Annotated in this window: 46 protein-coding genes, 1 pseudogene and 1 riboswitch; of the genes and pseudogenes, 30 read left to right on the top strand and 17 right to left on the bottom strand. The window is 41.1% G+C overall.

Annotation, left to right across the window (positions count from 1 at the left end):
• The first annotated feature begins 113 nt into the window (after nucleotides 1-113).
• The 4 genes from V2H77_RS12625 (at nucleotide 114) to V2H77_RS12610 (ending at nucleotide 2,330) form a co-directional block, all read left to right on the top strand.
• Nucleotides 114-308: a hypothetical protein gene (locus tag V2H77_RS12625; RefSeq protein ID WP_341499071.1), complete on the top strand. Its 195-nt coding sequence runs from the start codon at nucleotides 114-116 to the stop codon at nucleotides 306-308.
• Between the two features lie 316 nt (nucleotides 309-624).
• Nucleotides 625-1,296: a CsgG/HfaB family protein gene (locus tag V2H77_RS12620; protein WP_341499070.1), complete on the top strand. Its 672-nt coding sequence runs from the start codon at nucleotides 625-627 to the stop codon at nucleotides 1,294-1,296.
• 21 nt (nucleotides 1,297-1,317) lie between these two features.
• On the top strand, nucleotides 1,318-1,677 hold the full coding sequence (locus tag V2H77_RS12615) for a DUF4810 domain-containing protein (RefSeq protein WP_341499069.1): 360 nt from the start codon (nucleotides 1,318-1,320) through the stop codon (nucleotides 1,675-1,677).
• Complete coding sequence (locus V2H77_RS12610; protein ID WP_341499068.1) at nucleotides 1,674-2,330, top strand: DUF799 domain-containing protein; 657 nt, start codon at nucleotides 1,674-1,676, stop codon at nucleotides 2,328-2,330. Before V2H77_RS12615 ends, V2H77_RS12610 begins: the two co-directional genes overlap by 4 nt.
• 162 nt (nucleotides 2,331-2,492) lie before the next feature.
• Here V2H77_RS12610 and ubiK read toward each other — a convergent pair whose 3' ends face one another.
• Nucleotides 2,493-2,780 carry a ubiquinone biosynthesis accessory factor UbiK gene (gene ubiK / locus V2H77_RS12605; RefSeq protein ID WP_341499067.1) on the bottom strand — a complete coding sequence of 96 codons (288 nt, stop codon included), beginning with the start codon at nucleotides 2,778-2,780 and terminating at the stop codon, nucleotides 2,493-2,495.
• Between the two features lie 136 nt (nucleotides 2,781-2,916).
• A riboswitch (FMN riboswitch) is annotated at nucleotides 2,917-3,094 on the top strand.
• A 155-nt stretch (nucleotides 3,095-3,249) separates the two neighbouring features.
• Here ubiK and ribB point away from each other — a divergent pair.
• From ribB to V2H77_RS12580, 5 genes and pseudogenes are all read left to right on the top strand, one after another.
• Nucleotides 3,250-3,903, top strand: a complete 654-nt coding sequence (gene ribB, locus V2H77_RS12600) for a 3,4-dihydroxy-2-butanone-4-phosphate synthase (RefSeq protein WP_341499066.1) — start codon at nucleotides 3,250-3,252, stop codon at nucleotides 3,901-3,903.
• 195 nt (nucleotides 3,904-4,098) lie between these two features.
• Nucleotides 4,099-4,302, top strand: a pseudogene (locus V2H77_RS12595) (dioxygenase family protein); the annotation flags it as partial.
• 82 nt (nucleotides 4,303-4,384) lie between these two features.
• Nucleotides 4,385-4,633, top strand: a complete 249-nt coding sequence (locus tag V2H77_RS12590) for a hypothetical protein (protein WP_341499065.1) — start codon at nucleotides 4,385-4,387, stop codon at nucleotides 4,631-4,633.
• A gap of 31 nt (nucleotides 4,634-4,664) precedes the next feature.
• The gene (locus tag V2H77_RS12585) at nucleotides 4,665-5,048 is read left to right on the top strand and encodes a hypothetical protein (RefSeq protein ID WP_341499064.1); all 384 of its coding nucleotides are present in this window, start codon (nucleotides 4,665-4,667) and stop codon (nucleotides 5,046-5,048) included.
• Entirely contained in the window at nucleotides 5,045-5,458 is a 414-nt protein-coding gene (locus V2H77_RS12580; RefSeq protein WP_341499063.1) for a hypothetical protein, read from the top strand. The genes V2H77_RS12585 and V2H77_RS12580 overlap by 4 nt, the downstream gene beginning before the upstream one ends.
• Nucleotides 5,459-5,497: 39 nt before the next feature.
• Here V2H77_RS12580 and V2H77_RS12575 read toward each other — a convergent pair whose 3' ends face one another.
• The 3 genes from V2H77_RS12575 to V2H77_RS12565 form a co-directional block, all read right to left on the bottom strand.
• Nucleotides 5,498-5,977, bottom strand: a complete 480-nt coding sequence (locus V2H77_RS12575; RefSeq protein ID WP_341499062.1) for an Hcp family type VI secretion system effector — start codon at nucleotides 5,975-5,977, stop codon at nucleotides 5,498-5,500.
• A 236-nt stretch (nucleotides 5,978-6,213) separates the two neighbouring features.
• The gene (locus V2H77_RS12570) at nucleotides 6,214-7,374 is read right to left on the bottom strand and encodes a glutathionylspermidine synthase family protein (RefSeq protein ID WP_265379159.1); all 1,161 of its coding nucleotides are present in this window, start codon (nucleotides 7,372-7,374) and stop codon (nucleotides 6,214-6,216) included.
• Nucleotides 7,375-7,380: 6 nt separating this feature from the next.
• Entirely contained in the window at nucleotides 7,381-8,088 is a 708-nt protein-coding gene (locus V2H77_RS12565) for a DUF1190 family protein (RefSeq protein WP_341499061.1), read from the bottom strand.
• A 425-nt stretch (nucleotides 8,089-8,513) separates the two neighbouring features.
• On the opposite strand from V2H77_RS12565, the gene V2H77_RS12560 reads away from it, so the two are divergent.
• The gene (locus V2H77_RS12560; RefSeq protein WP_341499060.1) at nucleotides 8,514-8,915 is read left to right on the top strand and encodes a DUF2628 domain-containing protein; all 402 of its coding nucleotides are present in this window, start codon (nucleotides 8,514-8,516) and stop codon (nucleotides 8,913-8,915) included.
• 122 nt (nucleotides 8,916-9,037) lie between these two features.
• Here the strand turns inward: V2H77_RS12560 and tolC are convergent, their stop codons facing one another.
• A complete protein-coding gene (gene tolC / locus V2H77_RS12555) occupies nucleotides 9,038-10,417 on the bottom strand; it encodes an outer membrane channel protein TolC (RefSeq protein ID WP_341499059.1) in 1,380 nt (459 codons plus the stop codon).
• A 374-nt stretch (nucleotides 10,418-10,791) separates the two neighbouring features.
• On the opposite strand from tolC, the gene nudF reads away from it, so the two are divergent.
• The 7 genes from nudF (at nucleotide 10,792) to ftsP (ending at nucleotide 20,144) form a co-directional block, all read left to right on the top strand.
• Entirely contained in the window at nucleotides 10,792-11,433 is a 642-nt protein-coding gene (gene nudF / locus V2H77_RS12550; protein WP_132343581.1) for an ADP-ribose diphosphatase, read from the top strand.
• Between the two features lie 99 nt (nucleotides 11,434-11,532).
• Entirely contained in the window at nucleotides 11,533-12,372 is an 840-nt protein-coding gene (gene cpdA / locus V2H77_RS12545) for a 3',5'-cyclic-AMP phosphodiesterase (RefSeq protein WP_341499058.1), read from the top strand.
• 131 nt (nucleotides 12,373-12,503) lie between these two features.
• Nucleotides 12,504-13,112, top strand: coding sequence for an esterase YqiA (yqiA, locus tag V2H77_RS12540; protein WP_341499057.1), 609 nt, complete (start codon nucleotides 12,504-12,506; stop codon nucleotides 13,110-13,112).
• 72 nt (nucleotides 13,113-13,184) lie between these two features.
• A complete protein-coding gene (parE, locus tag V2H77_RS12535; RefSeq protein WP_265379153.1) occupies nucleotides 13,185-15,080 on the top strand; it encodes a DNA topoisomerase IV subunit B in 1,896 nt (631 codons plus the stop codon).
• A 43-nt stretch (nucleotides 15,081-15,123) separates the two neighbouring features.
• Nucleotides 15,124-17,376, top strand: a complete 2,253-nt coding sequence (gene parC, locus V2H77_RS12530; protein ID WP_341499056.1) for a DNA topoisomerase IV subunit A — start codon at nucleotides 15,124-15,126, stop codon at nucleotides 17,374-17,376.
• A 211-nt stretch (nucleotides 17,377-17,587) separates the two neighbouring features.
• On the top strand, nucleotides 17,588-18,331 hold the full coding sequence (locus V2H77_RS12525) for a 1-acylglycerol-3-phosphate O-acyltransferase (protein ID WP_341499055.1): 744 nt from the start codon (nucleotides 17,588-17,590) through the stop codon (nucleotides 18,329-18,331).
• A 391-nt stretch (nucleotides 18,332-18,722) separates the two neighbouring features.
• Nucleotides 18,723-20,144 carry a cell division protein FtsP gene (ftsP, locus tag V2H77_RS12520; RefSeq protein WP_341499054.1) on the top strand — a complete coding sequence of 474 codons (1,422 nt, stop codon included), beginning with the start codon at nucleotides 18,723-18,725 and terminating at the stop codon, nucleotides 20,142-20,144.
• A gap of 84 nt (nucleotides 20,145-20,228) precedes the next feature.
• On the opposite strand, the gene dkgA is transcribed toward ftsP, so the two are convergent.
• The 5 genes from dkgA to metC all read right to left on the bottom strand — a co-directional run bounded on the left by dkgA (nucleotide 20,229) and on the right by metC (nucleotide 24,700).
• Nucleotides 20,229-21,107, bottom strand: coding sequence for a 2,5-didehydrogluconate reductase DkgA (gene dkgA / locus V2H77_RS12515; protein WP_341499053.1), 879 nt, complete (start codon nucleotides 21,105-21,107; stop codon nucleotides 20,229-20,231).
• A gap of 273 nt (nucleotides 21,108-21,380) precedes the next feature.
• The gene (locus tag V2H77_RS12510) at nucleotides 21,381-22,052 is read right to left on the bottom strand and encodes a DedA family protein (protein WP_341499052.1); all 672 of its coding nucleotides are present in this window, start codon (nucleotides 22,050-22,052) and stop codon (nucleotides 21,381-21,383) included.
• Nucleotides 22,053-22,428: 376 nt separating this feature from the next.
• A complete protein-coding gene (locus tag V2H77_RS12505) occupies nucleotides 22,429-22,989 on the bottom strand; it encodes a type II toxin-antitoxin system YhaV family toxin (protein ID WP_341499051.1) in 561 nt (186 codons plus the stop codon).
• 6 nt (nucleotides 22,990-22,995) lie between these two features.
• Nucleotides 22,996-23,346, bottom strand: a complete 351-nt coding sequence (locus V2H77_RS12500) for a type II toxin-antitoxin system PrlF family antitoxin (RefSeq protein WP_341499050.1) — start codon at nucleotides 23,344-23,346, stop codon at nucleotides 22,996-22,998.
• Nucleotides 23,347-23,491: 145 nt separating this feature from the next.
• Nucleotides 23,492-24,700 carry a cystathionine beta-lyase gene (gene metC / locus V2H77_RS12495; protein WP_341499049.1) on the bottom strand — a complete coding sequence of 403 codons (1,209 nt, stop codon included), beginning with the start codon at nucleotides 24,698-24,700 and terminating at the stop codon, nucleotides 23,492-23,494.
• A 355-nt stretch (nucleotides 24,701-25,055) separates the two neighbouring features.
• Here metC and exbB point away from each other — a divergent pair, with 355 nt between their 5' ends.
• Nucleotides 25,056-26,018, top strand: coding sequence for a tonB-system energizer ExbB (gene exbB, locus V2H77_RS12490; RefSeq protein WP_341499073.1), 963 nt, complete (start codon nucleotides 25,056-25,058; stop codon nucleotides 26,016-26,018).
• 3 nt (nucleotides 26,019-26,021) lie between these two features.
• A complete protein-coding gene (gene exbD, locus V2H77_RS12485) occupies nucleotides 26,022-26,447 on the top strand; it encodes a TonB system transport protein ExbD (RefSeq protein WP_049582635.1) in 426 nt (141 codons plus the stop codon).
• A gap of 90 nt (nucleotides 26,448-26,537) precedes the next feature.
• Here exbD and V2H77_RS12480 read toward each other — a convergent pair whose 3' ends face one another.
• Entirely contained in the window at nucleotides 26,538-27,653 is a 1,116-nt protein-coding gene (locus V2H77_RS12480) for a helix-turn-helix domain-containing protein (protein ID WP_341499048.1), read from the bottom strand.
• A 10-nt stretch (nucleotides 27,654-27,663) separates the two neighbouring features.
• A complete protein-coding gene (locus tag V2H77_RS12475; RefSeq protein WP_341499047.1) occupies nucleotides 27,664-28,263 on the bottom strand; it encodes a hypothetical protein in 600 nt (199 codons plus the stop codon).
• Between the two features lie 294 nt (nucleotides 28,264-28,557).
• On the opposite strand from V2H77_RS12475, the gene V2H77_RS12470 reads away from it, so the two are divergent.
• The 8 genes from V2H77_RS12470 (at nucleotide 28,558) to V2H77_RS12435 (ending at nucleotide 35,327) form a co-directional block, all read left to right on the top strand.
• Nucleotides 28,558-28,869, top strand: coding sequence for a transcriptional antiterminator (locus tag V2H77_RS12470; RefSeq protein WP_341499046.1), 312 nt, complete (start codon nucleotides 28,558-28,560; stop codon nucleotides 28,867-28,869).
• A gap of 20 nt (nucleotides 28,870-28,889) precedes the next feature.
• The gene (locus V2H77_RS12465) at nucleotides 28,890-29,255 is read left to right on the top strand and encodes an SFCGS family glycine-rich protein (RefSeq protein ID WP_341499045.1); all 366 of its coding nucleotides are present in this window, start codon (nucleotides 28,890-28,892) and stop codon (nucleotides 29,253-29,255) included.
• On the top strand, nucleotides 29,255-29,551 hold the full coding sequence (locus tag V2H77_RS12460) for a DUF4312 family protein (protein WP_341499044.1): 297 nt from the start codon (nucleotides 29,255-29,257) through the stop codon (nucleotides 29,549-29,551). The genes V2H77_RS12465 and V2H77_RS12460 overlap by 1 nt, the downstream gene beginning before the upstream one ends.
• Nucleotides 29,552-29,584: 33 nt before the next feature.
• Nucleotides 29,585-30,382: a DUF4311 domain-containing protein gene (locus V2H77_RS12455; protein ID WP_341499043.1), complete on the top strand. Its 798-nt coding sequence runs from the start codon at nucleotides 29,585-29,587 to the stop codon at nucleotides 30,380-30,382.
• A gap of 33 nt (nucleotides 30,383-30,415) precedes the next feature.
• Complete coding sequence (locus V2H77_RS12450; protein ID WP_341499042.1) at nucleotides 30,416-31,063, top strand: DUF4310 family protein; 648 nt, start codon at nucleotides 30,416-30,418, stop codon at nucleotides 31,061-31,063.
• 10 nt (nucleotides 31,064-31,073) lie between these two features.
• Nucleotides 31,074-32,219, top strand: a complete 1,146-nt coding sequence (locus V2H77_RS12445; protein WP_341499041.1) for an amidohydrolase/deacetylase family metallohydrolase — start codon at nucleotides 31,074-31,076, stop codon at nucleotides 32,217-32,219.
• Entirely contained in the window at nucleotides 32,194-33,306 is a 1,113-nt protein-coding gene (locus V2H77_RS12440) for a DgaE family pyridoxal phosphate-dependent ammonia lyase (RefSeq protein WP_341499040.1), read from the top strand. The genes V2H77_RS12445 and V2H77_RS12440 overlap by 26 nt, the downstream gene beginning before the upstream one ends.
• Nucleotides 33,307-33,404: 98 nt before the next feature.
• Nucleotides 33,405-35,327, top strand: a complete 1,923-nt coding sequence (locus V2H77_RS12435) for a BglG family transcription antiterminator (protein ID WP_341499072.1) — start codon at nucleotides 33,405-33,407, stop codon at nucleotides 35,325-35,327.
• A 2-nt stretch (nucleotides 35,328-35,329) separates the two neighbouring features.
• On the opposite strand, the gene V2H77_RS12430 is transcribed toward V2H77_RS12435, so the two are convergent.
• Entirely contained in the window at nucleotides 35,330-36,520 is a 1,191-nt protein-coding gene (locus V2H77_RS12430) for an MFS transporter (protein WP_341499039.1), read from the bottom strand.
• A gap of 180 nt (nucleotides 36,521-36,700) precedes the next feature.
• Between V2H77_RS12430 and V2H77_RS12425 the strand changes: the two genes are divergently transcribed.
• The 3 genes from V2H77_RS12425 to V2H77_RS12415 all read left to right on the top strand — a co-directional run bounded on the left by V2H77_RS12425 (nucleotide 36,701) and on the right by V2H77_RS12415 (nucleotide 42,111).
• Nucleotides 36,701-37,594, top strand: a complete 894-nt coding sequence (locus tag V2H77_RS12425) for a LysR family transcriptional regulator (RefSeq protein ID WP_341499038.1) — start codon at nucleotides 36,701-36,703, stop codon at nucleotides 37,592-37,594.
• A 383-nt stretch (nucleotides 37,595-37,977) separates the two neighbouring features.
• On the top strand, nucleotides 37,978-39,726 hold the full coding sequence (locus V2H77_RS12420; protein WP_341499037.1) for a GH39 family glycosyl hydrolase: 1,749 nt from the start codon (nucleotides 37,978-37,980) through the stop codon (nucleotides 39,724-39,726).
• Nucleotides 39,727-40,356: 630 nt separating this feature from the next.
• Entirely contained in the window at nucleotides 40,357-42,111 is a 1,755-nt protein-coding gene (locus V2H77_RS12415) for a GH39 family glycosyl hydrolase (RefSeq protein WP_341499036.1), read from the top strand.
• Between the two features lie 449 nt (nucleotides 42,112-42,560).
• On the opposite strand, the gene V2H77_RS12410 is transcribed toward V2H77_RS12415, so the two are convergent.
• The 4 genes from V2H77_RS12410 to V2H77_RS12395 form a co-directional block, all read right to left on the bottom strand.
• On the bottom strand, nucleotides 42,561-42,992 hold the full coding sequence (locus tag V2H77_RS12410) for a DUF29 domain-containing protein (protein WP_341499035.1): 432 nt from the start codon (nucleotides 42,990-42,992) through the stop codon (nucleotides 42,561-42,563).
• A 123-nt stretch (nucleotides 42,993-43,115) separates the two neighbouring features.
• On the bottom strand, nucleotides 43,116-44,168 hold the full coding sequence (locus V2H77_RS12405; protein ID WP_341499034.1) for a Fic family protein: 1,053 nt from the start codon (nucleotides 44,166-44,168) through the stop codon (nucleotides 43,116-43,118).
• Between the two features lie 125 nt (nucleotides 44,169-44,293).
• Nucleotides 44,294-45,205, bottom strand: a complete 912-nt coding sequence (rdgC, locus tag V2H77_RS12400) for a recombination-associated protein RdgC (RefSeq protein WP_341499033.1) — start codon at nucleotides 45,203-45,205, stop codon at nucleotides 44,294-44,296.
• Nucleotides 45,206-45,485: 280 nt separating this feature from the next.
• The gene (locus V2H77_RS12395) at nucleotides 45,486-48,356 is read right to left on the bottom strand and encodes an aldehyde dehydrogenase family protein (RefSeq protein WP_341499032.1); all 2,871 of its coding nucleotides are present in this window, start codon (nucleotides 48,354-48,356) and stop codon (nucleotides 45,486-45,488) included.
• Between the last annotated feature and the right edge of the window lie 306 nt (nucleotides 48,357-48,662).

The following is a 48,662-nucleotide window of genomic DNA, read 5'->3' as shown; positions in this document are numbered from 1 at the left end:
CCATTTTAGGTATTAGCGCTGTTTTATTTGGTTTTAGGGGTAGGGAAATTATGGATGGAGAATTATTTTCTGTTTCATCGATTAATTTATGATCAAAAAATCGATAGGTAAGTATGATTATACAAAGCGCTATAGGAGAAAATAATCTTAGTGGTATAAGAGGAAAAGTATCTCTTCAGATTAGAGAAGAAAAAGATATACCCTTCATCTTTCAAGCTTCTGCTTTGTTGGCTGCTTTCACTCACCCCAGTTACATAGTTATCTATGCTCTTGGGGATTTATTCACTTGCCGCCGCGCTGCAACTTGAAATCCATAGGGTATAGATATTTGTGATATCAGGTGCGAGTAATTTAATTAACGATGTAAACATTATTAAAATATTATAATAATAATTTAAATTAATGAAGTGTTATTATCTGGTTGTGTGGGGGATTAATCTGAGAAAATGTGACGTAACAGATAGTTTTTTATCTTTGTGGCATAAAATGCTGGTCACATAACGCCGGCGTATTCATAATGATTTCTGATGTAAATGATTTTTTAATGAAATATGTTATCTATAACTTTTACATTTTAACGTTAGTAGATAAACGGATAATTTTTTTACGCAGGAATAAGTTCTTATGCAAGGTAAGTTAATTTTATCTTCAATTTGTTTAGCTTCGGCAATATTAGCAGGATGTACAACTGAATCTTCTAATACCGTTCAGGTCCAAAAAGTTAATTCTTATAACACCGTATATCAAGGTGTTCGTAGTCCAATTTCTATCGGTAAGTTTGAAAACCGTTCCAGTTATCAAAATGGCATTTTCTCTGATGGCGTTGATCGCCTTGGTAATCAATCTAAAACGATTTTAATCTCTCATTTACAGCAGACCGGGCGTTTTACGGTGCTGGAACGTACTAATATGGCGGAACTGAAAGCGGAAGCGGGTTTACAAGGTAAATCGCAGAAGTTGAAAGGTGCTGCTTACGTTATTACCGGTGATGTGACTGAATTTGGCCGTAAAGAAGTGGGTGATCATCAATTATGGGGCCTGTTAGGACGCGGTAAATCACAGGTGGCTTATTCTAAAGTCATGCTGAATGTGGTGAATGTAGAAACTTCCGAAGTAGTTTTCTCTGTGGCTGGTGCAGGAGAATATAAATTATCCAACCGTGAAATTATCGGTTTTGGCGGTACCGCCAGCTATGATTCAACGCTGAATGGTAAGGTACTGGATCTGGCTATTCGTGAAGCAGTAAACCGTCTGGTTGAAAGTATTGAAACCGGTGCATGGAAGCCATCTAATTAAGAAATATAGGGATATATACTCATGATATTAATGAAAAAAGCGGGCTTATTGCTGGCAGCTATGGCCTTGGCAGGTTGCGCCGCGCAGCCAAAAACGATTTATGAGTGGGATAAATACCAGCCTACAATTTATCAGTATTATCAGCAGGATAAAATGGGTTTCGAAGAGCAGGTACAGGCTTTGCAGCAAGTAATTGAAAAGGCTAAAGCGAAGAATAAACCTGTACCGCCTGGGTTGCATGCACAGATGGGCTTGCTTTATAGCAAAACAGGCCGTGTTTCAGAAGCGTTCCATCAGTTTGAAACAGAGAAAAAATTGTTTCCTGAGTCATCGCCATTTATGGACTTTTTATTAAGTAAAAATAAAGGAACTATGCAATGAACCGTATTCTTTTAGCATTGAGTCTATTGGCGGCGTTTGTACTAACTGGATGTAGTAAATCTGTCCCTTATGATTATTCTGCATTTAGAGAGAGCAAACCGAAATCCATTCTGGTTTTGCCGGCGGTAAACAAATCTCTGGAAGTCAAAGCAGGGCACAGCCTGATTTCTCATGTGACATATCCACTGGCGGAATCGGGCTATTACGTTTTTCCGGTTGCTGTTGTGGAAGAGACATTTCAGCAAAATGGCGTGACAGCGGCGCAGGATGTTCAGAATATCAGTTACAAAAAATTGCATGATATTTTTGGCGCGGATTCAGCGCTCTATTTGGATATTGAGGAATATGGTACGCAATATCAAATTATCAACAGCGATACGCGTGTAACGGCTTCCGCGAAGCTGGTGGATTTACGTAATGGTAAGCAATTGTGGCATGGACGGGCAGTTGCTTCATCGACTGAGAATGAAAGCAGTTCGAATAGCCTTGTTGGTATGTTGGTGTCCGCTGTAGTTTCACAGATAGCGAATACCATTATGGATAAAGGTCATGAAATTGCCGGCATTACAAGTAACCGCTTACTGACCGCCGGTGGTAGTCATAGTTTGCTTTATGGCCCACGTTCTGAGCATTACGGTAAAGAGCAGCATTAATCTCTGATTGGTGTTGATGTGTAATGAGCAGATATCACATTCTGCTCATTATCATGATTATTTTTATTTCGGTGACCGGATTAGCGGCCACCTTTAGCGGTATGACAATGACGTAGAATGTTTAATTGAACAGTGAATTTACTCTTATCTTGATAGTAATAATTACTCTTCTTTTGCTGTGTCATTAGCAGATAGAATATTCTTATTTTCAAACTTCGCTTCTAGTTCATTTAAACGCTGTTCCATCGCGGTCAATTTTTCACGAGTACGTAACAGAACCTGAGTTTGAATATCAAATTCTTCACGATTCACTAAATCAAGCTTGCCTAGTTGAGATTGCAAAATCATCCGTAATTTTTTCTCTACATCACCACCAAACTCTTTAACCCCTTTTGGTAAAGAATCCTGGATCTGGCGAGCAATTTGTTCAATTTTTTTGGGATCGAGCATGATGCATCCTTTTTATGGCATAAATAATTTCTAAATAGTGTAATACCAGATAGTAAAACCACAAACCATTGTGAGCTAGGTTTCACATTTGATTTTGTTGATTGCCGCCGGTAAATATTAGCGTTATAGTTCACTGGCTTATCTCAGGGCGGGGTGAAAGTCCCCACCGGCGGTAAACATCAGTCCATCTTTCGGGTGGTTTGGTGAAGCCCGCGAGCGCTCCGTTTGAGGTTATCTTTATGATAAAACGGAGGTCAGCAGATCCAGTGTGATTCTGGAGCCGACGGTGATAGTCCGGATGGGAGAGAATAACGGCATCTGTCGGGCTTTGTGCTCGTCTGTTGTTCCGGCTATGGCATTCGCTGTATCACATTAATAGTATTAATGTTTCGGCATAATGTCATAGCGAGAACTCCTCAAGACCGCCCTGATTCTGGTAATCCATAAATTTTAATGAGGTTTCTTTACCATGAATCAGACGCTACTTTCTGAATATGGCACATCATCAGAACGTGTTGAACACGCCATTAACGCTTTGCGTGATGGAAAGGGGGTGATGGTGCTGGATAACGAAGATCGTGAAAATGAAGGTGACATTATCTTTGCGGCGGAAACAATGACCGTAGAGCAAATGGCGCTGACTATCCGTCATGGCAGTGGAATTGTCTGCTTATGTCTGACAGAAGAGCGCCGTCAGCAATTACAATTGCCCATGATGGTAGAAAATAACTCTAGCCCGTTCCAGACTGCATTCACCGTAACCATTGAGGCCGCTCAGGGAGTGACGACGGGGGTTTCTGCGGCTGACCGCATCACAACCATTCGTGCAGCGATTGCAGATAATGCTAAACCCAGTGATTTGAATCGTCCGGGACATGTTTTTCCACTGCGTGCCCAACCTGGCGGCGTGTTGGTTCGTCAGGGGCATACTGAGGCAGCAATTGATTTAGTTAGTTTGGCCGGTTTTAAACCAGCAGGTGTATTGTGCGAATTAACCAATGATGACGGTTCAATGGCGCGTACTCCTGAGGTGGTGCAATTTGCGAGACGGCATGGTATGCCGGTAGTCACTATTGAAGATTTGGTAACTTATCGCCAGGCAATAGAACAGAAAGCAAGCTGAAACGTTATTGTCCGATAAGCTGATGAAATATCAGTTATAACGTATGCATTCTCTGAAGCCACAGTTCGCGCAAGCTGTGGCTTTTCAGTTTTTTTGAAAAACTCCATCACTGTTAGCCCACTGTTTTACTTATCTGACAAGGCATAACCTGTCCGCAAGTATTAAAATTACCTATATTTGGTGTGAGAGGTCGTTATGAATATTTCCAGAATGCCGTCACTGTTTATTGGTCATGGCAGCCCAATGAATGTACTGGAAGAAAATCGCTATACCAATGTGTGGCGTGAACTTGGTGAAAGGCTGCCTGTACCCAGAGCGATTCTGGCGATTTCTGCTCATTGGTATACCAATGGCACAGCGGTAACAGCTATGACTCAGCCGAGAACTATCCATGATTTTCGTGAATACTGAATTTAAAAAAATTGGATAATTATAGCTACAATTTTGATTGTCATTAACTAAAGTAGAGAGATATTTAAAAATGACGAATAGAGTTGATATTGATAGGGATAAGTTAATCTATACAGAAGATTTAGGGTGGATAGATCTCGGTCATGCTAGAGGTGATGATTCTAGAATGTTATGGGAGCAATTGATCACCGAGAAAGGGGACTCTCCTTTTATGAAAGGATATTTTCTGGTTAGTTATACTCAAAGCATGAGTAAATATTTTTTTAAATCATCAATTAATGCACAATGGATGGTAAAAAGGATTATCTATAGAAATTAAAAAATCCATTGCATTTTCAATGATGTATTGTGTGTCGTTAGAATTTGAAGGGTTACAGTCTAATTTGATTTTCTCAAATATTACTGATAGTGGATTTAGTTGTGAAGATTTAATTTCAAATTTACTGGGTTTTTATAAATCGGTGCAACCAAGGGATTATATATCTTTAATAAAACCTAAACCTAAAGAATATGCATACAAAATATGGGATTATTATGGTCCTGTGGGGAAGTATAAGAATAGAGAATTGAGGCCTTTGATCTTCCCTGATCCTGATAAATATCCTAACAATGCTTTTCCATGTAATAAAAATTTGCCATATTATTTAAATACGATTAAACCTTTTTCTTCTTATGAGAAAGATCTTGTTATAACTCATGTAAAGCCAACAGCTTCTTATGGAGTTAAATTGTGAAGACGTTGTTTTTCTCTGTGTTTTTTGTCTTTACTTTTATCTTTTGCTATTGGTGGTTTTTATCAATGCCTAATGTATTTTATAGTGAAAGAGATTTCTTCAAATATAATTTTTTAACTTATAATGAAATAATAAATTCTCCTCGGGTATCGGGGGATTATATTTTTGAATATGCGCCAAACGATGAAACATCACCACAAAGTAGTTTAGTTTATTATTGTGATATAAAAGAAAAACAACATGCTTATTCAGAGCTGATTGATTATATAAATAAAAAAGGATTTTTGATTAATAAAGATGATATATGGTATAAGAATAGCGAAAATGATATAGAGTTATTCTATTTGAGAGAAACTACATTTAGAGGAAAGAAATGTTTAGCATTAATTTTTTCAAAAGAGATAAAATAATTGAAAATATATTGGGGACTTCTCCCCAATATATTTATTTTAACGAATTCTTTCATCCCATATACTATATCCAGACGTACCTGCAATATGGTGTTTCCATGTTATATTGCCATAGGCAATAGATATTATTTCGTAGGGCTGTGCATCATTATGAGTAAGTGAGTTAGGATAATGAGTGGATATGCTTTTTATCGAGGCGTGCATAATATCAATTGAGTAGTATTTTTCTTGAGCACCATTACTTGATGTTCTATAAAAATCTAATCTGCAATTTATGGATTCATTTTCTGATATTGCTATGCCTAATAAAGGAGATGATTTGTCTATAGGTTTAGTGATTGAAATAGGTGAGTGATTAACATTTTGTTCTCTGCTAATATCATGGTCGAATGAATAAACATAAATTTCATTTTCATGACCTGTTTGATATATATTCCCTATGGAATCATAGGTAGAACAACCACTGGATATCAGCCCTTGTTTTTTACCTGTAATGGTTAAATATATCGTGTTCGCCATAGTATTTACCTTTATTATAAGCTTATAAGGATACAACGTTTTTTATCGGATTGTTGAAGGAGGAATCTTTGGCGTTGTGACGACCTATTTTAATTCCTCCTTGATTATACCCGTTATCTTTCAAGTTGCCTCTTTGTTGGCTGCACTCACTCACCCCGGTCACATAGTTATCTATGCTCCCGGGGATTCGCTCCCTTGCCGTCGCGATGCATCTTGAAATCCATTGGGTATAGTAATTAATCCAAAATAATATGTGGATAGAAGCGAGATAAATCTTGGGTGATTAATTCACTGTCTTCCCGCAAACCAATGCCGCAAGGCTGATCATTCACCAGCCAGCTACCAATTACCGTATAATTGTCACCGAATTTTGGCAGTGTATGGAATTGCTGAACGATCATGCCTTCTTTACCGTAAGGACCATCAACACTGGCAATTTCCTTACCCTTTTCAATGATACGGATATTAGCCCCTTCCCGTGAGAACAGCGGCTTAATAACATAGCTATCCATTGCCGGATAATTATCATCGGCAAAATAAGCCGGTAGCAGGTTTGGATGATTTGGAAACATCTGCCACAACATGGGTAGCAATGCTTTGTTGGAGATAATGCTTTTCCAAGCGGGCTCTAACCAACGAACGCCAGCATCTTCCAATTTGGTAGCGAAAATCTCACGGAACATTAATTCCCAAGGGTAGAGTTTGAACAGATTGCTGATCACCTGATCTTTCAGGTCAGTAAATTGTCCTTTTTCTCCCAAGCCGATATCTTCAATAAATAAAAATTCGGTTGGAACACCCGCTTCCAGCGCACAATCTTGCAAGTATTGAACGGTACCGCGATCTTCTTCCGTATCCTGACAGCAGGCCATGTGCAGTAAGCCAAAGCCATGTTCATCACGCAACTGAGCAAAGCGTTCAATCAACTGCTCTTGCATGCTGTTGAATTGATCGGCATGTGCTGGCAGCAACCCGGCATTCATCTGATCTTCTAACCAAATCCATTGGAAAAAAGCGGATTCATACAGCGAGGTTGGCGTATCAGCATTATTTTCCAACAATTTTGCCGGGCTTTTACCATCGTAAACTAAATCCAAACGGGAGTAGAGTGACGGCTGGCTGGTGATCCAGGAACTACGAACAAAATCCCAACAATGTTTTGGAATCTGAAATTTAGTCAGCAACTCTTCACTATCGACGACTTTCTCCACTACCTGCAAACACATCTGGTGTAGTTCAGCGGTGGTAGCTTCGATTTCTTCAATTTGGGCGAGAGAAAACTGGTAATAAGCCTCTTCGCACCAGTAGGGTTTGTCATACATGGTGTGAAAATTAAAACCATATTCTATCGCTTTTTCACGCCAATCCGGGCGTTCAGTAATCGCAATACGTTTCATCCGTGGTTAGCCTCCCACTGAACGGGATGTGGAGCCTGAAGAGGCGCTGCTGCGTTGCATGGCTGACTGTTTTGCAACAGAGTCGCCGAAGCCGCCCCGCGTAATGGTTGTCGTAGTTGCTGGTTTTGGCGCCATAGCTGTTTTAGGTACTGTCATGGAACGACCGCCTGCGGTTGCAGGGCCATAGCTTTTACCCGACGCATCGACGAATTGACCGTTTGCCGGGCTGGCGGCGGATTTGGAGCTAAACAGAGGTTGTGATGGCGCTGAACCACCCCCCATTAAACGTCCCATCATATAACCTGCCATCAGCGGCATCCAGAAGCTGCCGCTTTGCTGTTGCTGCGCCTGTGCTTGGCCATTGGCGTCGGTACTGGAAGCGGAGGCGCCAGGGCCAGCTTGTGCCGGTGCCTGAGTACATTGCGCTTCGCCGAATTCAGCAATGCAGTCTTCTTTGGTGGCATATTTAGGCGCGGTTTTTTCCGCTTCTTTCAACGCATTGTTGTAAGCAGTAGTACACTGCGCACTTTGTGATGGATTGGCTTGAGAACATTCATCTGCATTCATGTAAAGAGAGACAGTTTCATCACTCTTTTCACAGGCAGATAACATGAAAACCGCACTGACAGCCATTGCCACAGGTGCAAGGCGATAGTTACGCCAAGCCTTACGGAATGTGTCGTGGTTAATATTTTTGGTCCGCTTTATTGTCATAGTCGTATACCCAGATTTTAAGTGTCTGTAATTCTTTCTTGAAATAGCTTTAAGGATAGGGGAAATATGAACAAAATTAAAGCATAAACCTTCGAATTGCTAGCTTGATTTTTTGTCTGACAAAGAAGTTGCCGGATATTGATTATCTGGTATTCCGTTTAATCTGGTTTTAATGTTGCAAAATATCTGTTTTTTAGAAAAATAGTGCCGTGATTAATGTTTTATGATATTAATCTTAATTCCATGAATTCAGGTAAATTAAGGTGATTGAATATGTAAAACGATTATGTAAGTAAATCTACTAATTATATTTTCTACTTTTTGTCTCCAGAGAATAACCTCAAAAATATAATCTTAAATTAATAACTTATTGTTATTATATTATTGGTGTTGTATTTTCTATTTTAATTAAGGAATTAAGTAATATGGATAAAAGTCAATATTCAGAAAAATGGCAGACACGTTTTGCATTCTTTGAACAGAATGGCGCCCCTAAAACGCCTGAGCACAAAGCCGCCATGAAAGCAGAACCCTCTATGCGTCGTATATTGTTGAACATGAATTTTATTGCCTTCTTTTTTGGTTTCATTTACTTCTTTGTTTTAGGGTTGTGGCGGAAAAATCTGGTTTTACTTGGAATTGCTGTTGTAGTGATGATGATATTGGGAGTTATGAAAGGCGTTCTGGGGATTGAGCTCCCTCTTGCCGCTAATTTAGCGGTTCAATTTGCTTTTGCGGCAATATGGAGTACTACTGCTAACTATGCTTATTATTTGAAAGAAACAGTGAATAGCCAAAGCTGGAATCCGTTTGAAGGACTTTTCTAATAATATATTGTCTGGATTAAGAAATAGCAGATTTTATTTTAAAACAAATTACTATTGGTGGTAGGAAATAAAACAGCCCACTTAGTGGTGGGCCGTTTATTACTAAAGACAGAATAACTGGATCAGTTACGAGTAGAAGTTACTGGTGCTGGCGTTGCTGTTTCCTGAACAATGCTGTTCGCGGAAGTTGAGAGTTGTTTACCTAGCGTATTATTCAGAGCAACTAAATCCTTCTCATTTAACGTACCAAGTGCATGCTGAATATTCAGTTGATTAATCAGATAATCATAGCGAGCATTGGATAGCTTTTGTTTGGCCTCGTACAACTTTGTCGTGGCATTCAGTACATCAACAATGGTACGTGTACCAACTTGATAACCCGCTTCCATTGCGTCGAGTGAGCTTTGCGCGGAAACAACAAGCTGTTTATAGGCGTCAATACTGCTGATGGAAGCCGATATGTTGTTAAAGGAAGAACGGACAGTCTGTACAACATTACGGTAAGCGCTCTCTAATTGTTCGCTGGCGCTGACAAAACTATATTGTGCTTGTTCAACGCGGGAGCTGGTTGCGCCGCCGCTATAAATTGGCAGACTAAGTGTCAGGCCAACGCTGTTTTCACCGCTATAGTTGTTTGATCTGCCTGGTGCATGATTCTGGCTGTTTGAAACATTGGTAGAAGCGCCTAAATTAATGGTTGGCATATGGCCGGCTTGGGCTGCTTTGATTTGTTCACGAGCCAGATCCTGACTTAAACGGGCGGATAGCAGATTTAAATTACGTTTCTCTGCCTCTTTCAGCAGAATATCTACCGCTTCTGGTTTCTGTGTTTTGAAATGATCAATATTCAGCGAGGCTAGCCTAGGGTAATAAATACCCGTTACCTGACGCAGAGCTTCCAATGCATTGTCCAGATCATTACGGCTGACAACTTCCTGAGCGAGTACGTCATCATAGTTAGCACGGGCGTTCTGGACATCAGTAATTGCAACCAGACCGACATTAAAACGTTGAGTCATTTGATCCAACTGGCGATAAATGGCCGCTTTCTGAGCTTCAATGTAGGAGAGCGTATCAATGGTGCGTAATACTTTGAAATAAGCTGTCGCACTATCCAGAATCAGTTTTTGTTCACTGCTTTGATAGCTAACATCAACAATACCTGCCGTTTTTTCTTCTAAGTTCAATTGGCGCCATTTAGACATATCAAAAATGGTCTGACTCAATCCAAGATTCGCATTCAATGTATTGCTTTCTGTGTCACGTTGATCGCGGTAACCACTTTTATAGGAGTATCCGGTATTTAATTCCAACTGAGGTAATAACGGGCTACGGGATTCATTAATTTTTTCAAAAGCTTTATTACGTTCAGCCATTGATTTACGTAGTTCAGGGTTACTCTCTTTTGCTTGCTTATAAACTTGCAAAAGATCTTCAGCCTGACTCATTGAACTAAATCCCGTCAGGCTCATAGCGATAAAAATGGAGAGCAGTTTCTTCATTGTAATTCCTTGATTGCACAGCTATTTTGCTCGTTGTCTATCCCATTAGACTATTTTATTCGCCATGCTTTGTGATAAAGAGTGAATGCTCCGGGGGCTGCCCGTTGCCCGAGTTCACTATTCATTACAAGAACGGCTCATTACAAGAACGGCCTGCACCAATTACGCCTATTGGGATAGACTCTTACGTTGCCTTGGTGAAAAACGAAATGTTACTGATTCTAGCAGAGTATGCTATCAGCCAAAGGTAGCCGTTTGTGCCATATTGCCTTAATTTAGCTTAACTTTACACCACCAAAGGATGAATTTTTTAACTCTGCTTGATTAATATCATCTTAGTGGCTAGCCAATAAGGAAGTATTAAGGAGAATTTTATGCATAAGAAGTCGTCAACACCAGTTATATTGGATAAGCAGGATGTGGAAATTATCACGAAAAAAAGTTTATACAATGGGTTCTTTAAACTGACAAATTACCGCTTTCGCCATCGCTTATTTGCTGGTGGTTGGAGTGAAGAAGTGAGCCGTGAAGTGTTTGAGCGGGGCCATGCCGGCGCATTGTTGCCTTATGATCCACGTCGTGATGAGGTTGTATTGATCGAGCAGATACGCATTCCGGCAATAGAGACAAAAGCAACGCCGTGGTTGCTGGAAATTGTCGCCGGTATGATTGAAGAGGGCGAAGAAGTGGAACAGGTGGTGCGCCGCGAAACGATGGAAGAGGCAGGAATTGAAGTTAAACGTTGCAAACCGGTGTTGAGTTATCTCTCCAGCCCAGGAGGAACAACGGAACGTATCTCTGTGATGGTGGGGGAAGTGGATGCGACGACAGCTACCGGTATTCATGGCTTGTCTGGCGAACATGAAGATATTCGGGTGCATGTAGTCAGTCGTGAACAAGCTTATCATTGGATGGAAGAAGGAATTATTGATAATGCTGCTTCTGTTATTGCGATACAATGGCTGGCATTACACCATGAAAAGTTAAAAAAAGAGTGGAATTCAGATAATTCCTAATTTTTGACTGAGAAAAGGGAAGTGTGTGCCAGTCAGCAGATCTCTTGCGTTAAAACGAGTTATGATGCTCGTCGATGACTTATAGGACAAGGAAACCATTTGGAAAGCCAGTTTGAACTGCCTGTGGTAGAAGGAACCACAGCCAAAATATTGCAAATAACAGATACGCATCTTTTTGCCGGCAAAGAAGATACTTTATTGGGTATCAATACTTATCGTAGTTACCAGGCGGTACTGGATGCCATCCTCAAACAAAATGCTGATATTGATTTAATCGTAGCGACAGGTGATTTGGCGCAGGATCAGTCGCTGGAAGCTTATCGGCATTTTGCTGAGGGTATCGCCCGTTTGCCGGCGCCTTGCGTCTGGTTGCCCGGTAATCATGATTACCAGCCTGCGATGGTGGATGCCTTGGCGGCGGCTGGCGTCTCTCCGTCGAAACAGATTTTAGTCGGTAAACACTGGCAACTTTTGATGCTTGATAGTCAAGTGCAGGGCGTTCCTCACGGAGAGTTGTCGGAATATCAGCTTGAATGGATGAAAAAGTGCCTAGATAGTTATCCTGAACGTTACACGGTGATCCTGCTTCATCATCATCCATTACCATCGGGTTGTACCTGGCTGGATCAGCACAGTTTGCGCAATTCACATATTTTGGCCCAGTATCTGCAAGGTTATTCACGGGTTAAGGCGATGCTTTGCGGGCATATACATCAGGAGATGGATCTGGATTGGAATGGCATCCGTATGATGGCGACACCATCGACATGTGTGCAATTCAAACCACATTGTACCAATTTTATGCTTGATACTGTTGCTCCGGGATGGCGTTATCTCGAATTGTCTGTTGCCGATAATGGCGAATTTGGTTTGACCACTCAGGTTCATCGACTGGAGAGCAATGAGTTCTGCCCTGATTTAGATTCGGATGGATATTAGGTTGTGTTTGTCTCCTTGTGTTGCTGTGTTACTCTCTGCTTATTGGATTTGTTGAGCCTCACTATTTGTGGCTTGTCGCACAGGAGCGTAGCGGCCGGTGGTATTTACGCACAATTGAGGGGCACGGCCTGATGTCAACGTTACTCTATTTGCACGGTTTTAACAGTTCCCCACAGTCTGCAAAAGCCAAGGCCCTAAAAGCGTGGTTGCATCAACATCATCCTGAAATCGACATGCTGGCGCCTCAGTTGCCGCCTTATCCGGAAGAAGCGGCTGAACTGCTGGAAAATCTGGTGATGGAGCGTGCCGGGGATGATTTGGGTATCGTTGGCTCTTCTCTCGGTGGTTATCTGGCGATATGGCTTTCACAATGTTTCAGCTTGCCCGCTGTAGTTGTCAATCCAGCCGTGCGTCCGTTTGAGTTACTGCGGGATTATCTTGGGGAAAATATTAACCCCTATACTAACCAACGATATACGTTGGAGCCGCGCCATATTTATGACCTCAAAGTTATGCAGATTGAACCTCTGGAATCGCCGGATCTTATCTGGTTATTGCAGCAAACCGGAGATGAGGTGTTGGATTACCGCCAGGCGGTTGCTTATTTGGTATTATGTAAGCAAACTATTGAATCTGGCGGTAATCATGCCTTTATCGGGTTTGAACACTATTTCCCACAAATCATCAATTTTCTTGGGCTTTCTGGTGATGGCGAGAAAAAACTTGCCAAAAATGTTTGAACGACTGGTATTATCAACAGTATACAAAACTGATTAGCCCTTTAATCAAGAAGCAACCAACAGAATTACAACATGACTCAATCTAGTTACAACGCAGATGCCATTGAAGTTCTCAGTGGTCTGGAGCCGGTTCGCCGTCGTCCGGGAATGTACACTGATACAACTCGTCCGAACCATTTGGCACAGGAAGTGATCGATAACAGCGTGGATGAAGCTTTGGCGGGTCACGCTAAACATATTGAAGTGATCCTTCATAGCGATCAGTCACTGGAGGTCATTGATGATGGCCGCGGCATGCCGGTTGATCTTCATCCAGAGGAAGGGGTTTCAGCGGTTGAATTGATCCTGAGCCGCTTACATGCCGGTGGTAAATTTTCGAATAAAAACTATCAGTTTTCTGGTGGTCTCCACGGTGTGGGGATCTCGGTGGTTAATGCTTTATCCAAGCGGATTGAAGTCACCGTCCGCCGTGACAGTCAGATTTATCAGATCGCTTTTGAAAATGGCGATAAAGTACAAGAATTGGCAGTGATTGGCAGTTGCGGCAAGCGCAACACCGGTACCAGCGTTCACTTCTGGCCTGATGAAAGTTTCTTTGACAGCCCACGTTTCTCGGCTTCTCGCCTGACCCATTTGTTGAAAGCGAAAGCGGTGTTATGTCCGGGAGTGGAAATTGTTTTTAAAGACAAGATCAACGATACCGAGCAGAAATGGTGTTATGCCGATGGTCTGACTGACTATCTCATGGCGGCGGTTAATGGCCTGATAACTTTGCCGGAAGCGCCTTTTGTCGGTACTTTCAGTGGTGCGACCGAAGCGGTTGACTGGGCGTTGCTCTGGCTGCCGGAAGGGGGAGAGTTACTGGCTGAAAGTTACGTGAACCTTATCCCGACGATGCAGGGCGGAACACATGTAAACGGGCTACGTCAGGGGTTACTGGATGCAATGCGTGAATTTTGCGAATTTCGCAATATCTTGCCGCGTGGTGTGAAGCTTGCCGCCGATGATATCTGGGATCGCTGTACTTATGTTCTGTCGGTAAAAATGCAAGATCCGCAATTTGCGGGTCAGACTAAAGAACGCCTCTCTTCGCGCCAATCTGCGGCTTTTGTTTCTGGTGTTGTCAAAGATGCTTTTAGTTTGTGGCTGAACCAGAACGTTCAGGAGGCAGAGCAACTGGCTGAATTGGCGATCGCCAGTGCGCAACGTAGGATGCGTGCAGCGAAAAAGGTTGTGCGTAAAAAATTGACCAGCGGCCCGGCATTACCGGGGAAACTGGCCGACTGCACATCACAGGATCTCAATTTCACTGAACTGTTTCTCGTGGAAGGCGATTCGGCGGGGGGATCGGCAAAACAGGCGCGTGACCGTGAATATCAGGCGATCATGCCGCTGAAAGGGAAGATTCTGAATACTTGGGAAGTCTCTTCGGATGAAGTGTTGGCATCGCAGGAAGTTCATGATATCTCCGTTGCGATTGGCATCGACCCGGATAGCCACGATCTCAGCCAGTTACGCTATGGCAAAATCTGCATTCTGGCGGATGCAGACTCAGACGGTTTGCATATTGCGACGCTGTTGTGCGCACTGTTTGTCCGTCACTTCCCAACATTGGTTAAGAACGGCCATGTTTATATGGCGATGCCGCCTTTATATCGTATTGATCTAGGTAAAGAAGTGTATTACGCACTGGATGAAGAGGAAAAAAGCGCGGTGCTGGATCGTCTGAGCCGCAAACGGGGTAAACCTAACGTACAGCGCTTTAAAGGATTGGGTGAAATGAACCCAATGCAATTGCGTGAAACGACGTTAGACCCAAATACCCGCCGTCTGGTGCAGTTGACTATCGATGATGAAAACTATCAGGAAACCTTCTCGGTGATGGATATGCTTCTGGCGAAGAAGCGTTCAGAAGATCGCCGTAACTGGCTGCAAGAGAAGGGCGATACGGTAGAAATTGAAGTATAACGCCCACAGGGATAGTCAACGAAGATTCTGAGGAAATTAGCGAATGAGTGAGATAACTCATGATGGCGTGGAGCGTTTGCCGCTCCACGCATTTACGGAAACCGCCTACCTGAACTACTCCATGTACGTCATCATGGATAGGGCATTGCCTTTTATCGGCGACGGTTTGAAACCGGTTCAGCGCCGTATTGTTTATGCCATGTCGGAATTAGGCTTGAACAATACCGCCAAATTTAAGAAATCCGCCCGTACCGTGGGTGATGTGTTGGGTAAATACCATCCACATGGCGATGGCGCTTGTTATGAAGCTATGGTGCTGATGGCGCAGCCATTTTCCTACCGTTATCCTTTAGTGGATGGACAAGGGAACTGGGGGGCGCCGGATGATCCCAAATCTTTCGCCGCGATGCGTTATACCGAGTCTCGCCTGTCCAAATATGCCGAGTTGCTGTTAACTGAATTAGGGCACGGTACTGTTGATTGGGTGCCAAACTTTGACGGCACGTTGCAGGAGCCGAAAATGCTGCCGGCGCGTCTGCCAAATATTTTGCTGAATGGCACCACTGGTATTGCGGTGGGGATGGCGACAGATATTCCGCCCCATAACGCTCGTGAAGTGGTGAACGCACTGGTCACGCTGCTGGATAAGCCACAGAGTTCCCTTGATGATCTGATGGAACACGTTAAAGGCCCTGATTATCCGACCGAAGCGGAGATCATTACTTCTCACGAAGATATCCGTAAGATTTATAAAAGTGGCCGTGGTTCGGTACGGATGCGCGCTGTTTGGTCAAAAGAAGATGGCAATGTCGTGATCACCGCGTTGCCGCATCAGGTTTCTGGCGCCAAAGTATTGGAACAGATCGCCAACCAAATGCGGGCCAAAAAGCTGCCTATGGTTGATGACTTACGTGATGAATCTGATCATGAAAATCCAACTCGTCTGGTTATTGTTCCTCGCACAAACCGGGTTGATTTAGAACTGGTGATGAATCATCTGTTTGCGACCACGGATTTGGAAAAAAGTTATCGCGTCAACCTGAATATGATTGGGTTGGATAACCGTCCGACCGTGAAAGGGCTGGTTGAGATCCTCTCTGAATGGCTGATATTCCGCCGGGAAACGGTTCGTAAGCGTCTGAACCATCGTTTGGAAAAAGTCCTTAAGCGCTTGCATGTGCTGGAAGGCTTATTGATCGCTTTTCTCAATATTGATGAAGTCATTCACATTATCCGTAGTGAAGATGAGCCAAAACCGGTATTAATGTCACGTTTTGGTTTAAGTGAGACGCAAACAGAAGCCATTCTTGAGCTGAAATTGCGCCACTTAGCTAAACTGGAAGAGGTGAAAATCCGTGGCGAGCAAAATGAGCTGGCAAAAGAGCGCGATAAGTTACAGGCGATTCTAGGTTCTGAGCGCAAATTGAACACGTTGTTGAAGAAAGAGATCGTGGCAGATGCGGCCGCTTATGGTGACGAGCGTCGTTCTCCAATGAGAGAACGTGATGAAGCCAAAGCGATGAGTGAGCATGACATTGCGCCTTCTGAGCCGGTGACAATCGTATTGTCTGAAATGGGTTGGGTACGTAGTGCGAAAGGCCACGATATCGATCCGGCCGGGCTGAATTACAAAGCGGGTGATAGCTTCCGTGGCGCGGCCCGTGGCAAGAGTAACCAGCCGGTGGTTTTTATTGATACGACAGGTCGCAGCTACTCGCTTGATTCGCGGGATTTGCCTTCTGCCAGAGGGCAAGGGGAGCCGCTGACGGGGAAACTGACTTTGCCTGCCGGGGCAACGGTAGAGCATGTACTGATGGCGCCTGATGAACAGAAGTTTCTGATGGCCTCTGATGCCGGTTATGGCTTTATCTGTAATTTTAGTGATTTGGTTGCTAAAAACCGAGCGGGTAAGGCACTGATTACATTGCCGGAAAATGCTCGCGTCATGACGCCGCTGGAAATCAATAACTCGCAGGATGATATGCTGCTGGCAATTACCAGTGCAGGCCGGATGTTAATGTTCCCGGTTGCAGATTTACCGCAGCTTTCTAAAGGGAAAGGGAATAAGATAATTTCTGTTCAGTCAGCCGCAGAAAATGACCTGTTGAGTTGGTTATTGATACTATCGCCGCAATCGTCTATTACACTTTACTTTGGAAAACGTAAATTGACGCTGCGTCCTGAAGATCTTCAAAAATTCCGGGCAGAACGTGGGCGTAAGGGAACACCTCTGCCTCGAGGGTTGCAGCGTATTGAACGGGTTCAGGTTGAGACACCGCCTTCTACTATTGGGTAACTGAATAGTGGGATTAAAGAGGCAACTTGAAAGATAACGGGTATATACCTAATAGATTTCGAGTTGCATCGCGACGGCAAGAGAGCGAATCCCCGGGAGCATAGATAACTATGTGACCGGGGTGAGTGAGCGCAGCCAACAAAGAGGCAACTTGAAAGATAACGGGTATAAAACTAACGGGCTAAAGGGGCCCGTTAAATAAGAGGGGATTATGTTAGCAATTATTCGCGGCATTATTGTTATTTTGTTTTCGATTGTAGTGTGTGTCTCTGGCGCTATTTACTGTTTATTCAGACCACGTCATCCTGACCATGTTATGGTGTTTGGCAATATGTTTGGGCGGTTGTCGAAAATATTTGGCGTCAAAATTATTGAACGTATTCCTGCTGAAGCTAAGCGTTATGGTCCGAGTATCTATATTGGCAACCACCAAAACAACTATGACATGATAACCATGTCCAATGCTGTTCAGCCGGGTACCGTGACAGTAGGTAAAAAAACTTTAGTGCTGATCCCATTTTTTGGTCAGCTTTACTGGTTGGCCGGCAATATTCTGATTGATCGTGCTAACCGTGCTAAAGCACATGGCACGATTACCCAGGTTGTGGAGCAAATTAAAAATCGTCATCTTTCTGTTTGGATGTTTCCGGAAGGGACACGTAGTCGTGGTCGAGGTTTATTGCCGTTTAAAACTGGCGCTTTCCATGCTGCGATCTCGGCGGGAGTGCCTATTGTGCCGGTTTGTGTCTCTTCCATCACTAATGACAAGATTAAATTGAATCGCTGGAATAATGGTTCCGTCATTGTTGAAATGTTGCCTCCTATTGATACTTCTGGATATACCAAAGAGCAGGTGCGTGAGCTGGCGGAATATTGCCATAAAGTGATGAAAGTTAAAATAGCAGCATTGGATGAAGAATTGGCTGCAATGGAGAAACAGGATAAGTACTCATAATAGGTTATTTTTGACCACTCTTTTATAATAAAGTGTGGGTCTGACAACGGCGATAGCTTTTAAGCGTACTTTAATCCTCACATATTTAGTATATGTGAGGATTTTTGTTCGTTGTCCATCTCCACAATTTATTATTGGTCGGAAATGATATGTACTGAGCACTGACAGGGAGAGATTCGTGTAATGCATTCAGATAGTTTAATTCCCTCCATATTCGCGTTATGATGAGTGCTTGATAAATAATGTTTTTGTTAAGCGCAATCAAAAGGATAATAAGCTTTAATAACTTCAATATTGAGTTATTCGCTTCCGGGGTGAATGGATTGCAGTGTCTCAGCTATTTTTGAGGCATATAAAACCGGAATTTAATTAAGTCTGTCGCGGAGAAAATATGTCATTTAGTCGGCGCCAATTTATTCAGGTATCAGGCTTGGCGATGTGTATCGGAGCCACTCCTTTATTGGTTCGGGCCAGCAAAAATCAGCAGACTGCTTTGCCGGTTCCCCCTTTATTGGAATCCCGTGGTGGGCAGCCGCTATTTCTGACTTTACAAAAAGCGCATTGGACTTTTGATGGACAATATAAAACCAGTGTATGGGGAATTAATGGCCAATATCTTGGTCCGACTGTACGGGTTCATAAAAACGATGATGTCAAACTGATATACAGCAATCGGCTAGCGGAACCGGTTTCAATGACTGTCAGCGGATTACAATTGCCCGGTACGTTGACTGGTGGGGTTGCCCGTCAGATTTCTCCGGGGGCGGATTGGTCGCCAGTGTTGCCTATTCGTCAGCAGGCGGCAACTTGCTGGTATCATGCCAATACACCTAACCGGATGGCGCCGCATGTTTATAAGGGTTTGGCTGGCATGTGGTTGGTGGAAGATGAAACCAGCCGCCATTTGCCATTGCCAAAACATTATGGCGTTAATGATTTCCCGGTTATTCTTCAGGATAAACGGTTGGATAACTTTGGGGTTCCTGAGTATCAGCCAACCTCTGATAGTGGATTTATCGGTAATACTCTGTTGGTTAATGGCGTACAAAATCCTTTTATTGAAGTATCTCGTGGCTGGATTCGTTTACGTTTACTCAATGCATCCAATGCCCGCCGATATCAGCTACAGATCAGTGATGGCCGTCCTTTCTATATGATAGGCACTGATTTGGGGCTATTACCTGCGCCGATAGCTGTTCAGCAACTCTCCCTTGCGCCAGGAGAGCGGCGTGAAGTATTGATTGATATGTCCAAAGGGGACGAAGTTGTTGTTACCGCAGGTGAATCAGCCGGAATACTTGATAAGTTACGTGGGTTGTTTGAACCCTCCACAGTGTTAAATTCCAGCACTGTTCTGACCATTAAAGCAACAGGTTTATTATCTTTGGTGACAGATGATCTTCCATCTCGTCTGGTTGATGATGTCACGCCGGTTTCCAATGCAATTCGTAACCGGGAAATTTATCTTGATGGTAATATGCCGGGAATTAACGGTGCGTTGTGGGATATGAATCGGGTAGATATTACCAGTCAGCAAGGAACTTGGGAGCGTTGGATCGTAAACGCCTCTGTCCCACAACCGTTCCATATTGAAGGTGTGCAATTTAAGGTGATTAACCACAATGGTGGAACACCTCAACCGCAAGATTATGGTTGGAAGGATACTGTTTGGGTTGATGGGCGAGTAGAGTTACTGGTTTATATGAACCAGCCCTCTTATGAACACTTCCCATTCCTGTATTACAGCCAGATTTTGGAAATGGCCGATCGCGGCTCTGTTGGGCAATTAGTGACTGTACCGGCTAATCAGTAAATGAAAATAGCTAAACAAAGCTGAGGCGCGGTATTAATGCCGCGCACGTTTTAATTCTGCTTTGCCCGCTTTATCAGTCGTTTTTCAGCACTGATCATTAGAATTATTTTGTTCAAGAAGCTGAATGAACTCACTGAAATCAACGAATGTTTCAGGGGTTGGCCCAAGACGTTTACCGATATCTAATGTAGTCATCTCGGTCAGATCTTCTTTTTCTAATTTGAAGTCGAACACATCAAAGTTCTCTTTAATTCTTGATAGCGTTGTAGATTTTGGTATCACAATCATGCCGTTATCAATGTGCCAGCGGATAACGATCTGCGCGGGTGTTTTACCATACTTGTGTGTCAGATGTTGAATCAGTGGATTATCAAATACATTTTCGCCGCCTTGTGCTAGAGGGCTCCAGGATTCGGTAACGATATGATGTGTGGCATTCCAGGCATGGAGCTGACGCTGCTGTAACAATGGGTGCAACTCAATTTGATTAATGACGGGATGAACGCCGGTTTCATTGATCAGTCGCTGGATATGTTCAGGTTGGAAGTTAGAAACGCCGATACTGCGAATAAGCCCCTCTTTTTGCAATTCAATCAATTGTCGCCAGGCGCCGACGTATTGATCTTGCGGTGGCGCAGGCCAGTGAATGAGGTAAAGATCAACATAATCCAGCTGCAACTTTTCCAGACTTTCTGCAAAGGCGGCACGGACATCATTATGTCTGTCATTCCATAATTTGGTTGTAACAAAGATATCTTCACGGGGGATATCTGTTTCTTGTAATGCGTTGCCTACGCCTTTCTCATTGTTGTAGATAGCGGCGGTATCGATTGCTCGATAACCGATATCCAATGCAGCATGGATTGTTTCTGCTATCTGTTGGTCATCTGCGGCCCATGATCCAAGTCCCAATTGCGGCATGTGATTCCCATCAGCAAGTCTGATGATAGGTTGGTTATCCATTACTAACTCCTATAAAAAGATAGACTTAAAATATCAGTTAAAATCATTGCGATTGATATTAAGTTGATATTAAGAGTAATTGAAGAAAGTAATACAATTGGCGTGATCTAAGCCATGATTGTGATCAACACATGGCCAAGTGCATAGATTAACCGGTTTGGTGATGCATCGATACCAAGAATATCACTTAGTGGTTGAGCCTTAGTCCACATAATATTGGTACATTAAGTTAAGGATAAAAACCCTGCTGCTGATTGTAAACCACGATGACTTTTATTTACGTTTTGTCGCCGAGATTTTCTTGTGGCGCCAGTACATTAGCAGAGAGGCGCTTAAACCACTTAATAGCAACACTATGGGCAAAATGATCAAAATGTTCATTACCAGATCTTGGTGATGCTTAATAAACGGGATCTGATTGAGGAGATAACCAAAACTGACCACGATGACAACCCATAGCAAGCCGCTCAGCCAGTTAAAAACTTGAAAGCGTTTACTGTTAAGGCCGGATATGCCAGCCAGTGTTGGTAACAGTGTGCGGACAAAAGCCAAAAAACGGCCAATCAGTAAAGCGGCCAGACCATGTTTGAAAAACAACTCGTTAGCTCGTTGGCGATACTGAATAGGAAGTTGTGCCAACCAATTCTTAACCCGTTTGGTATCACCAAGCCATAGCCCTTGTAGATAGCCAAGCCAGCAACCGATACTTGCCGCTGTTGTTAATATAAAAATAGTTGGGATAAAACTCATGACTCCCTTGGCAATTAATGCGCCGGAAAGGATTAACAGAGTATCACCGGGTAGAAAGGCGGCAGGTAATAAGCCATTTTCCAGAACCAGCGTCACGAATAGAATGCCGTAGATAATCCAGAGAACATCGGGGTTGGCAAGTTTAGAAAAGTCATGCTGCCATAATGCCTGCATGATACCGTTTAGTACTTCCATTGCTTATCCTGTAACTGTTATACCCGTTATCTTTCAAGTTGCCTCTTTGTTGGCTGCACTCACTCACCCCGGTCACCACTCACCTCAGTCACATAGTTATCTATGCTCCCGGGGATTCGCTGCCTTGCCGTCGCGATGCATCTTGAAATCCATAGGGTATATAAAATAAATTTATTGCATTTGTATATATCAAGTCAGTTTACAGTAAAAGCTTAAGCATGGCTTGGTTTTATCCCTTTTAGGGAAAACTAATGGCTGATACTAATGAATCAATTGGGTCACATAATCATAAAATAAAAGTCAAAAAAATAGAAAAGGAGCGATTTATCGCAACCTTTTCAAAGTGCATTTTAAGGCTCGCTCATCAAAATCGATGTTAAATTTCATCTAGATTAATTCTGATCCGCTTTGCTGGATTTTTGGTACGCTCACGAACCACATCCAGAATATCCTCATCATTAATAAATTCAGTTAAATGTGGTGAATCAATAGACTCTTTTAAAAGAGAATTCCAATTGTCCGGTGGATGTCCAACGTTAAGCATTTCACCAAATACTTTGTAAGCGTCATGCTTATCGCCATATGCTCTTTTTGTTCTCTCGTCATTTACCCAGCCAAAGATAATAATTTTACTCTCGGCATGAAAACGGAAAAAAAGACGGTATTGTTGGAAAAATTTTGCTCTGAACCAATGTTTTCTTTTTCCACCTAATGTGTCACCCAAACGAAAGGCTATATTAGCTGGGTCACTGGGAATAATTTCAGTAACCAGTTTTATGATTGCAGCTAAGCGTTTTGCGTCATTTTTTTTCAGGTAGTCATTTGGATATTTCTGCTGAAGTTGTTCTACCTTATCTATTGCTTGTTTTAATTGTTCTATAAAGCATGGATGAGCAAAAAGAGCCCATCCATTTATTACACATACTCGATCGTACATAGTTCTTTACTCATCGTCATCGGATAATGGATTGTTCAGATCTATGTCTATTCCAGCGGTAAGTGACATCGCCCGGTTAATGAGTTGTTCATCTAATTGTTGTACTTGTTCAGGATGTTTCTTAATGTCTTTTGCCAGAAAGTTCAGAAATGACTCCATGACAAGATCTTTTTCTTCTTCGCTGTTTTTGCGACTAATAAGTACATCACCAGAAGATAAAATCTTATATGTGATACTGTCATGGCCTGGTTTTAGCTTAAGCGCTTTACGGACAGACGTTGGGATAGTTGTCTGGCTGCGACTGGTAAGCTTGGATTCGGCGCCAACTTCGAATTCAACACTTGGTAATGCGTGCATATTTTTACCTCGTTATGTTGATTTGAGAATCTGTTTAACGAAGTGTAATGCAAATGCATTGTACTGGCAATATATCTATATTATCACTTCATTATTACTTCCAAGTGTTAAGTTTTTCAGTTTATTACATGGAATAACAATAAGATTAATCAACAGAAATTCGCTTAAACCCTTCAGCGAGATCATCAATCAAATCTTGAACATTCTCCAGCCCGACATGCAGACGGAACAAGGTGCCTGTTCTTTGTGAAGTCGTCTTTTGTGAAATATCGTACTGGCGCATTATTTTTATCTCTTCTGGTTGATAACCCAGAATTAGGGATTCAAAACCGCCCCATGAAAATGCCATTTTAAAGTGGTGAAAATTATCCAGATAATCCGTAAATTGCTGCGGGGTTAATTTCTCTTTTAATTGAAAAGAGAACAGGCCATTACTGCCGCTGAAATCACGGATGAAATTCTGGTGGCCCGGGCAGGAAGGCAGAGCGGGGTGATAGACAGCGGCAACTTCGGTTCGTTGTTGCAGCCAGCGTGCGATTTCAAGACTGCTTTTTTCATGTTGTTTTAGGCGAATGGCTAAAGTACGCAATCCTCGACTGGCCATATAGACTGTATCGGCATCGGCTATCTGTCCCATCAAATAGGAATTCTCTCGCAGTTGCGCCCAACAACGTTCATTAGCCACAGCAATACCTAACATTGCGTCTGAGTGACCAATAATATATTTGGTGCCTGATTGAATCGAAATATCGATGCCGAATTCTAGCGCTTTAAACAGCACCCCTGCCGCCCAAGTATTATCGATCATGATGATAATATCTGGATTGACTTGGCGCACTGCGCGGACAATAGCGGGGATATCCTGTACTTCCATCGTGATGGAACCAGGGGATTCAAGAAACACCACTGTGGTATTGGGCTTAATCAGCTTGGCAATCTCCTCGCCGATCATAGGATCGAAATAATCGGTGGTAATATTCATCCGTGACAATATCTTGTCGCAGAAACTTTGCGTCGGGTCATAAGTTGAACCGGTTAATAGAATATGATCGCCGGCGGCGGCAAAAGCGAGAATGGCATTACTGACTGCGGCAGCGCCAGAAGGGTAAAGCATACAGCCTGCGCCACCTTCCAATTCAGCCATTGCTGCTTGAAAAGAGAAATGAGTCTGTGTACCGCGGCGGCCATAAAATAGTTCGCTCTTGCCCCGGTTTTGCGTCGCGTGTCTTTTGGCGGCGACAGAATCGAAGATTACCGATGATGTTCGCTGAATGATGGGATTAACTGCGCCTTGAGTAAATTTGGGGCTTCTACCTGCATTGACCAGTGAAGTTTCCAGTTTTTTTTCTGCCATGATCCATTGCCGCCTTTAACACTTCAATTTTTGAAATGGTGTAAAAAATAGAGTTAACACGTTAAAAGATTTAGACCTTTTTGTACAAAAGGATTAAGACAACTTGACGAAAATTCATCTGATTACCTGCGAGTAGGGGCTGTTTAACTTTATTTTGTGAAGGGGTAATACTTTTTTATTAAACAATAATGATAATTACTATCAAATCACTTAAGGTTTGATATTATCAGCCTGCATGTTCATTCAATTTGGTGAAGATGAGTGAAGACTCAGTATAAATAAGGTTAGTGAGATGACGAAAAGTAATTCACTGCTAAATAACAAGGTTTATAGCAAAGGGAGTAAAGGCCAACTGATGCGAAATTTGACTGCTTCAATAATATTAGCGTTCGGGCTGACCGGTTCAGCATTGGCTGATACAGCACCAGCGGCTGCAACAGATAACAATAATACGGCAAAAACCGCACAGATTACTCCGGCTACCACCCCGGCAGCGACGGATACAATTGCGCCATCCGCAAATCAGATTGCGCCGCAAACGGCATCTGCGACAGAATCCACTCAAGTGACGCCGGTTGCAACGGATGAGGTTGCACCTAAAGTTCCTGCTGATGAAGCTAGCCTTTCTAGCGGCTTTGCCACTGATCTGTCTATTTGGGGCATGTATCAGAACGCCGATGTTGTGGTTAAGACGGTTATGATTGGTCTGGTGATTGCTTCTGTTATTACTTGGGCTTTGTTCTTCTCAAAAGGTACTGAACTGTTGGTTGCCGGCCGTCGTTTACGTAAAGAGCAATTGGCTTTGGCGGAAGTTAAGAGCCTTGATCAAGCTACGGCAATGGCCGAAGGTTTCAGCAAGCACAGTATCAGCCGCTTGTTGCTGAATGAAGTACAGGCAGAACGTCAGTTATCTTCTGAGAGCACTGACCTGAATAGCACGAAAGAGCGCGCCTCTTTCCGTCTGGAACGTTCCGTTGCGGCGATCAGCCGTCATATGGGGCGTGGCAATGGTTATCTGGCAACCATTGGCGCGATTTCTCCTTTCGTTGGTCTGTTTGGTACGGTATGGGGCATCATGAATAGCTTTATCGGTATCGCTCACTCACAGACAACTAACCTCGCGGTTGTGGCGCCGGGTATTGCGGAAGCTTTGTTAGCGACAGCGCTTGGGCTGGTGGCGGCGATCCCTGCCGTTGTGATTTATAACATCTTCGCCCGAATGATCGCTGCTTACCGTGGTCAGGTTGGTGATATGGCGGCACAGTCACTATTACTGCTTGGTCGTGATCTGGATTTAGCAAATAACAAGACAAGGTGATTTATGGCGATACGTCTTAATGAAAATTTGGACGATAGCGGCGAATTGCACGAAATCAACGTCACACCATTTATTGACGTGATGTTGGTGCTGTTGATTATCTTCATGGTAGCAGCGCCGCTGGCAACCGTTGATATTAAAGTGGATCTACCTGCTTCGTCGGCAAAACCGCAGCCGCGTCCAGAAAAACCGGTATTTTTGACAGTTAAGGCTGATCGCCAGCTTTATGTCGGCGATCAACAGGTTGATCACGATACTTTGGCGGCGGTATTGGATCAAACTACTCAATCCAATAAAGAGACAACCATTTTCTTCCAAGCGGATAAAACCGTGGATTATGAAACACTAATGAGTGTGATGGATTCTTTGCGTAAATCGGGCTATCTGAAAGTAGGCTTGGTTGGGATGGAAGCAGTTTCATCAGGTTAGAGGCCTCTTCAATAAATAACCGCGCTGGAAAGCGCGGTTAAGATAGAATAATAATTAATAAGAGCCTAATTTGAACAGAATGGGGAATAATCACGCTGTTCTGGATCGATATGAAAACATCGAAATGACATTTACAGAATCTGTCTGATCATTAAGCTCATAAAGTGAGCTATCGTTAGCTAGCTCAAGCAGCATTGGCACTGTAATTTTCAGACGCTTAGCTAATGTTTCAATATCAATACAAACATCATTAATAAGCACTTTTATTGCTCGATGAAATAATTCAGGTTTTTCGTGGGGAATAAGATAATCCTCTTTTTCCTCAATGGCTTCTCCCTTACGTTTAAGCCCCAAAAAAGCCGTTTTGTATTGGGTATCGGTTAAAAGGGAAAGCTGATGTGCCCGATAAATAATTGCTGCTTTACTTACTTTCCAGGTTAATTTGAACTCACTTAGGCCCCGCCAGTTGATTCTTCCGCTTATCGGGACAGGGAAATATTTAGCCATTGCACTTCGTGGTAAAAGTAGGGCAGAGGCAAATTGGTTGGCTTGAGATTCGGTTGTTCTGTCACCAGTAGATATTCCGCCGTGTAGCACAAGATGTCCAATTTCATGTGCAATATCAAACCGTTGTCGGCATGGTGACTTCTTGGCTGTATTTCTGACAATGAAAGGTCGATCTAACGGAACAGATAACGCGTCAACATCATCAGACACTGAGTCAAACGAGGTAACAAATGCACCTAGCTTTTCAGCTAGGCGTGTCACATTTTCAATTGGCCCAAATCCTAATCCCCAATCAATCCGACATTTTTCTGCTGCTCGTTCAACTTCTTCTGGGGAGTTTGCTTTTAGCTCAGGAAATAACACTGGAGGTAAATTTAGGTTTTCTTCGAAAACGACGATTAATCGTCTATATAACTCAGCCTTTGCAAGTGCTGCTAATTTTGTTGCTACTCTAATTGCGCTGCGTTTACGGAAATGAACAATTTCTTCGTTCACAGGCGATTGTATTTGGGTTTCAAAAAATGCAGGAGTAACCTGCAATACAGTAGCTAATTCATTAGAAAGTTCATTAGTCGGCACAGCAAAGCCGGATTCCAGCCGCTGAATATATTGGCGGGTTTTATTAACCTGCTCAGCCACTTGCTCAAGGGATAGCTCGTGATACAGACGAGCTAACCGCAAATTAGAACCGTTGAACACTTGTCACCTACTACTTGTTGTTACGCTTGTTTTCTCTGGATTTATCAGGCATCGCAGCGCTGATAGGATCCAATTCGATTGTTACCGCAGATGGCGGTGTGTTGTCTGTAGAGTGCAGCATAGATATTTTACTATTATCGTAAGTCCATTGAGACAACATTTCTTCATGCTCGTTGTAGCCGGCAAAATGAACCTGTGCGCCTTCACCTTCAAACTGGGGTTTTTCTACAATAAAGCGCCATATTGTAGGAATCGTGATTTCTGGCGCCCAGAGCTGATCTACACTGTTACGGCGAAAGAAGCCTGATTTTTTGGGAGTTTCTGGGTCGTCAGTGAAAAAACGAAGTGGGATTGTTTCTATTTCGATAGTCGTATCCATACCTGGATTAGTTAGTTTCAGCCAATCATAAGTACCTTTCATACAGAGCTGAATAAGACATTGCCTTTGGCGGCCAAATGTACAGGTTCCTCGGGTATAATTATCATCTAATGGTGTAGAAAGCTGCTCATAGGTGTGATCAAGCACATTGAGTAGCTCTTTTGCAATGATACTTAAACGTTCTTCACTTAACTGTGGATGGAATTCCCAAGGGTAGCGGATGTTTGGCATTTGCTGTTTTCTCTAAAGGTGCAAAAATTCAAGTTTGTCAACCTTGATGTTGGTGCAAATTTCTGATTTTGTCAACCTGATATCATATAAATTGTTTCTTGATGTACTTTATTACCACTTATATTTATTTCTTTTGGTTAATTGCTATCTAAATTCCATTTAATTTCCACTTATAACTGGAAAAAATTGGCCTCCAAAGAGTGAATTAAAAAGTGTAGAGTGACTTTATTGGGGAAAATGGATAACCGATAAATACTTATTGAATTTTAGAGATAAATTGGATGAGTGTTCAATATGGTGAAAAATAATTTAGAGCCGACAGAAGTGACTAAAGAATTGCTATTAACCATCAGTGACTGGTTAAAAGAAATGGGGGCTTACACCACGGATATACAGCAACAAATGATGGAATCGCATGTGAAAGCGATGATTATGCGGGCGAAAACCGGTGAATTATTGCCGGCAGTGGATAAATCTTTATTTACCGATATTTCACTGGAATCAATGGAATTAGCGGAGCAGATAATAAATATGCTGCCTGGCTTAGCGATTGAAGAGGCTTGGTTGCTATCGGTTCATTTTGAGATTGCGCGGGCAAATAGCTAATATTTTTGGAGACAGCATCAATGAAACAGATTGTTGTAGTGATTGGAGACCGTTTGGGTAAAGGGCAAAAAGTCGCTGCGGGTGTTGAAATTGCTGGCGGGAGAGCGATTGTTATTCCGGGAATGGCGGCGGATATGAAACTGGGCGACGTGATGAAAGCGGAACAGGGGGACTTGGGTATCTCTTTTTGCGGCAGTGGTGGTGCCGGCGCTATTACTGCGCAGAATAAACATGGCTATAAAGTGCGTCATGGTATGCGCTCAATAGAAGAAGGAGAAACGGCAATTGCTGACGGTTGTATCGTATTAGGATTTGGATTTATGGATAAAGAAGAATTAGGGGAGCGTTTAATTAAAGCATTTAATAGAAAATACGGCGACACATAATGAAAAAACACCTTAAAACGTCTGTTCGTGTTAATGGTCAAGGCGAGACAAAACAGCAAGCAATTGCGGATGCTTTAAATGCGGTACAACGTACAGTATTAAAAGAGACCAATAATATTATTCTGCGTATTGAACCTCAAAATGTTGAAATCGTTAGTGCCGCCATTAAAGTCATTAATGAGAAATTTCTATTTTTATTTTTTCCCCGTAAGCGTGAATTCTATTCTGTTATTTTAGACGTTGCTTTAGATGTGACCTTATTGAATATTCAAGAAATACATTTTAAGTCAGTTTAATTTATTGACGGAAATGTTTAAGAGGAAAAATAAATGGATACCACCACAACAGTTTCCATTTTTGAGGTCCTGATAAAATCATTGATTATTGGCGGATTATGCGGTTTTGGCCTTGGCGCCGGTGCTGCGCGGATGTTTCATGCGCCGACCATTCAGGGAATGGGGGCGTTTCGTACTTTAGGTGAGCTGAATGCTTGTGAGGGTGATCCGGCTTCGCATTTCTCATTTGGCTTAGGCTTCTTCTTCAATGCTTGGGCGTCATCGGTGGCGGCGGGCGCTTTTACACAGGATGTTGATCACCGCATTATCCCTAACTGGGGCGTGGCGGTACTGATGATGAAAAATCGCAATGTGGCAGCGACATTACACAATCCTAAAAAAATGGCGCTGGCTTGTGCTGTCGTTGGTGCGTTGGTTGTGTCCTTTTTGAATACCACCGCCTCTGTGGCGCCAATTGCTTTACAAACTACGGCAACTAACGTGCTGGTACCGGCGGCTAATCTACTGGTTAATACCGTGATGCCGGTTATCTTTTGGCTGGCGGCAATCGATGCGGGTCGTCGCTCTGGCTTTTGGGCAACGCTGTTTGGTGGTTGTGCTCAATTAATTATGGGTAATGCAATCCCAGGTTTAGTACTGGGTATCCTGATCGGTAAAGGGGTGGATGACAGCGGTTGGAACAAATTAACGCGGACGATGATGATAGCGGTCATTCTGCTATTTATGTTGAGTGGTTTCTTCCGTGGTTTCGACATTAACCTACTACGATCTTTTGCTCTCGGCGTACCTGGCTGGTTGCAATATGTTCATGATGTATTAAGTGGAACATGATCTGATTAACACATAACTTATCGGAATTTGATCATGAATACAGAGTTGAAAAATGATCTTTGGTACGCAGAGTGGACATTTCCCGTCTTAGTTGGCTTGCTATCAGCGGGAGTATTTGCCGGTACCCACATGTATGTTGTGCATGGCTTTGGCGCATTTAACGAGGTGGTTTTTGTTGCCATGTTACGTTCTGGGATTGATAGCGGCGTTTATAGCGCAGTAGCTGCGTTCGGTGCCAGTTTTTTGTTTGCCCGGATTATTGAAGGTTCTTTGGTGGGGATTTTAGATATCGGTGGTGCGATACAAACCGGCCTTGGACTTGGTGTTCCGGCGTTATTACTGGCGGGTGGGTTTGATTTTTTAGTGACTAATTTCTATGTGTCATTAATAACCGGTATGGTGTTAGGTATGGCTGTAGGTTTAGTAATTATTCTGGCGCGGCGATTTACCGTTAATCAAGGTAATTCTACTTACGGTGCAGACATTATGATGGGCGCCGGTAATGCTTCCGGTCGTTTCCTTGGTCCTTTAATTATTCTTGCAGCTATGGCGGCGACTATTCCGATTGGTCTCGGTTCATTAATCGGCGCCTTAATTTTCTATGCATGGAAAAAACCGGTGGCAGGCGGTGCAATTTTAGGGGCAATGGTTTTAGGCTATTTTTTCCCTATCGCTGCTTAAGGATAAATATATGAACGATCTTGTCATTAAGCAGGCAAAACTTATTAACGGCGATAGCGTTGATATTATCGTTAATCAGGGAAAGATCAGCGCAATTCATCCAGCGACGAACAGTGATCTAACAGCAAAAAAACAGATCAATCTTAATGCTAAATATTTTATTAGCGCCGGTTGGATAGATGCTCATACTCATTGTTATCCATCATCGCCTATCTATTTTGATCAACCCGATTTAGCCGGGATTGCTGGTGGTGTGACGACCATTATTGATGCGGGTAGCGTTGGGACTGATGATATTGATCACTTTTATTCACTGATGAAAAGGACAAAAACTCACGTTTATTCATTTCTGAATATTGCCAGAACCGGCATTATTGCTCAGAACGAACTGACTGATATGAGCAAAATTGACGACGAAAGCATATATCGGGTAATTAGACGTTATCCTGACTTTATTATTGGCTTTAAAGCGCGTATGAGTAAAAGTGTGGTAGGCGAAAATGGTATTCAACCACTAATTCGCGCAAAGGAGATACAAAAAGAGAGTGGTTTACCGTTAATGGTACATATTGGCAATAGCCCGCCTGATCTAGCGGAAATTGCTGTTCTATTGACCTCAGGGGATATTATTACTCACTGTTTCAATGGTAAGCCGAATGGAATCTTAGATCAAAATGACCATTTGAAACCTGCTATTCAGCGGGCTTTAACTCGTGGTGTCATTTTAGATGTCGGTCATGGTAGTGAAAGTTTTAGTTTCTCTGTTGCAGAACAGGCAATGAAGATAGGTGTTTATCCCGGCATGATCAGCTCTGATATTTATCATAACAATCGGGTTAATGGGCCGGTATATAGCCTGGCGGCAGTGATGACGAAATTTCTTTGTTTGGGGTTTAGCCCGAAACAGATTCTTGATTGCGTTACAATTAAGGCAGCGAATATATTGCATTTGAAAGGTAAAGGCCATTTAGCTGTCGGTTATGATGCCGATATCACGATCTTTGATATTAAAAATGAAAAAATCGAACTTTTTGATGCGGAAGGTCAGATAAGGATCGGGAGACAAAAATTTATTCCTGTTGCTGTAATTATTGCTGGCGAAGTTATTGCAACTAAAGAGGGGAGAGAATATGGAATCAATTTACCAGAAATATAAATTAAGAAACGTGATTAATGCATCCGGGCGTATGACTAATTTAGGCGTCTCAACACCTAAAATGGCGGTAATTAATCAGGTTGTTTATGGCCTTAACCATTACTTCGAAATGAAAGATTTAATTGATAAAACTGGCGAATATATTGCTAACTTATTGAAAGTAGAAAATGCGGTTATTGTTTCCTGTGCTGCTGCGGGTATTGTGCAATCCGTTGCCGGGATAATCGTTAAAGATGACCGAGATCTGTTACTAAATCTCCATAATTCTGATAAGCCGATCCCCCGTGAAATTATTGTGCCGAAAGGGCATAACGTAAACTTTGGTGCGCCGATAGAAACGATGGTTGCCCTTGGCGGCGGTAAAGTGATTGAAGCGGGTTTTGCTAATGAATGTCATGTTGCCCATATTGAAGCGAGAATTACATCTCGAACCGCCGCTATTCTCTATATTAAATCTCACCATACTGTACAAAAAAATATGCTGACGATAATTGATGCTGTGGCAGTGGCTAAAAAACATGGCTTACCATTAATTGTCGATGCGGCGGCGGAAGGAGATCTGACCGCTTATTACAATATGGGGGCGGATCTGGTTATTTATAGCGGTGCTAAAGCGATTGAAGGGCCAACCAGTGGCTTAGTTATCGGTAAAAAACATTATATTGAATGGGTTAAATTACAAAATAACGGTATTGGTCGGGCAATGAAAATTGGCAAAGAGGGTATTCTGGGGCTGACATATGCGATTGAATTATATCTGACGACACAGAAAGAGAACGGGCAGCAAATGGTTGAAAGAATGAGGCCATTTATCGAACAACTGAATGTGATTACCGGAATTGCCGCTAAAATTGTTTGGGACGATGCCGGCCGTGATATTGCTAGAACGGAAATCTATTTTGATGAAAAAGCCATTGGCAAAAATACCTTTGAAATTATCGCTCAATTAAAACAGGGGGATATAGCAATTTATTGTCGTGAATATAAAGCGAATGAGGGTAAAATTGAGGTTGATATTCGGAGTATAACAGCATCTCAACTCAATATGATTGTTTCTGCTATTCGCCAACTTATTAGCGAAGCGTAGATAATAAAAAATGAATATTTTAATAGATAAGTTATTTTATTCTGGATTATTGCTAATAGTGAATTTTATTTTCTTACTGAGTTGGGGGTATATTCGTGGTGCAATTTCCCTATCAACGTCTTGCTTATTTATTTGATGTAATCCAATCAGAAACATTACCACAGGAAGAAATTGCCAGGCGCTTTAATGTTTCGACACGTACTATTCGTACCGATGTCTCAATATTAAATGATCTATTTGTTGGCTATGGTGCGAGGATCATGTATGAAAGAGGATTAGGTTATCAGCTTAAAATAGATGATGAACAGTGTTTTGCCGCATTACCAACAGAAAAATACCAGATTAAAAATATTCCTCGTACAGTGAAAGAACGGATAGATGCGCTATTATTGAAATTTCTGATGGCTTCACGGCCGATTAAATTGGACGATATTAGCGGAGAATGGTTTGTTAGCCGAAAAACATTGCAACATAATATGCCTATTGTCAGAAAAATATTAAATAAATATCAAATCACACTGGAGACCATTCCCCGCCAAGGTATCAGACTAGCGGGAGCGGAGACAGCAGTCAGAGCTTGTATTACCGATATTTTATGGCAGCAATTTATCATGGGAAATGAACGTTCATTGAATAGTTTTAAACAGGGTATTTTGTTCAATATTGATCTGATTTATATAGAGAAAATTTTGCTAAATAACCTTAGCCGTTTTGATATCCATTTAACTCATGAAGGACGGCAATATCTGATTTTTAACTGTGCGGTTTCTATTCTGCGTATTACCAGAGGGTATGAGATGGTTAATTATCATGTTGAAAATATTGATAGCGTGATTAAATATGCGGCTAATAATATTGCCAAAGGTTTTACTTATTTTCTGGGTAGTGATATTACTGTAGCGGAAGAACATTATTTAAGTGTTCAGATATTAGCTCAATTGATTCCTTATCATTATGATTCGACGGAAAATAATAGCGATAAGCTGGTGGATTATATTCTTACTTATATTAATGACGGCTATAATTACGATTTACGTAGTGATATCCGTTTAAAAACCGATCTTTCAACGCACTTAGCGGCAATGATGATACGGGTTCGCTACCAAATAAATACGCAGAATCCGTTATTATCGGATATTAAACAATATTATCCGTTTGCTTATGATGTGACGCTCAGTGCAATGGCGAATATTGAACATAAGCTACCTTATGCTATTAGTGAAGATGAGTTGGGCTATTTAGCGGTGCATATTGGTGTAGGGCTTGAACGAAATTACAGCACAGGTTATACCCGATACCCTCAGATTCTGATAGTGACGGATATGGGTAATGCAACAATTCGTATGATTGAGGCCAACATTATACGTGAATTTCCTCAACTTAAATTGCAAAACATTATTGCTTTACATGAATATCAACAACTTGAATCCGTTAATGAAGATTTTATTATTACCACGGTCAGGCTGCCGGAAAAAAATAAACCGATTGTTAAAATTGCGCCATTCCCAACACCTTATCAATTAGAACAAATTGGACGATTAGCCATGATCGACCGGACTAAACCCTATATTCTTGAGCATTTCTTTGATGAAAAATATTTTATGAACCTCAAAAGAAAAATAACGCAGAAAGCCCTGTTTAAATATGTTTGTAAAAAATTGGAAATGGATGGTTATGTGACGAAAAATTTTTATTCTTCACTGATTGAACGAGAGTCTATTGTATCAACTCTATTGGGAGAAGGAATTGCATTACCGCATACATTGGGATTACTGGCGCATAAAACCGTAGTCGTAACCATATTGGCCCCGAATGGTATTGAATGGGACAAAGAGAAAAAGGAGATAGCGAACGTTATTTTCCTGCTGGCGATCAGTAAAGCCGAATATGAAGAAGCAATGGCAATTTATGATCTATTTGTGACTTTCTTACGAGAGAAAGCGACAAAAAGATTATTGAATAGCCAAAGTTTTTATGATTTTCAGGCTATCGCAAAAGATAGCCTGGGGCGCAGTGTATAAAATCATATTTGCTTGCGGCTTTTTGGACTAAATAGAACCCACAGCGCGGCTAATAATGCGCATCCTCCGCCGCTGAAAGCGACACCATACCAAGAAAAATACCAGGCGGCGACAGCGCCTAAAGAGGAGCCTACTGCGCCGCCGGCGAAATAACAGGTCATAAATACGGTATTTAGTCGGCTGCGGGCATCAGGTAATAATGTATATAACCGTGTTTGATTTGCCACTAAACCCGCTCTGCTGCCAAGATCCAACAGAATAATACCGGCGAATAAAAATAGAATACTGTGGCTCGTGCCGCTAATTAGACACAAGGCTAATGTCACTAATAAAGCACCTGTGGCAACAATAGCTCTCCCACCAAAGCGATCTGTTAACGAACCTATTATTGGTGAAGCTAGCATTCCCACAATTCCCGTCAAACCAAAGAGACCTGTAATATCGCTTCCCCATCCGTAAGGTGGTTGGGAAAGCAATAAGGCCAGAGAACCCCACAGCGTATTAAAGGCGGCGAACAGTAAAAAACCGGATAATGCTGCTTCACGCAAAAGGGACTGTTGCTTTATTAATTTACCGAGTGAAATAAGAAGTTGGCTGTAAGTTATCGTATATGGTGTTTCTATTTGTGGCAATACAAACCAGACCAGAAAAAGCAGGCATATATCAATTAAAGCTGCCAATACAAACATTTCACGCCAGCCGAAATATTCTCCGACTGCGCCGCTCAATGCCCTGGCAAGCAGTACTCCGGCAAAAAGGCCGCTCATTAGATTGCCTACCGCTCGGCCGCGTTTTTCTGGGATTACCCAACCGGATACGGCTGGAATAATGATTTGTGCTGAAATAGAAGTTAATCCCACAATCAGGCTACTTATTAGAAAACATGTAAAATTCGGCGCTGTGGCACATAAGGTAAGGCTGATTATATTGCCAATTAAGAGGCTGAAAATAAGCTTGCGACGGCTTAGTGCATCTCCAAGTGGTCCAAAAAAGAGAAGCCCCATTGCGTAGCCGATCTGCGTTAATGTCGCGATCCAGCCAGATATTGAACCATTAACGTTAAAATTTGTCCCAATTACTGGCAATAATGGTTGGTTATAATAAATGTTCGCTACAGCAAAACCACAAACAGCAGATAATAAGATAAGAGAAACGGAAGAAATAGGATTTGGTTTAATTGCTGTATTTGACATAGGGACTCTCAGCATTTGGCTGGAATTATGGTGAAATGATTTTGGCACTATCCGCAGATTGCGGGAATAAAGAGAGCGAGCGAAGTTGTTTTGCATAGAATGCAAAAATGATAGCGTTACCAGATATTGTGTATTATTTGTAATTATAAGGCGTTTGAATATTCGAAGGTAAAAATTGCGATGAAAGATTTATTACGTACCGATATGCTAGCAACATTTATTCATGTTGCCCGTTCACAAAGTTTTTCTGCCGTTGCTCGTTTGCAAGGTATGGCGGCATCTTCTATCACTCGTCAAATAGACAACCTCGAACAGATGCTAGAGACAAAACTATTCTTTCGCTCTACCCGTGGTTTATCATTGACTAATGCCGGGGAGGTTTTATTTTCAAAGGCGCAAGGTATTATCAATGATCTTGTTGATGTTCAGGCTGAATTAGCGGCATTGAATGGTGAGCCGCAAGGGGTATTACGTATAGCTTGTTTGCCAACCTTTGGGCGTCAACATATTATTCCGATGCTAGCAGAGCTATTTACTCAATATCCTAAAATTCAGGTTGAACTTGATCAAACCGAACGTTTAACTGATCCCGTCAGAGATCGTCTTGATGCTGTTATTCGTATTGGTGAATTAAAAGATAGCACGCTTTATTCAAAATGCATCTCCACACAAACTTGGATTATTTGTGCCAGCCCAGGCTATATTCAAAGGTATGGAACACCGACGTCATTTACCGAATTAAATAATCACTATTTGCTTGATAAACATCATGACCCCGCTGGCGTTTGCTGGTCACGTTATCGGGATTCTATTAACTTCAACGATGAGAAAAGGATTCTTCGCAGCGATGACTTTGAAACATTGAGAATGGCCGCGGTGAGTGGACTTGGAATAGCGCTTCTGCCTAATTGGGTGGTATCCACAGATATTCGTTCTGGAAAACTTGTGTCTTTATTTAATGATCCAGATGGACGTAAAGAAGATATTTATTTACTGCGGGCGCTTGCTCACTCGCCAGCAAAATTAACAGTATTTATGTCATTATTACAAAAGAGACTTGCCAAGATAATTTAGTCTAATGCGCTTGATATATATTAATGGTTTTATGCGATATTGTTTAATATAATTCACTCACTATATGATTTTATTGGGTGTTTTTTACTATGGTTATTAATATCAATTTCTTATTGAAGAATAGGTTGTTTGGTACTGATTTTGTTAAATAAATCACAGGTTCTATTATTGGCGAAAATAATTATATCTATGTGATTGTTGATTGCTGTAATAAATTAAAATTAATAGATGGTAATTTTAAGATATAGTTAAAGTTGATATTTAACTATTCTCTAAGTATCCGGCTTATTTATTGTTGTTGAGTTGTCATAGAAATATATTTATTCTTCTGTATTATTTTTGACTTATAGCAATATTATTCTTAATGAATATAGAGGTTTATTATGACTAAAATTTTTTCATTCAATAAAAATCACCGAGATTTATCCGCAGGGCATCACTCATTGCTTAAAGAAGTTAATGGTGTCAATGGTGTTCCTAAATCTTTGATGCCGGGGTTTCCTGATTTAGATGATCAATTTAATCAGATGGGAATTACCCATATTCGGCTTCATGATGGTTTTGGTATTGGCGATATGGATAATTATTTCCAGGTGGATCGAGTTAATGATCGAAATCAAATTATTGTTAATGTCCCAGAAGAGAATAAATCCGCGGCTAAGAAATTGCTCACTGACATTTCAAATATCAGAAGTATCTTTCCCAATGCGGCTGCCGGGATGAGAAATAATGATATTAGTCTTGCATTAAAAGAGGCTAATTATAAAATGACTGATGCTTATCTGCTAGATATTATGAATAATCAAGTTAATCTTAATCCAGATAATATTCAGCGACAAATCATGTTTCGTATTGCACGTACTGGTGATGGCGGTTATGAAATACCAGAGCATTTTGATATCTATGCAATATTAGTTAGCACGTTGGTGAATCGCTACGCTTTAAACTATGCCAGAATCGGTTTGCCAAGAAAAATAACTTACTGGCAGATTTGGAATGAGCCTGATTTGTTTTTTTTCTGGAATAGTAATGATCCTAAAAAATATTATGAATTATATGCTAAAATTGCAAGAATAATTAAAGCTGTTGATCCTTCGGTTAAAGTAGGTGGTGCTGGTATTGCGTTTGTTGATAGAGCACAAGAAGATTATCTTGATGGGTTTTTATGGTATTGTAGAGATAATAACGTACCATTAGATTTCTTTTCTTGGCATGGATACGTTGAAACTGGAGACCCGCAAAACATTATTGATGTGGGGAATAAGGTTCAAAAAAGCTTGCATGCTTATGGTTTTACCAATGCAGAAAGTTTTTGTACTGAATGGAATTCTTGTCCTATTGCAACAAAAAACACATATACAAAAGTACAGGGAATTAAAAATGCGGCATATATTGCTTCCACATTTATTTATATGCAATATATAAAAGCCGACAGAGCTTATTATTATCGAGGCGATGGCTTATCTTTTGGTTTGTTTAACAACCAGCCCAATCCTAAAAATCCAAGTGTTAAAAATTTCTGTACCTATTCAGCTCAATCTTTTTACCTGTTTGCCAGAATGTTCGAAACACCTTATATTTTGAGTGGTAATAGGGATTTCTCTACAGGTTTAACTGTTTTGGCTGCCGAGAATGCCAAAGGCAATAAAATTAATATCCTTGCCGCAAATTATCAAGTTGATAAGAGTCTTGCCGATGGTAATGCGGCTCCTGATTATTTATATCAACAATACTATCTTGATGCCAGCCGAGCACTGAATCAATTAACAGATACCCAGAGTAAGAATAAATGGTTTGGTGGCATTGATCCGACAACCATTCACGTTGATAACGCGGTTGTACAACGTGAACCTGTTAAACCATTCCCGGATAATAATCTGTTGAGAGCTAAAAATCGTGATTATGCTGATAGTGACCAAGGTGTTACCGTAGTAATTAATCATATAGGTTATAAAGAATTTAAGGTCAAAGCATTCCGTATTCAAGAGGGTGGATCTCTGGCGCAAATGACACCCCCGGAAGTGACTAACCAGATTAATGTGTCTATCGCTAATAATAAATTAACGCTAGTGGATAAGGGAGCGAAGCCTGCAACGGTAACATTATATTTATTAGAGCTAAAGAATAATTGATTTTATACCCGTCATCTTTCAAGTTGCCTCTTTGTTGGCTGCACTCACTCACCCCGGTCACATAGTTATCTATGCTCCCGGGGATTCGCTCCCTTGCCGTCGCGATGCATCTTGAAATCCATAGGGTATATATACAATGGAAATATTATAGTAAATTATTTTCTCTGCTAAATTAAGTAATAAAGAATAAAATCATTTTAATCTGACAGGCTCTGAAAAGAGCCTATTTAATAATGATTCATTGTAATATGTGTTAATGATTTTTTTCACGATATTTTTCAATATAATTTACTCTCTATATGATTTTGCTATGTGCTATTTTGTTATTGTTATTAATACCACTCTTGGTTGATTGAGATATATTTTCTCTCTTTTAATGATAATCTGGTTAAATAACTTACAGAGTCAATTTTATTACAGGAAATAATTGTATTAATGTAATTGTTTATTTAATTCAATAAATTCAAAGTAATGGCTGAGAATTTTAAGGCGTAGTTGAAAGTGATATTTAACTATTATATAGGTCTTCCATTCATTTATTGTTATTGAATTGTCAGATAAATGTATTTATTCTTTAATATTATTTTTGGGTTATAGGGATACAATTTCTTAATTAATATAGAGGGTATTATGACTAAAGTTTTTTCATTTAATAAAAATCATCGAGATCTATCAGCAGGGTATAATTCACGTCTTAAAGCGGTTAATGGCGTCAATGGTCTTCCTAAATCGATAGCGCCGGGTTTCCCTGATTTAGATAATGAATTTAATCAGATGGGAGTTACCCATGTCCGGCTCCATGACGGCTTTGGTATTGGCGATATAGATAATTATTTCCAGGTGGATAGAAAAAATAACCAAGATCAAATGATTATCAATGTACCGGAGGAAAAGAAACCGGCGGCTAAAAAGCTTGTTGCTGATATTGCAAATGTCCGAAGTATTTTTCCCAATGCGGCTATCGGGATGAGAAATCATGATGTGAATCTTGCATTAAAAGATGCCAATTATGAAATGACCGATACTTATCTACGTGATGTTTTGAATAATAAAGCAGATGTGAATCCAGATAATATTCAGCGACAAGTTTTTTTCCGCATTGGGCGTTCACTTGATGGCGGTTATGAAATACCAGAGGATTTTGATGTTTATGCAGCATTAGTTAAAGCCTTGGTGAATCGTTATGGTGTAAACTATGCCAGCATTGGGTTGCCGAGAAAAATAAGCTATTGGGAGATTTGGAACGAGCCTGATTTGATGTTTTTCTGGAATACTGATGATCCACAAAAATATTATCAATTATATGAAAAAGTAGTGAGATTAATTAAGGCGGTTGATCCTGATGCTAAAGTTGGTGGTGCAGGTATTTCGTTTAGTAATCATGCCGGAGGACATTATATTGATGGATTTTTCCGATATTGTCGGGATAATCATGTACCGTTAGATTTCTTCTCCTGGCATGGATATGTTGATACTGGAGATCCGCAAAACATTATTGATATGGGTAATACGATTCAGAAAAGTTTGCATACTTATGGCTTTACTAAGACAGAGAGTATTTGTACTGAGTGGAACTCAACTCCTTTTGGATCGAGAAATACATTTACAAAAGTGCAGAGTCCTAAAAATGCAGCCTATATCGCCTCCTCATTGATTTATATGCAATATACCAAAGTTGACCTGGCTCATTATTATCGTGGAGATGGTTTATCTTTTGGTTTATTTAATGATCAACCTAATCCTAAAAACCCAAGCGTTAGAAATTTCTGTACCTATTCAGCCCAATCTTTTGGTCTTTTTGCTAGAATATTAAAAACACCTTATATATTAAGTGGTCAAAAGGATTTTTCAACTGGCTTAACGGTTTTGGCGGCCGAAAATAAATCGGGTAATAAAATTAATATCTTCGCAGCAAATTATAAAGTGGATAAGGGCTTTTCTGATGGTAGTGTACCACCAGTTCCGGCAGATTTATATCGACAATACTATTTGGATACGAGTCGAACATTAGATCAATTAACGGATACCTGTAGTAAGAATAAATGGTTTGGTGGTGTTGATCCGACAACCATTCAATCTAATAATGCGGTAGTACAGAAGGAGCCAGTACAACAACTTCCTGAAGATTCTCTTTTGAGACCTAAAACTCGCGATTATACTCATAGTGACCAAGGCGTTACCGTGGTGATTGATCATATAGGTTGCAAGAAAGTTAAAGTTAAAGCGTATCGTATTCAAGAAGGCGGATCGTTGGCACAAATAACACCGCCAGAGGTGACTAACCAGATTAATGTGTCTATAGATAATAATAAATTAACGTTGGTAGATAAAGGTGCGAAACCTTCAACGGTAACACTGTATTCATTAGAGCTCATTCATCATTAATTTATATGCAAAGAAAATATTAGAATAGATTATTTTTCTTTCCGTTAATAATTGGAGAATAAAGTTATTCAGGCTCTTATATACCCTATGGATTTCAAGATGCATCGCGACGGCAAGGGAGCGAATCCCCGGGAGCATAGAGAACTATGTGACTGGGGTGAGTGAGTGCAGCCAACAAAGAGGCAACTTGAAAGATAACGGGTATAAGGGCCTGTTTAATCATGGTGAGTAATTTATTGGAATAAGGTTGATTCGGAATTAATAGGTGTTTGTTATTAATGAATTAATAGTAATTATCTTTGTTTGGTTATAAGGTAATATATGTTTTTAATATGTATTATGATTTTATTGAATTAAACTATGTAATAAATATGGATAAAATTAAGGTGTATTATTAAATTCGGCTTTACTCAGCGTTAATAATTCGTGTATTCAATAAATTTATAAGATTATTTTGGATAAAAATCTTGGGATAAAATCTGCTCCATATTCCAGATACAGGATTCAGGAAAAACATCTAACCCGGTTTCATTAGCAACAATTGCAACTGCATCAGACCATGCGTCGTCCAACCACTCTTTATCTGCCAGACATCCCTTAAGACTTGGCGTTTTATCAATACGTCGCGACAGAGATTTTCGTTGCTCTTTGATGGTTCTTTGCCAACTGGAGCTGTGACGGCCTGGTTGAAATTGCCATTTCAGAAGGTGAGCCAGTAGAACGGCCAGCCGACTTGCTAGCTCGCGTTTTTCACTTTTACCCACGTCTTCTATCTCCTCGGCAATGTTTTCTATATCTATCTGACTCAGCTTACCACTACGTAGTAACGCTGCTTGTTCATTAGCCCAAGCTACCACGTCGGTTTCATAACGCGTTCCCATGAAAGCCTCCGATTTGGATTATCTGTACAACATAAATAGATTCGTTCTGTGCGCAGTGTGTCAAAGAATTATGGCGCCGTCAAAACAGGGGCATCATTGAAAAGTAGGGATTGGTTACTTTCGCTATTTGTGGTGAGTTTTTAAATTCACCCCTTTTTCTGTCAAACGATAGCGCTGTAATGGGCTGCTAGGTTTTTCTGGATGGCTCATTTCAATTAATCCCGCTTCTAGAGCGGGTTGCAAATAGCGCTGACGGAATGAATTACGATCTTTTAATCCAAGGGCTGATTGCAGTTGCCCACGGTTCATTTCCCCTTTCAATACCATAATTAGTTGTTTAACTTGTTGGGTAGCCTGATGGGTAGCCTGATGGGTAGCCTGATGGGTAGCCTGATGGGTAGCCTGATGGGTAGATGTCAGAATTGCATCACGGATCATGTGCAGCATAAATTCAATAAATGGTGCACAATCAATGAGTTGGCTACTGAGATTAATTGCCTGATAGTAATGAGCTTGATGTTCATAAATCAGGCTTTCAACGGGAATAAATTCGAATAATGGATTCCAGTGGTTTAAGATTAGTGTTTGCCATAATCTGCCCATTCTGCCGTTTCCATCGGCAAACGGATGAATGAATTCAAATTCGTAATGGAAAATGCAACTGGCAATAAGTGGGTGAATATCAGTAGAGCCTAACCAGTGAAAAAGGTCGCCCATCAGCTTTGGAACCCGGTTTGCCTGTGGCGCCATATGAATCACTTTTTCTCCATCCATTACACCGACGCCACCGTGCCGATAACTGCCGGCATTATCTAGCAATCCTTTCATCAGAACATAATGGGCTTCCAGTAAGTTTTGCTCTGATGTGAAATGCCAATGGTTAAGCTTTTCATAAGCCAAGATAGCGTTACGTGCTTCTTGTATTTCACTGATTGGCGCAATAACTCGCTTTCCTTCAATAATGGCGGTGATTTGGCTTACATCAAGTAAATTACCTTCAATTGCTAATGAACCGTGAATGGCTAGTATCCGATTGATACGTCTCAATCGTAGAGCTTTTATTTGTTCCTGCTCTGTGCTTAACCGCCCGATATTCTCGCTGATTTCAGCAACTAATTGGATCATTTTAACTGTAATTGAGAAAGGTGGTTGATAGCCTTTGTTAGCTGAATTCATTGAATACCTTAATTGGCTTACCGTGGATAGCTTTAACGTTATTATTGGCTCTGGAAATAGATTGATATTATCGCCAGTAAGGAGGTACGAGCAATAGACTGGCGATTATTGTATGAATTGTGTGATTATTTTTCTGCTTCGCCGCCTAATGCTTCAATGGTGCTTTTAATCAGCGCACTTAATTCACCGGTCATCAGAATAAAGTCAGCATCAAACCGTTGGGCAAAATCTTCCCGGTCAATGTCATCATTTTGTTCACGCAGCGTATCACTGAATTTTATGCGTTTGAAAGCGCCATCATCTGACAGCATCAATTGAATACGTTCTTCCCAATCAAGCGCTAGTTTGGTGACACATTTGCCGGCTTCTATATGGGTAGCGATTTCATCAGAAACCAAGTCTTGTTTTTTACAACGAATCACGCCGCCCTCTTCCAGAATAGCTTTTAGTTCAGCTTCATCCATTAAAGCAAAACCTGTTGGCAAATCACCGGAACGTACCCATTCTGTTAGAGTTAATTCTATTGGATCTTTAAATGTCAGGGGGACAACAGGTAAAGAACCCAGACTTTTTCTCAATAATGCCAAATTATCTTCGGCTCGTTTAGCACTGGCAGCGTCAACAACGATCAGATTATTGGCGATATCGATCCAGATATAAGTTTGGCTGAATCGGCTAAATGCCCGTGGTAGCAGGGTATGCAATATTTCATCTTTCAGAGAATCTTTCTCTGTTTTTTTAAGTTTGCGATGCTGTTCTCCTTCCAGTTTTTCAATTTTTGCTTGTAGCGCTTGTTTGATAACTGGTGAAGGCAACATCTTTTCTTCTTTACGGGCGCAAATCAGAATTTGGTTATTAGCGACATGAGTAAAGGCATCGCTGTGTGAACCCATTGGCGGCATCCAACCTGTTTTTGCCATATCTTGACTGCCACATGGGGTGAATGCTAACGGACTCAATTGTTTTTCCAGTTCATCCGCAGAAAGTGAAATTTCCCGGTTTAAACGGTAAATCATTAAATTTTTGAACCACAACATAAAATTACCCCATATTTTTGCTCAATGAATCGGTGAGCATTGCAAACATAAGACAGCATGATAGCGAATCATAGAGATAAGCCCTAGTCTATTATGTCAATTATGCAAATTGGCGGCTTTTCTCTTAAAAGCATCGGCGTCTACAGTTCATCAAGCTGAGTTAAAACAGTTGCGGCTAATTGGCGTTATATTTCCATCAAGTGCTGAGACACGCCGTGCTTACTTATGGAAGTACGGCGCGGTCAGGTCATCCGATGAAGTGAGGATTCACCGGAGTAGTTCAAATTCCCGCTTGAACGCAGTGGCGTTTTTCACTCTTTGGCGTGGGAAGGGTGTTAAAAGGTTCAATTAAATAATGGTATATATCACGTTGTGGCAACGTACTGCCGCTAATCCTATTACCTTCATACCAAAGGCATGAAGCAGCCGGCCCTTGACCACCATAGGGAAGATAACCGTGCTCTTCCAGATGTAAGTCAGTATTACTCAGAATACTATCTGGCAGGTGAAGGCGTTCGCTGAGTTGATGATGGATGTAGTCACTGGTACCAAACAGAGATATATACATAGCATTAGCAGGATACAAGGGATCAGAAAAATAATGGATTAAATCTTTATCCTGATAATATCTTTGTAAGAAGAAAACCGGGGCAAAAAATTCTTTATAATTGCCTCCTAATGATAATTCTTTCTCGAAAACAGTGGGTTTTATCATGCCATTGATGGGGTTAACGTCTCCTCCATAGGTGCAATAGGGTCTATTTGCTTTAAATATTGCGGCAATTTTTACACTGTGATCAATATCGCTATTGGGACCGACAATATTCTTATAGTCACTATAAGGTCCAACTCTATCTTCAATATTCTTCAAATCAGAGATTAATTGTTGCTTGAATGAGTCGTATATATCATTGTGTACTAATATGGCATTTGGACCAGCACAATCCTGCCCTTGATTGTAAAGAACAACTCGTTTTGCACTTTCAACAGCCAGATTAATGTCTGCATCTTTTGAAATAATAAGTGGATTATGACCGGCGCCATTAAGAATAAATAAGGTGTTTTTTCTGAAATGTTTACGTACTTTGAGCGCATTCTCTGGCGTTCCCGTAAAGATTACTGCATCAGTTATTTTTACTCGTTGACTTAAAAATAACTCTTTATCTTCATAAGAAATAGATAATGTCGGAGAAAATTCGGATAAATTAATAACCTCCTCAAATTTTTTGTAATGTGTATGCATTGCTGTCGGGGGGCGTATGCACACGTTTTCTGCCATAAGCGAGGGGATAAAACCAAAACATATAGAAGCGTAAATGGGTTGGTTAAGTGGCAGGAATGATGTCACACCATAAATTTTCTTTTTGAAATATTCTCTGTTGTTCTCAATATTATTCAAGACATCCATTGAACGGAGAATTTCATCTTCAGTGACGTTTTTACATTGATAGCCAGAGAGTGCTTCAACTAACGCCTCACTATTCTTTTGTAAAGCTGAAGAAAGTTCGTCACATTTTTTTCTGATTTCGGTGAAATTAATTTTACTGTATAACTTAGTCATATATATTTTGCTCTCCTCGATTTTGTTGTTTATGAATTTCTCTTTTTTGGGTAGATTATTTTCGTTGTTAACGCTATTTTCCTCATTATTTTTATGTGGGTTTTTAAAGTGGGTTAAAATATGCTGCATTTCATTTAAATCTAACCATGTTTTAATGCGAGGGCCTTTAATATCGCCAAATAACCCTCGATAGAGTAGAAACCATATTTTGGATGACTTATCATCCGGGAAATGGTCTTCATATATATTGATTATACGCTGGAATAGTTGATCTTTAGAGAATATTTCTCCTGAGCTTATTGAGTTAGCAATGGCTGAAAAATATTTTTCCTCCTTAATATCCCGTAATCCTTCGTTTTTGCTTTTTCGTGTCCTGATATAATGCTTGTAACTTATTTCCAGCTCCTGAGCTGAAATGGATTCTCCCGGTTTTTTATAGCGATTTAGAAAATTTTCGGCAGCGAATTTACTTGCCGGTTTTGAAGCGTGTAATATTCTTGCTATCTTAGAAAAAGATAATCTTTTGCTATTCTTTTTCGAAATATTAACTTGATCATTTAGGTAGGGTGCCAACTCTACATAAAATTTAGACGATCTCTGTGGCTCTTTTGAGAGATAAGTACGAATTGCGTCTCGTGTAAGCAGATGGCGAATATCATCCAAAGAGAAACTATTTCCTTTCGACTTCGATATTTTTTTACCTGAGGCATCAAGGAAAAGCCCATACTTGTAAAATCGTGGAATTGGCCTGTCTAATGCTCCCGCGATCTGGCGAGCAACAGCGGCAGAAGCTAGCAAATCTTCACCATGCATTTCAAAATGAATGTTTCTGGCAAGCAGGCGCATACCCCAGTCGGCTTTCCACTGAAGTTTAGATTTACCGTTTAGTACCGAAATAGTTTGCTCTTGATCTAATATTTCATTTTTATAGAGTTCGCGAATTTCTACGCCATATTCATAACCGGGTTTATTAATGATTTCATCCGCCGGTATGTAATAGGTTATTTCTCCTGACGTAGGGTTCACGCCGGTGACGATAATATGTTCCAATACTGCGCCAGTCTTTTCAGAAATGGGCATGATAATGCTGTAAGTTCTTTGTCTTAAAGGCCCCGTAGATTCCTTGCATATTTGGTTTAGCACTGAGAAATTTTGCAGGAATAGTTTGATTTCGTCATTGTAATCGCCACTTTGATAGGCTAAAGAGTTTCTGACTAGCTGACACTCTATTTCGTATTCTCTGGCAAGTTTCATGAGTTGGTACTCCGCCATTTCAGAAAATGACGGGAAATTGTCGAAAGGGTCCGGCACCCTGCTTATCGGTTGGCCTAGATAAGGCGTTAACGTTTCAGCATTTGGGATATTCAAAGGTACTTTTCTGAAAGGGTCCAAATCATCTGAAATGAGATAAAAATTAACTGTTCTGCCTATTTTCTCCAATTCGGTTTTGATGAGATTGGCACGGAGGATTTCACAAAGGGTTCCTATATGTGGCAGCCCTGTTGGTCCAAAACCCGCTTCGATATTGATTGATTCCTCGTATGGTATAGCCTGATTGATTTCGAGGGCTTCTTTGACATACCATTTCATTTGCAGTTACCTCCATCATAATGTTTTGATTATTTTAGGGTTAATGGTGATGAATAAAGACGGTATAGGTGTTATCAACTTGTCAGGAAATCCTCGATAATCCTGATGAGAAAAAATGCGTTAAAATGTTAGAATATTTTATGTTTTTTGTTTTGATGTCAGCGATTAACCTTAAAATCTCTTTAAAATTAATGAATAGTTAATGCTAGTTCTAGCTAATTAACTATTACTATACCCGTCATCTTTCAAGTTGCCTCTTTGTTGGCTGCACTCACTCACCCTAGTCACATAGAGTTATCTATCACA

The sequence above is a fragment of the Photorhabdus sp. P32 genome (assembly GCF_038085095.1).
GTDB classification, from domain to species: domain Bacteria; phylum Pseudomonadota; class Gammaproteobacteria; order Enterobacterales; family Enterobacteriaceae; genus Photorhabdus; species Photorhabdus luminescens.
Note: the sequence above shows the minus strand (reverse complement) of the source record. Positions and strands in the feature narration are given on the sequence as shown.

Excerpts from the sequence above, each read along its gene's own strand:
- nudF (WP_132343581.1), top strand. The coding sequence starts at position 10,792 with ATGCATAAGAAGTCGTCAACACCAGTTATATTGGATAAGCAGGATGTG.
- V2H77_RS12615 (WP_341499069.1), top strand. The coding sequence starts at position 1,318 with ATGATATTAATGAAAAAAGCGGGCTTATTGCTGGCAGCTATGGCCTTG.
- V2H77_RS12420 (WP_341499037.1), top strand. The coding sequence starts at position 37,978 with ATGACTAAAATTTTTTCATTCAATAAAAATCACCGAGATTTATCCGCA.
- V2H77_RS12500 (WP_341499050.1), bottom strand. The coding sequence starts at position 23,346 with ATGCACGCATTACCAAGTGTTGAATTCGAAGTTGGCGCCGAATCCAAG.
- V2H77_RS12445 (WP_341499041.1), top strand. The coding sequence starts at position 31,074 with ATGAACGATCTTGTCATTAAGCAGGCAAAACTTATTAACGGCGATAGC.
- tolC (WP_341499059.1), bottom strand. The coding sequence starts at position 10,417 with ATGAAGAAACTGCTCTCCATTTTTATCGCTATGAGCCTGACGGGATTT.
- V2H77_RS12505 (WP_341499051.1), bottom strand. The coding sequence starts at position 22,989 with ATGTACGATCGAGTATGTGTAATAAATGGATGGGCTCTTTTTGCTCAT.
- V2H77_RS12430 (WP_341499039.1), bottom strand. The coding sequence starts at position 36,520 with ATGTCAAATACAGCAATTAAACCAAATCCTATTTCTTCCGTTTCTCTT.
- V2H77_RS12440 (WP_341499040.1), top strand. The coding sequence starts at position 32,194 with ATGGAATCAATTTACCAGAAATATAAATTAAGAAACGTGATTAATGCA.
- V2H77_RS12450 (WP_341499042.1), top strand. The coding sequence starts at position 30,416 with ATGAATACAGAGTTGAAAAATGATCTTTGGTACGCAGAGTGGACATTT.
- V2H77_RS12395 (WP_341499032.1), bottom strand. The coding sequence starts at position 48,356 with ATGAAATGGTATGTCAAAGAAGCCCTCGAAATCAATCAGGCTATACCA.
- ubiK (WP_341499067.1), bottom strand. The coding sequence starts at position 2,780 with ATGCTCGATCCCAAAAAAATTGAACAAATTGCTCGCCAGATCCAGGAT.
- V2H77_RS12590 (WP_341499065.1), top strand. The coding sequence starts at position 4,385 with ATGACGAATAGAGTTGATATTGATAGGGATAAGTTAATCTATACAGAA.
- V2H77_RS12470 (WP_341499046.1), top strand. The coding sequence starts at position 28,558 with ATGGTGAAAAATAATTTAGAGCCGACAGAAGTGACTAAAGAATTGCTA.
- V2H77_RS12425 (WP_341499038.1), top strand. The coding sequence starts at position 36,701 with ATGAAAGATTTATTACGTACCGATATGCTAGCAACATTTATTCATGTT.
- ftsP (WP_341499054.1), top strand. The coding sequence starts at position 18,723 with ATGTCATTTAGTCGGCGCCAATTTATTCAGGTATCAGGCTTGGCGATG.
- V2H77_RS12565 (WP_341499061.1), bottom strand. The coding sequence starts at position 8,088 with ATGACAATAAAGCGGACCAAAAATATTAACCACGACACATTCCGTAAG.
- V2H77_RS12475 (WP_341499047.1), bottom strand. The coding sequence starts at position 28,263 with ATGCCAAACATCCGCTACCCTTGGGAATTCCATCCACAGTTAAGTGAA.
- V2H77_RS12525 (WP_341499055.1), top strand. The coding sequence starts at position 17,588 with ATGTTAGCAATTATTCGCGGCATTATTGTTATTTTGTTTTCGATTGTA.
- metC (WP_341499049.1), bottom strand. The coding sequence starts at position 24,700 with ATGGCAGAAAAAAAACTGGAAACTTCACTGGTCAATGCAGGTAGAAGC.
- V2H77_RS12460 (WP_341499044.1), top strand. The coding sequence starts at position 29,255 with ATGAAAAAACACCTTAAAACGTCTGTTCGTGTTAATGGTCAAGGCGAG.
- parE (WP_265379153.1), top strand. The coding sequence starts at position 13,185 with ATGACTCAATCTAGTTACAACGCAGATGCCATTGAAGTTCTCAGTGGT.
- V2H77_RS12620 (WP_341499070.1), top strand. The coding sequence starts at position 625 with ATGCAAGGTAAGTTAATTTTATCTTCAATTTGTTTAGCTTCGGCAATA.
- V2H77_RS12610 (WP_341499068.1), top strand. The coding sequence starts at position 1,674 with ATGAACCGTATTCTTTTAGCATTGAGTCTATTGGCGGCGTTTGTACTA.
- exbB (WP_341499073.1), top strand. The coding sequence starts at position 25,056 with ATGCGAAATTTGACTGCTTCAATAATATTAGCGTTCGGGCTGACCGGT.
- V2H77_RS12465 (WP_341499045.1), top strand. The coding sequence starts at position 28,890 with ATGAAACAGATTGTTGTAGTGATTGGAGACCGTTTGGGTAAAGGGCAA.
- V2H77_RS12510 (WP_341499052.1), bottom strand. The coding sequence starts at position 22,052 with ATGGAAGTACTAAACGGTATCATGCAGGCATTATGGCAGCATGACTTT.
- V2H77_RS12405 (WP_341499034.1), bottom strand. The coding sequence starts at position 44,168 with ATGAATTCAGCTAACAAAGGCTATCAACCACCTTTCTCAATTACAGTT.
- V2H77_RS12575 (WP_341499062.1), bottom strand. The coding sequence starts at position 5,977 with ATGGCGAACACGATATATTTAACCATTACAGGTAAAAAACAAGGGCTG.
- V2H77_RS12560 (WP_341499060.1), top strand. The coding sequence starts at position 8,514 with ATGGATAAAAGTCAATATTCAGAAAAATGGCAGACACGTTTTGCATTC.
- V2H77_RS12415 (WP_341499036.1), top strand. The coding sequence starts at position 40,357 with ATGACTAAAGTTTTTTCATTTAATAAAAATCATCGAGATCTATCAGCA.
- yqiA (WP_341499057.1), top strand. The coding sequence starts at position 12,504 with ATGTCAACGTTACTCTATTTGCACGGTTTTAACAGTTCCCCACAGTCT.
- V2H77_RS12570 (WP_265379159.1), bottom strand. The coding sequence starts at position 7,374 with ATGAAACGTATTGCGATTACTGAACGCCCGGATTGGCGTGAAAAAGCG.
- V2H77_RS12625 (WP_341499071.1), top strand. The coding sequence starts at position 114 with ATGATTATACAAAGCGCTATAGGAGAAAATAATCTTAGTGGTATAAGA.
- V2H77_RS12455 (WP_341499043.1), top strand. The coding sequence starts at position 29,585 with ATGGATACCACCACAACAGTTTCCATTTTTGAGGTCCTGATAAAATCA.
- ribB (WP_341499066.1), top strand. The coding sequence starts at position 3,250 with ATGAATCAGACGCTACTTTCTGAATATGGCACATCATCAGAACGTGTT.
- exbD (WP_049582635.1), top strand. The coding sequence starts at position 26,022 with ATGGCGATACGTCTTAATGAAAATTTGGACGATAGCGGCGAATTGCAC.
- parC (WP_341499056.1), top strand. The coding sequence starts at position 15,124 with ATGAGTGAGATAACTCATGATGGCGTGGAGCGTTTGCCGCTCCACGCA.
- V2H77_RS12410 (WP_341499035.1), bottom strand. The coding sequence starts at position 42,992 with ATGGGAACGCGTTATGAAACCGACGTGGTAGCTTGGGCTAATGAACAA.
- rdgC (WP_341499033.1), bottom strand. The coding sequence starts at position 45,205 with ATGTTGTGGTTCAAAAATTTAATGATTTACCGTTTAAACCGGGAAATT.
- dkgA (WP_341499053.1), bottom strand. The coding sequence starts at position 21,107 with ATGGATAACCAACCTATCATCAGACTTGCTGATGGGAATCACATGCCG.